Origin of the sequence: Winogradskyella bathintestinalis (genome assembly GCF_030407435.1) — a bacterium.
In the GTDB taxonomy this organism is placed as follows: Bacteria; Bacteroidota; Bacteroidia; order Flavobacteriales; family Flavobacteriaceae; genus Winogradskyella; species Winogradskyella bathintestinalis.
In genome coordinates this window covers 173,015-230,685 of the sequence record NZ_JASDDK010000001.1, presented here as the reverse complement: position 1 = coordinate 230,685, position 57,671 = coordinate 173,015, and the positions used below count along the sequence as shown (strand labels likewise).

Here is a 57,671-nt window from a genome sequence, read left to right as displayed (position 1 = left end):
TTACAGAATAATCACCAAAAAAGTCAAATAAGGTTAAAACGACCTTTAAGTTATTAGCCTCTGCTGCATCTAAGGTTTGCTTTAGTTTCTCAATTTTTTTAGCATCAACATGTTCTTTTCCAAAGTCTTCATATTGCACAAAAAGGCGCACCGAATTTAAACCAGCATCTTTAATGATTTTAAAATCCGTAGCAATAATCTCGGCAGAGAATTCATCACCAAACATATTCCAAGGATTAGCTTGCGGATAGTAATTAATACCTTTAATGTTTAGACTATTAACCTCTATTTGTTGAGGTTCATTGTTATAAATATCTGCTTTGTCTTTAACTAAATGTCTAATGCGCCAAAAGCCATCTTCTAGTAAAAATACCATTTGGTAAGTGGAGGTTTCAGTCGTTTCTAAAATGAGCTCTTTAGCTTTAAAAACACGTTTGTATTCTACAACATTGCGATCTGTAATTACAGCTAATTGACCATCTTGACTAAAATATTCCAGCGTAGGATTATGGTGTAATGTTGTGGCTTCAATGCTAATGCCTTGTGCTTTGTTTAAATCTATAAAGTCAAATAAATTTTTTCTTGCACTGTCTGTGTAGTAATCTTTAATTCCTGCCGTTTTATTACTCTTGTAAGCAATTTGTTTGACGTACCAAGCGTCTAAATAATCGTGCTGAATAGCATTTAAGGTTTGGTCATCCATTGGTCGGCCTTCATTTTGCAAAGGTTCCCAATCCATCTTTGGGGCGTATTGATCTACTTTTTTAATTTCGGTATGTAGCATTGTGCTTCGGTCGGCTCCAGTATTTAAGTAACTAAATAGTGCGCTAACACCAGAAATAATTAAGGCTACAATCATAATATATGAGGCAATTAATATGGTACGTAATATGTTTTTGTTAAGACTTACCATAGCTTTATTGAATTAAATTCTTTTGATAAGCCAGCCGTTTCAATGCTAAAATTATAATGACCATTTTCATAAATAGCGGGTTTTAGTTTAAAACTGGTATACCCATTAAATGAGGTTTTAGTTAACGTATTTACAAGCGAATTATTACGGTAAATTTTTAATTTAATATGCATACCATCAGGAATCATTTGTCCCATAAAACTTTGTAAGGGTCCAATTTCTATGAGTCGATTGTGCTCAGAGAATTCAACATTAAAGTCTTTTATAACTTGTTTGTAACTTAGCGAAATTCTATTACTTTCAGACATACCATCAACGTAGGCTTTTATGTTCCAGTTATCCGCAAAATCGGGATGAATAATTTTTGAATTTGCAACACCATCAATTGTAGTTCCTGTTGTTTTAAGAATGTGGCCTTTTCCGTTTTTAATAAAAAAGGTTACAAAGGTACCATCACTAACTACATTGTTATACTCGTCTTTTATAATGGTGGTCCAAAACGTTGTCACCTGATTACCGTCTGCATAATCGTGTGGTCGTGTTGCTGAAATTTCAAAATCTGTAGGTATGGCTGGCATCACATTTATAGTATATTCTTTAGAATTGATACCAAGACTTTCTGATGACACCAACATTCTTCCACTTTCTGGTTTTGAATAGATATTACGATATGCGATTAAATTTTTTGTAAAAATGTCAAAACCTTCTTCTGAATCTAAAAACTGAAATTTAGCAATAACCAAAGTATGTGTTGGCACAGGATTATCTAATGAATCCGTTGGAATAACCACTAAAGTCGTAAAATCCTTACCACCAGATTCTATACTTGGTGGACCAATATAAGTTTCCATAATGGCCACTTCTGGTTTAGGTAAAATGTGTAGTTTTCCTGAAAGTGATTTGTTGTCATCTAGTAAAGTCCAGTTTATAGCACCAATTTTTTTTGTGATAGTTTCAGGAATACTAAATTCTAACGTGTTGTTTTTTAAGCTTGAAGAAATAACTGTAGAGCCATAGCTATTAGAGCAATATAGATCTATTTGCACTTCACTTGATGTTGAAAATGTAAGCACAACAGGTTGGCCAACTTCAAATTCGGTTTGTGTTGATATTAATTTTATTTCAGTTGAAGCAACTTCAGTTTCTTGTATAACAGTAAAGGATGATAATAATATCAATCCTAAAAGTAATAAGTATGTGTGCTTTATTTGCATTAATTAGGACTTCCTATGTACGTGTTAATTTCAATTTTAATTCCACTAAAATCGAGATGGTCAATGGGCTGTAATTCTGCATTGGTATGGTTTTTAATTCTATTTGGTACTATTTTATCTGAAATATCTTCGTTTGGTAAACCGTTTACAAAAATATTTTTCATGTCGTCATTTATAATCTTTACATCGCCATTAATTATAATCGGATATTCAAAATGTTGCTTACGTTGTTGTCGCACACCAGCTTTTACAAACATATGGTCTACCCAAACCATGTTTTGATCTTTATCGTAATAACTTATTAATAATTGAGGAATCGTTATTTCTTGAATACCACTATTAAATAAATTACCGTTAAGCATGCAGTTTTTAATATTCACATCACTCAATACAACGTTTTTGTATAAATCAGATCCTGAAACATTTCCTGCAACTTGTAAATTGAATTTTGTAGGTTGTTCTTCAAATTCAACAGGAGTAAATTCATCTGGATTAAACGTATCTGGAATAGAATCTTGTGTTTTAGACCAGGCAATGCCTTCAAAATTAATTCTAAAACTACTCGATTCCTTTGGCATTAATTTATGTTTTACATGATATTTTGCATTGTACGTAGCTAGTTGCTTATTGTCATCATTGTAAAGTGTGCCTTTTAAAATAACATCTGCAGGTACATTATCTATATTTTGAACTTCGCCAATAATAGCATAACTCCCTTCAAACTGCACTAGTTTTGCTTGAAGCACTTCTAAAACGGGCTGTTTTAAAATGTCTTCATGATGTGTGGCTTCAGTGGTAATTCTTCGTCGACCTTGGTTAAAATATTTAGTGACGTTATCAGAATACAACTGGTCTGGTGGTAAATCGTTGTTTAAATCATCGGGTTGTAAATACCATTTACCTTTAATTTTAGACAACGATTTGTAATCTACTTTTTCAATTTTTTCTAATGGTGTGATCCATTGGCTAGTTACTTTTGCCGAAACCGTACTATCGTTAAGTGCTGTGATTTCGGTTTCAATCGCATCCATTTTTGCATAACTACTCAATAAACCATCTGTTACTGAAATCTCTAGCATATATTGAGCAATAGGAATATTACTGTTTGGGTCTATTAAACTATGGGCTTTTTCAAATTCTTTAAAATCTAAGGCATCATAATAGGCGACAATAGCGTTTTCTGGACTAATTTGAGATTCGTTTTTTAGATAGAATAAGTAGATACCATAAAACACAACAATGGCTAAAATTAAAGACCAAAGGTGGGTAATTCGCAATACATTTCTATTAAACTTTTTATATGTTATTGGGAATTTTAGAAAATCTGGTAATGGCTTTATGCGTGTTTTTAAAGCAATAACAAAAAGCATTTGTATGTTTAAAACAAAGGCAATTAAAACGGTTAAAAAAGGCACAATTCCCCAATGGATTTTCAACCATTTAGCAACATCTTCCTTTGGTAAAATAGCTGAAACTGGCGGAATATTAAGGCGTTCCCAAACCATAATGCCATTTTCTAATTGTCGTAAACGTTGCCATCCGCAGAAATAGAGAATGGGGTCGTAAAATTTATCGTTAGAGAAAATGTATTTCAAATTATATTTTTCGGGTGTGGTTAAAAACTGTTGTAACGAACCAATACCAGCGACACCTTTAAATTTTGAATTTTCTAAACGCTCAATAGGTCTTGTAGTGAGCTCAGGTAATCGTCTTGCCGAATGGTAGTTGCCATCTACAGTCATAGCATCGGTTTGCGCACTAAGCCAAGCCATTTGGTCACCAAAGCCAAGGGTTAAAAATCGCCATTTTTCATGGTCATCCTGATTTAAGAAGTTTACAATAGGCAACATCTTTATTTTCTGTGGTTGTGATGGTCTAAAGTAATTTAAGCTCATGGTAAAGACCACCATAAACACAGTCAAGCCTGCAAGTAAACCGCCAATAATACGATGGTAAACAGCACCAAATTTAGACTGAATAAGTTCCTTTAAATCACCCTCCACAAAACGATAGGCAAATTCACCCATTAGCGGAATAGATAATATAGAAGCCCAAAGTGTAAAACGGTCTAAGGTTAAAATATTAAAAGCGGTTTCGCCTAACATTTTTAGTGGTATTGGTGTGGTGCCACCAGTTCCTAAAATAGTACAAATAGTAACTGATAAACCAAAAAAGAGGTAACGTTTGCTGTAATATCTGTAAAATATATAAGGCAATAATATGAGTAAAATTCCCCAAGGAATTAAAAAGAATACTAAACCAGAAGACGTGATTTCTAAGAAATTATCACGTGAACCATGCGGTATTGGCACTTGGGTAATTGGGTTGGCTTTAGAGTTTAACCAATACGGAAAAATACACCCAATGATTAACACTAAGGACAACATGCCGAAGCTTACTATACGTTTAAAGAGCTTAAAAAAGCTGTTCAAAAATACTTTGAATGTTACTTCTTTCATACTGTTTACCTGTTCTCTAGACACGTCCATTAAAACCATGCCTATTAAAGGAAATATGAAAAAGACCATTCCAAAAATTGGTGTGACGTGGTGTGAGGTGACTGTAACAGCAATAAGAGATAAGCTGGTAGCTAAGTACCATTTACGTCCTGTTTTTAACCACAAATAGATTTCGGGTAGTGCATGCATTAATACCGAAACACCAACTATACTAGGTAATTGTCCAAAAATATGTAAGGTCTCTATAAATGAAGACGAAAAAACAGCTAATAGACAAGCGTAGCCAGCAACGGTTTTATTTCCTGTCATTAATAATGAGAAGCGATACGTACCTGTAATAAATAAAACAATGGCTATAAGCGCAACGCTAAACATGCCAAATTTTAAACCACCAATCATTGAGAGTAATCCTATAGACTGATGTACTAAAGGAGGGTAACTTTGTACGGTAAACCCTGTATACCATTCATAATTCCAAGGTTCAAACCAACTATTGGCATAATGGTCTGCAAAAAATAAATGAATTAACGCATCATAGGTAGTTTCTAATGTAAAAAATATAGCGCTACCATGAAACGCTAATCCTAAGAAAAGCGCAGAAATTAAGTATTTATTAGAGGTTTCCTTCATTTATTAGTCTAAGCAATAACAAGATGGTAAAGATATATAATTTAATAGAGGTTCAAATTTTAATTATCTACAGCAATCTACCATTCGTCTACACTAAATATTAGGTTCAGCTAAATTTAAAATTTAAAAACCGCTTCTCTTGTACTTTTGAACTGTGTAAAAAATATAAACCAACTTATTATGAAAGTTTTAGCGATAGACGACCAACAATTAGTATTACTTCCTTTACAGAAACGTTTAGTTGAATTAGGATATGAGGTAAAAATTGAAACTGATGCGACAAAGGGCATGCAGGTATATGAGTCGTTCAATCCAGACTTAGTTATCGTTGATATAAATATGCCTGGAGTATCAGGATTAGAAGTGGTAAAACATATTAGAATTTTAAGAAATTCTCAGACACCTATAATGGTCTTATCAGGAAACACACAAGACGCCACAATTACTGAAGGTTTTGAATTAGGCATTAATGATTATATGAAAAAGCCGTTAAGCTTAAATGAAATAAGTGCGCGTGTAAAGCGCTTAATTGGTGCTCCAGAAACCAAGAATGCTATAGCTACAAGTGAAGTGATGATACAAGAGCGTTGTGTTGGTGTGGTTATTCCTTGCTACAATGAAGAAGAGCGCTTATTGAGTGATGAATTCATAAGTTATTTAGATAAAAACTCTGGCTATCATTTATGTTTTGTAAACGATGGGAGTAAGGATAGCACCTTAGAAGTGCTTCAAAATTTACAGAAGGGAAGGGAAGATTTTATTACCGTTTATGATTGTGAAAAAAATGGAGGAAAGGCTGAAGCCGTTCGTTTAGGGATGTTACATATGGCTAAAAAAGAGGACCTAGATTATATTGGATTTTTAGATGCGGATTTGTCTACAGACTTAGCGGATTTTGATGATTTGGTAAAAACTATGGAGACTTCAGATTTTAAAATTGTTAGTGGTTCAAGAATCTCAAGAATGGGAGCAGATATTACGAAAGAATCAGCACGAAAAATTATCAGTTTAACTATTAACTACATTATTAGAAAGATTTTAAAAATGGATTTTAAAGACACGCAATGTGGAGCTAAAATTTTTCATAAAGACGTTATAGATATTGCTTTTGGTAAACAGTTTGTAACGCAATGGATTTTTGATGTTGAAATTTTTAAAAGAATGAGCATTCACTTCGGACTAAAGAATGCAAAAGCAATGCTTTGCGAGCAACCATTAAAACGATGGATCCATGCAGATGGTTCTAAACTATCAATGAAAGATTCAGTAAAAATAGTTGGTCAATTGGCTCAAATAGCTTGGGTTTATAGATCTAGAAAAAATAATGTTAAAACTAAAAGTGATTTAGAAATAGCTTAATATTCTAAAAAAAGATTTAACAATGCGGATAGGCATCATTATTATATTCTATAACAACGCGACGCAGAAAGATAAAAATTTTTTCATAGCGCAAATTAAAGACTTTGAATCCATAGAATTATGTTTGGTAGATAACAATAGTAAGGACGATACGTTAAACGTGTTACAAGAAATTAAAGAAGAGAGTGGATCTCGAGTATCAGTTATAGAAATCAAAAAGAAAACAACTGAAAATGCTGCGAAAAGAGCAGGAGCAAGATATATGTTTAATCAATTTAATTTAAGGCATACAGGATTTATAAATGTTAATGAAATTCATCAAAAAGGTGAAGTTTTAAATAGTTTAGTTCGAAGTGTTTATGATAATAAAGAAGCTATTATTGATGAAAATCTAAAGACTATAGCAAAACAAGATGTAAAGCAAACGTTATTTAAAAGTGTTTTTTCAGTGGTTGATTATCTTAAAATTATTAATTCTAATCTCAATTGTTTAAATCCAAGTCTTTAAGAGATAGCCTAATTTTTTTTAACATTTTACCTACATGTAGTACTGCCAATTAAAGCGATACCATTTTAACACATTAAAGACATCTTTTACAAGAATCAATCTTACAGTCGCGCAACAGTTCTAAAAGATGATATCAAATAGTCTACCATTAGTTTAAAACCCTTTCTTAAAAATACATTAAAAGTCTTATTTAATTTTACATTTGCATAATATTATATCCTTATTATGTCATTAGAAAGAGAATTAAAACAACGAAGTGGTTCTAAATGTGAACTTAGTGGAAGCGAAGACAACCTGTCTGTTTACATTGTCCCAGATATTAAAGAAAATGGCTTAAAAACTGCATTATATGCTTCTAAAACTTGTATAGAGCAGATGAATGATGCGGACCTTATAGATGCTAATCATTGGAGATGTCTTAACGATAGTATGTGGAGCGAGCATGATGCCGTTAAAATTATGGCATGGAGAATGCTGAATAGAATTAAAGCAGATTGGACGCAAGATTTGCTAGCTATGATGTACTTAGAAGATGACGTGTTAGAACTTGCTAAAGCTTCTGGTGACGGCGAAGACGAAGCCGATAAATTAATTCATCGCGATGTTAACGGTGTTATTTTAGATCACGGTGATTCGGTTGTCTTAATAAAGGATTTAAAGGTGAAAGGTTCTAGCATGGTTGCCAAACAAGGAACTGCTGTAAGAAACATTAGATTAGATCACGAAAATGAAACGTACATCGAAGGGAAAGTTGATGGTCAGCAAATTGTGATTATCACCGAATACGTGAAGAAAATTTAATCCGAATCTTTTTTGTTGAAAAAATCGAAGCTCAACGGAATTAAAAATACCATAAACAAATAGTGGCCACTTACTAAACCATAAATTGTAATTCCGGCTAGTAGCACCATTAGTATTATTTTGTACTTATATTTCATGTAGCAAAAATAAAAATTTTGAACGGTGTTACAAATAAGAACAAGGTGCAAAAATAGTAACCTATCTCACTTATAATTCTACTGAGACAATGATTTGTGCGTTTCCATGCCCTAACGACCTTGTACATCAATATTAAAAATTTATGCGAGTTGTAGAGTGAATTTTAAAAAATCCTATACGATTTTATATTTACAATAATAAGATACAATTTCAAAATGCCGTGTTCTTTCAATTAGTTATAAAACACGGCTTTAAGTGTCTGATTATTAATTGTTTTTGTGTTTGTTTTTCCTACATTTTATCAGTTTTTCAATGTGTTGTTTGTCGAAAAAATAGACCCAAAACTTCAAATAGACCAAACAAATTTACGCTTCATCGAATTTATAAGATGGCTCTAATGATAAATCCGATATTGAGGTCATCCCTCTGAATAATAGTATTATAAATTACTGATTAATAGCCCTCAATTAGTATGAACGCTTAAACATTATTATATTATGGATTTACAAATTTCAAGTTACAACAACCGTTTTCAACTTAAAGGAACATTAAACAAAATGAACCTTAAAACGTTCAACGCACATTTCGCTAATATTTTTGATAAACTAGACAGTGTTCTGTTAGATATCGAGCAAGTTAACAGTATTGACAGAGCTGGCGTAATGGCATTAGCTCAGCTTCATAATGAATCTATTTCCAAATCTAAACGGTTATCCATTATAGGATTGGGTTGCAAAGAATTATATCAGCATTTTAAATCTGAAGAAGCTAAAGCACCAAAACAAACGATTTTTACAACTAATGCTATTGCAGCGGCATAATCTACCATCTCTATCCAAAAATTTAGATAAAGTGTTTCCCAAGTATTTATGGTGATAGATAAATATTTGGGATACACTTTATTTTTTAATGAAATGTGAAGTTGTAGGGTTGTACAATGGTGCATTTAATTTGAGCTTACTCCACAAAAAAGTATAATTATTGGTTTAATTCATATTAAGGTTTTTTGATACGGTTTGTTACGATCAACAAGACATATCAGCAACAATTTTCCATTGTCCGTTTATTTTTTTGAATATAATCATAAAGACTCCATTGGCATTTCCAATTGAACGATTCAAATGGTATTCTCCCATAACCCAATAACTGTTTCCTTCTATTTTAGAAATATCATTGATAATGAACTTTAATGTTCCACTTTCTGCTTTTGAAGGATATCCTTTTTTATAATTATCCAATGTTTTATGCCAACCTTTTGTCAGTCCATTACTGCCATAAAATTTAAGAGAATCGCTTTTCCAATAACCATCCATAAAGCCTTCTAAATTGTGATTACTCCAAGCGATTTCTTGGTCACTCAGTACTTTCTGAATGGCAGATTTAACAGTTTCTAAATCATCTTCATTTGTGTTTTGATGCGTTCCGCAGCTGATGAGTAGAAATATAAAAGCAAAATAGGTAGTTTTCATTACAAGTTGGTTTTGGTTTGCTAAATGTAATAACTTATATATTAACTCGTAATTATAATACCTTTCAGAATTTTAAAATCAAAAAAATCCTAACAAAAATTAAAGTACACCCTTCTGTTTCTTCAAAAAGGCATCAGCTTGAAATTGTAAGAGTTCTCGAGCTTTCTTGCGCTTATAATTCATTACTTCTTCTTCATCTGCAATTTCATTATATACCTTATTATTAATAGCGTTATCGGTTTTTAACACTAATTTCCTTTCGGCAACATTCTGTAGTGTCCACGTTTTAATAATGGTCTCTTGGTCTTGTAACCTAAAATCGAATTCGCCTTTTGGTGACAATAGTTTTGCAATTATGGGAGAGGTTTCAATGGCTAAAAATAATAGAAAAACAAAGAATGATGGTAACCATGGTAATTCTCCTAAAGCTGTAATGCGCGCCATTAAGCCATCAAAATTATCAATGATGGGTTGCGATTTGGCAACATTAGATGTATATTGTTTTTGTATTGCTAAGATTTGAGATTCTATCGCTGAGATTTTAGTGTGGTTGACGATTTTTAATTGTTGTAATTCTGCAAAACTAGCATCATGTTTATCTCGTTTTTCTTTATAAACGGGTCCTTTGCCTAGAAGTTTGGTGCCAGATGTACCCTCAGCTTCAGAAATATAGGTGTCATATAAGGCATTGACTTCAGATTCTTTTAAATCCAATTCAGATTTTAAATCTAATATTTGATTTTCGAGTTCAGAGATTTTTGGATTAAACTGTTCGGCAATTTGATGTTGATTCGCTAAGGTTAATTCATTTTTTTGCTCTAGTAAAACCTGATTAATTTCTTTTTCAAAAATCTTAAGTTCTAATGGTTTTGAAATAACGACAGCAATAATAACCGCCAAGAAAATCCGTGGTGTAGCTTGAAGAATTTCGTCTAGAACCTTTTCTCGCTTTTTTATGGTGGACACAATATAGCGATCCAGATTAAAGATGAGTAAACCCCAAATTAATCCAAATAAGATAGAGGAGTATAAATTATCGAAAACAGTGTAAAGCGCATAACTCGCTGCGATGGTTGCCATTACCGCTGTGAAGAAAACGGTAGCTCCAATACCGGCGTATTTGTTTTGTTCACCGATGGAACAGTCGTTTAAAATATCCGTGTCTGCTCCAGAGCAAAGGATGAAGAATTGTTTTAACATAAAGCGTTCGATTTTTTGATTGACCTAAAATTTAGGAGGATTGATTGACTATTAGAACGCTAATAGGTTGAGTTTGTTACACTTTTTAACGAAAAATATAAAAACCTCAAAAATTAAATACTGAAATAAGCTCAGCATAAATAGCTATGAGGTTGGATTAATGATATTTTAATCGAAATTTATTCGGTTATTTCGATGGTGATAGGTATAATTTTAGAATCCTGACCATCTTTGATGTCAAATATTACAAGATGATCACCATTTTTTGATTTCATTAATATGCTCTACGGATTTAAAATCAATGGTATTAGTCTTTATCAATTGTATGTTTTCCTAGGATTTTAAACTTAAATTCTGTTACTTTTCCATTAGTGGTAAGATTTAATTTTCTGAATTCATTTCGTGTTATAGATAGTTTACTTTCTTTTAATGTTTGACCATTAATCATCGGAAAAATACTTTCTTTTGTTTTAATCTTTTGGATTTGATAACTTCACTACATATTTACCATTAGCATCTAATTGCGTAACCATATCAGTATTTTTACCTTTATTGTTTTTGGCTATTGCTTTGGCTTCCTTGGCTGTGATTTTTTTACCGTCGAGATAGAATGAAGCTCCTTGTTTCTCCATGTCTATAATATATTCTAAAAACGAAGGATTTGTAGAAGGTGGCGGTGGCGGTGGTGGTAAAACCTTCCCTTTTTTATCGGTAATATAACCGTCTTTATTATAGTATGTTTTTTTGCCATTATGAATGGTATAATAGTGAGATTGCCCATTATCTAAAATTTGATATCCAGACATAACCCCTTTGGGTGTTTCTTTAATAATTTCATTTAAGGTTTTTTTCTTACCATTTTTATATTGTGCAGCTTTAGTAGGTGGTGGTGGCGGTGGTGGTAAAACCTTCCCTTTATTGTCAGTAATATAACCATCCTTATTATAGTACGTTTTTTTGCCATTATGAACGGTATAATAGTGAGATTTCCCATTTTCTAATAATTCATAACCAGACATAACCCCTTTGGGTGTTTCTTTAATAATTTCGCTTAAGGTTTTTTTCTTGCCATTTTTATATGGTGCGACTTTAGTAGGTGGCGGTGGTGGTGGGGGAAGTTTAGGAAAAGCCTCAGCAGTCTTTTTCTGTTCAGCGCTCATTATCCTGTATATATGTGTGTATTTTTTTAAATCAGTTTTTTTAATAATTTTATTATCCGTGGAATTTAGTTGTTTAGCCCAATCGTTATATGCTGCGACTTGGTTTGCACTCGCTTTCTCTTGCATATTTGTTGGTGGAATTGGATAATGATCTGAATCAGTTAAATTCGGTCCATCTTTATCTTTTTTATATGCAGTAGGCGGTGGTGGTGGAATATCTTGAGATGCATCTGCATGAATGACTTTAAAATCATATTCCTTAATTGATGATCCTACGACTTTTAAAACTTTTTCTGAAGCTTCACTGGGATCATATCTTACATAAATAGCTCTATTATGGTCAAAGGTTTTTTTGAGTGTTTGTAGTTTAGTTTCAATATCTTCTAGTGAGCCTAACTTATCATCTATTAGTAATTGTCCATTTCTATTAATTAGAATGACCATTATCGGTTTTACTACATTTATTTCGTCGTCTAAGGATTTTAGTATTTGACCTGCGTTTTCATTATTTTCTTGGTTAGAAAACGATGGTGGTGGTGGAGGTGGTGGCAATGTGGCTTTTTCCTCATTAGTTAACGCTTCATGTTTCTTGTAATAAGTTTTGCCATTTAATGTAATTTGCACGTAAGGCGAAATAGGTGGCGAAGTGCGTTTTACTTTGTCTTGATTTGCCACAGACATTCTAGAGTAGAGGCTACTTAACTCTGAAAATAAGGCATCCAATTCTTTTTGTTGACTACGAGATTTATGGATGTAATGTGGCTTCGTATTTCTGAGGTTTTCGTATGCATTATATTTTTTCACATAGATTTCAACAATTTTTTGATCGAGGTCTTCGATTTGCAGCGTTTTATCTTCATTAAAATCGTTGTTAATAGAAGCCATGTCGTATGATTGTTCTTTAGCAACCTCTACACGTTCTGCAAAACTATAAAAAAGAATAGCAATTATTGGAAGTAGCAACAGCGTACTGATCCCAATTCTAGTTTTTGATGTTTGTGTTTTCATAACTGTAAATCGTTTTTTAATAGATGAATAATTAATGGCACTCGATAATTGATAGTTTTGAGTGCTTGATGAAAATTGTAATAAAATATTTTGATATGATTTAATATTAACTCCTTGCTTTAAAACTGCTTGGTCTGCTAAGAATTCGTGATTGAGTTTTATATGATGTTTAAAAATGTAGATTAAAGGATGAAACCATAAAACAATCTGTAATAGTTCTAATGCTATAATATCTAAGCTGTGTAATTGTTTGGCGTGTGTTTCTTCATGAAGTATTACTTCCTTAGGAATGACGTCGGATTCAAATTTCAACTTATTAAAGAAGATGTATTTAAAAAAAGAATGCGGAATTTTACATTCTTCTAGTAATACGTATATAAAGGGTTTTTCTGTAATGGTTTCATTTGCAGAAATGTGTTTGTACATTTTACTTAAGTTAATGATAAATCGGATGGTGAATAATAACAAGCCTAAGCTATATATAACCCAAAACACAGTAGCGAAATCTAAAAATGGATCTTGTTCTTTTGGTAATTCTACAAGTGAGGTATCAGTAGGAATTATTACTGAAGATACTTCTATACCTGCAATTTCTGGTTCAATATAATTTGTTATGGATAAGACAGGGATTATTAATGCTGTAACTACAGCTCCTAATAAATAGAAACGCTTAAAACGATGCATATTTTGTCGTTCTAAAAGGAGGATATATACTGCCCAAAAGACTAACAAACAAACTGAAAATTTAAATATATAGGTTTCCATAATTATTTGTTTTTAATTTCCGTATCAATGATTTTTTTTAACGCCTCTAATTCTTCTTTGGTTAAATCTGTTTTCCGTGTAAAAAAGGAAGCAAACTGAGAGGCACTATCATTAAAAAAGGTTTTAATGAGTCCGTTAACATGTTTGGAGAAGTAGTCCTCTTTCTTAACCAATGGAAAATATTCTCTCGATTTTCCGAAAGTTTTATAATCTACAAAGCCTTTACCTATCATTCGTTTCAGTAAAGTGGCAACGGTTGTTGTAGCGGGTTTTGGTTCAGGATAGATGTCGAGCAAATCTTTCATAAAGGCTTTATCGAGCTTCCAGAGATATTGCATTAATTGTTCTTCGGTTTTTGAAAGTTGCATACTCTACGTTTTTAGAATTAACTCTACAAATGTAGAATAATATTTTTAATTCTACAAGTGTAGAGTTAAAATATAAGTCAAAAAAAATCCGTTCACTTGGAACGGATTCTATAATATCTTGAATTAATACTAATATTAAACAGGTTAAGAATGCACTGAACCTTATCGATTTATCTTGATATTTCGGTAAAATATTTATAAAACCAAGGAATAGTTTCAATGCCTTTAAGATAATTCCAAATGCCAAAATGCTCATTTGGTGAGTGAATGGCATCACTATCTAAGCCAAAGCCCATTAATATGGTTTTACTGTTTAATTCTTGTTCAAAAAGAGATACAATAGGGATACTGCCTCCACTGCGTTGCGGTATAGGCGTTTTTCCAAAAGTTTGCTCATAGGCTTTTGAAGCTGCTTTATAGCCATCACTATCGATTGGTGTAACATATCCCTGTCCTCCATGATGTGGATTTACTTTTACTTTTACACCTTTTGGAGCAATGTTTTCAAAATGCGTTTTAAATAGTTGCGTGATGTCTTCCCAATCTTGGTTAGGCACCAAACGCATCGAAATTTTTGCATAAGCTTTACTTGCTATGACAGTCTTCGCGCCTTCGCCGGTATAACCTCCCCAAATACCGTTAACATCTAGAGTGGGTCTAATAGAATTACGCTCGTTGGTAGAATACCCTTCTTCGCCATAAACGGCATCTATATCTAGTGACTTTTTGTAAGCATCTAATGAAAATGGTGCTTTTGCCATTTCAGCACGTTCAGCATCCGAAAGATTTTCAACCTTATCATAAAAACCAGGAATGGTAATATGGTTATTTTCGTCGTGAAGTGAGGCAATCATTTTAGATAGAACATTTATTGGATTTGCAACAGCTCCACCATATAATCCAGAATGTAAATCACGATTAGGACCAGTCACTTCAACTTCTACATAACTCAATCCTCTTAAACCTGTTGTGATAGAAGGTACATCTTTGGCGATCATGCCAGTATCTGAAATTAAGATGACATCATTTTTTAGTTTTTCACGATTGGCTTTTACAAATTTAGATAAGTTAACGCTACCTACTTCTTCTTCTCCTTCAATCATGAATTTAACGTTGCAAGGTAGTTCATTTTGCGAAGTCATATATTCCATAGCTTTAACATGCATGTACATTTGTCCTTTATCGTCACACGCGCCTCTAGCAAAAATGACACCTTCGGGATGTAAATCAGTTTTCTGAATTATAGGATCAAAAGGAGGAGAGTTCCATAAATCTAACGGATCTGGTGGTTGTACATCATAATGTCCATAAACCAATACGGTCGGTAAATTTTTATCAATTATTTTTTCGCCATACACAATAGGATATCCTTCAGTTTCGCAGATTTCAACATGGTCGCATCCCGATTTTTCTAAACTTAACTTAATAATGTTAGCGGTTTCTAGTACATCTGCTTTATATGCAGAATCGGCACTTATCGACGGGACTTTTAATAGTGCAATGAGCTCATCTATAAAGCGTTGTTGGTTTTCTTTTATGTAAGATTTTATATTTTGCATAATTCGAATTTGATTAGAATCAAAAATAAGAATTATTAGAGAGAAAATTTCTTAAATAATTGTTATTTGAATATTGAAACTATTGTTTATATTTGCATCCCAATATTTATTGGATGAATGCAGGCGTGGTGGAATTGGTAGACACGCTAGACTTAGGATCTAGTGCCGCGAGGTGTGAGAGTTCGAGTCTCTCCGCCTGTACAAAAGCCGAAGAGAAATCTTCGGCTTTTTCTTTTCCTATATTTGGCGAGATTTAATTAGACCTAAGCCATCACAATAGTTTTAATGGTTTAATTTAATAATTGGTGTCACGTGCATTTCAATTCTTTTTTACTAAAGTGTTCAGTGTTAGTGCCAAAATAATAATCAAAACTCCAAATAGACCTAAAGAGGTATAAATGTCCCCAAACCACACCAAACCAATAATTATCGTAAAAATGACTTCCATAAATTTTAAAGGAGCTACTTTATTTGTTTCTGATACTTGCAATGCTTTCGTCATATGATGCCGATATTAAAGAAGTTACGCCAGTTGTAGATCGTGTGGGCAGCGGAGATGCTTTTATGGGTGGACTGATTTACGGATTAATTAACAATGCTAACGATAAGCAAAAGGCTTTAAATATTGCCGTCGCTGCGTGTTGTTTAAAGCATACCATTTCGGGAGATATCAATTTGATAACTCTAGACGAAATAGAAAAATTTTTAAGCGGTGATGCTTCAGGAAAAGTCTCCAGGTAAAATATAGAGAATGGCAAATTATATAAGAATTGAAGTTGTAAATGTTATGAAACAAACGGGTTTAGTGCCTTTGTTTTATAACTCAGATATAGAAATAAGTAAAAAAGTTATCAAAGCTACGTATGATGGTGGCGCACGTTTACTCGAGTTTACCGCAAGAGGTGATTTTGCCCATGAGGTTTTTAGTGAATTAAATAAATACGTACTTAAAGAAATGCCAGAGATGATAATGGGTGTAGGGTCCATTACGGATGTAGCTGCAGCAAGTTTATACATGGCATTGGGTGCAAATTTTATAGTCACACCAGTTCTCAGGGAGGATATTGCCATAGCCTGTAACAGACGTAAAGTATTATGGTCTCCAGGGTGCGGCACTTTAACAGAGATTACAAGAGCGGAGGAATTGGGTTGTGAGATTGTAAAGTTATTTCCTGGAGATATTTACGGTCCACAATTTGTAAAAGGGGTAAAAGGACCACAACCTTGGACCAGTATTATGCCAACGGGAGGGGTTTCACCTACAAAAGATAATTTAAAAAGCTGGTTTGATGCTGGAGTCAGCTGTGTGGGTATAGGATCCAAACTTATAGCAAAAGAATCAGACGGTAATTATGATTATAATAAAATCACTTCCAAGACGAAAGAAGCTCTCGATATTATACGAGAATTAAATAAGTAATTTTTTCATTACCGTTTTCCGAAAAGTAAAAAAGAAGCCTCTCATCATTGAGAGGCTTCTTTTTAAGCTTTTTTTTGAAAATTAAATTTTAACTAATTTGGATGTTAATGTACGGTTATTATCATTTTGAACCTTAACCATATACAATCCAGATTTTAAAGATGAAATATTAAAAGTATCTGTTCTTGTAAACGAGCCGTTAAAAGATTTAACCAACTTTCCTGTTAAGTCGTAGATTTCAACATGTGAGACATTCACATTTACATTAAAAGACGTATGAGATGGATTAGGATAAATACTAAAACCAGCCAATGTTTCATCGTCAATTCCTAGAACTGTTGTCGGTTGATTACCTAAAATACGAAACTGACCAGCAGGAATTGAAATTGTACTTGCAGAATTATTAACGGTGGTGGTACCTGTAGCGTCCATAAGATCGTACCATATTGAAGCCACATTTTCTGGAAAATTAGTGTTTATAGTTTGAATCGTTACATCAAAATTAGCAAGTATAATAACATGTTTTAACTCTGAATTTGGAATTGAAGAATTAAATACATCAATCCTCGGTGTATAATTTCCAGAGTTAATAGTATACTCACCTTCAAAAACAGGTTCATTAATTTTAAGTGCATGTAACTTAGCCCAATCGGCATAGATTTGCCCTCTGATGGCGTCGGTTAACCAATTATTAGTCCATTGTGGTTGTGGTTTTGTTGAAAGTTTACAACCGTCGTTATTGTAACTGCCATCCGAGCAAGTGAATATAGAATTATTCATGCCCAAATCACCAAAGTGCCAAATCATTTTTGGTCCAGGGACCATGACCGACACGGCAGCTAATGCAGACATTCTTGATAAAGCTGTATTCAAATCTTTTACATTGTGATTAGAATTGCTAGAGTTTCCATACTCTAAATTTTTAAACATTAATCGCTCTTCGTCGTGGCTTTCTGGGTATCCTAGAACTCTTGGCCCATTAAATTGTGGTCGGGAATTGTGCCCTATACCATCAATATTTTTATTACCATCTTGTCCCATAGTCAGTTCATTATAAGGATCAGTCATTTTTCCCCACATTATAATTCCCTTGCCTTCGTCTAGGCGATAATTTGCCCATTCTTTTTCTTCATTCTCGCTTCCTAAATGTTCGAAAATCACATAGTGATCTGTATCTAAAGACCACGAATAATCGGCATAATCCTTTAAAATATCGACACGATCTTGCTGATATTGGTTGGTACAGCCTTCATTAGCAGTCGGGCAACTTTGTGTAAATCCTTTAGTTAAATCCCAACGGAAACCATCGATATTAAATTCTTCTATCCAATGTTTTACAACGCGTTTTACATAATCTTTGGTTCTCGGACTAGAATGGTCAAAATCACTTCCCACACTGTAACTGTGCTGAGCAGTTGTATTAAAATAGGGGTTCTCTGAGTTAGGTTCTCCCCAGCCGTCACCATCGGGATCATTCATCCACATTCTAACCATGGGATTTCTTCCATAAGCATGATTAAGTGCAATATCTAATATTACTGCAATACCATTTTGATGACAAATATCTATGAGTTCCTTAAACTTCTCTTCTGTGCCATAAAACTTATCTAATGCCATGTGGAAAGAAGTATTATAGCCCCAACTTTCGTTGCCTTCAAATTCCATAACTGGCATTAATTCAATAGCATTGATATTTAAGTTTTTGAAATAATCAATTTTATCAATGATATCTTGGTAGTTTCTATCGGCATCAAAATCTCTTACTAAAACTTCATAAATTATTAGATCTTCTTTTTTGGGTTTCGTAAAATCAGTGACTTGCCAATTATATGGTGTTTGTCCTGTCTGTAAAACCGTAACTTCACGCTCTTGTCCATTAGGATAACTAGGTAAATTAGGGTATGATGCATTTGGAATATGCGGATCATCAAAAGGAGATAAAACCAATGTAGAGTAAGGGTCTGCAGTTTTGACTAATACCGGAGAATTTGTAGTCGGTGTTTTGTCTGCTACCCAGTATTGATATGTTTCTATCTGCCCAGGAATTAGGTCTGATAATTCTATCCAGAATTTATTGTTCCTTGTAGGATCTTTTTTCATGGCATAGCTGGCATCTGGTTGATAATTATTGAAACTACCTGCTAAGTAGACAAAATCTTTTCCGGTAGCATATAACACTAATACGGCACTATTGTCATCTAAATAGGTAATACCATCTTGATAACTGGTTGGCATTATTCCAATGTTAGAACCTGGATCAACCAGTACGCTAAATGTTTTGATGATAGTAGTGCCATCTAATTCTGCGATTAATTCATAGGTTTTATTTTCTGTAATATTTGTATCCACAAAATTATAAGCACTAGTAGAGCTGTTGGTGTTAATAACAGTACCATTGGAGCTTAGTGTATAACTTGCATTTCCTCCAGTATTTGTAGCTGAGATATTTAAGTTTTCACCAGAACCTAAAATGGTTATCTCATTGCTAGGAGATGTTAAACTGGCCTGAAACGGACCAACATCAAAAATAAAGTCGTTGCAACCACTCGCTTTCATTTCTTGCGTACCGTCTGCATTTCTGAAAACTAATCCTATTTGAACAACATTTGCGACCTGTGCTGTGGTTAAATTATAATAGGTTTCAGGGGTTATAGTAATATTAAATATACCATTACCCTGATTGGTCATTTCGCCAATACCATCGTCTTCTCCCCAATTTCCAACAACACTTATTCCAAAGGCATTATCTCCATCTCCTACACCTGAGTGCATATAAACTTTTGTCGGATTATTTAAACCATTACAGTCCGTTGCGCTACTATTAATATCAACAGTAATAGTAATAGATTCTTCAACTTCGAAAGGGTTTGGGGTTATGGTGACTTGACTAAATGAAACCAGTGAAAAAATAATTAGTAAAACTGATAAGGAAATTTTTTTCATAAGTTTTATATTTAAAAAAAGGGCTGATTGAAGTCAGCCCTTTAAGGTTGTAAGGGATTTCCCTGTTTTATTGAATTTTGTTCAGCATATATGTGCCTTCACTAACATTTAATGTTACACGATAGGAACCTGCTTCTACAGCAATATTCTCTCCATTATCTCCTATGTCTCCTAGGCCAGAATCCCAATTATTATTTGCTCTAAATTTAACTTCACCATCTAAAAGCACGGCAATATCACCATAGTAAAACCCAGGATTAATTTCAGTCAATGCAAAATCAGGACCAGCATCACCCCATTCATTATAACCAGAGCCGACTATTCCCCAAATATCATCTTCAACAATGGAATAAGTATTGTTTACAAAATCTAGAGTTACTGTATAATATCCCGCAGTAACAATAATATTATCTCCTCCAGGTTCTAATGTGCCATCTGCACCAGTATCACCGTAATCTCCTAATGGATCATCCCAATTGTTATTTGCTCTAAATTTAATTTCACCATCCAATAATTGTACTCCGACTTTAAAAGTATCTGTAGTATAATCGTAATAGAATTTGGCATCTGGACCGTCGTTACCCCAATCGTTGTAACCAGATCCGACAATTCCCCATGAAAATTCTTCCATAGTGTATATATTGTCATTTAGATCCAAAGTAATTTTATAAGTTCCTGCGGTTACTGCAATATTAGCTCCACCAGGCTCCAATGTTCCATCGGCTCCTTCATCACCAAAATTACCTAAAGGATCATCCCAATTGTTGTTGGCTCTAAATTTAATCTCACCATCTATAAGAGTTACATAGGTAACGAATACATTGGCTTCATCTGTAGTGTAAAATTGTCCGTCTGGTCCACCATCGCCCCAAGCATTAAAGCCAGATCCAACAACTCCCCAAACAGCAGGCGTAATGTCGCTACCACCACTGGTAGTCTGTTCTTGTAATTCTACATTGAGTGCCTTAACATTAGAGTATGATGGTAAGCCATCATCACCTATAACGGCCATTAATCTAAAATATAGCATTCCTGTGTTTGGCTCAGAAGTATCTGGGTCATTATCTAACCCTGCTGCTTCTGCTAAAGCAATCATTTTTCCGACGGTAACAGGAATTTCATTCGCTACCGGATTTGCCACATTGCTACCTAAATCGTACAAACTTTCACCAGCAACATAATCTGAAAAATCTTCGGTTGTTGCTCCTTGAAGATAGTATGTAATATTTGTTGGTACTCCAAAATCGGCATCGTTCCAAGTAAAACGTTCTGCAAGATTATTAGATACTGAAGCGTTTAATACGTAGTTTTCTAAAAAAGATGTGTTGAAGGATATACCTTCAGCTTCGTTTGCTACAAATTCTAAATCGTCATCTTTTTCACAAGCAGTAAAACTTACAATTGTGATAAAAGCTAGTAATAAAAATTTTAATTTTTTCATCATATTTTATTTTTAGTGAATTAGTATCCTGGGTTTTGGGTTAAATTTGGATTAGCTTGTAAAGCGGTTGCTGGAATTGGGAACACTTTATAATCATCGGATATTGAAGTGCCGTTGACCGTTCCGCCTTTCCATGGCCATATATAACTTCCACCCGTAAATTTGTTGAATCGTATTAAATCTGATCGTCTATGTCCTTCAAGATTGAGTTCTCTTGCACGTTCGTTAATAATAAAATCTTCAGTTAATTGAGAAGATGTTATTGAACTGGCATTCGATCTATTTCTCACAAGATTTACATAGTTTAAGGCTTCAGAATTAGAGGTATTTGCGGCGCCTCTAATGGCAAGTTCAGCATACATTAAATACGCATCAGCTAGTCTAAATAAAGGAAAATCTGTTCCAGAAAATGACGTGGAAGTTGAGGTGCCGTTAAAATTAGTGTTTCTAAATTTTGTAGACGGATAGCCATCAGTCCATTCTCTATAATCTAGCATGTTAAAACTATGTAAGTCTATAGGTTCCATAGTATCTGGATCTGTACCTAAATCTTTACCAATCCAAAATAATTGAGACCTAATATCGTCACAATTTGTTAATTGGTCCGAATTTTCTACACCTCCACAATAAAGTCCGTACCAAGCTGATGTCGCTCTGTGTCCAGTCCAACCTTCGGTAGATCCAAAATCATTTGGACTCATAGTTTCAGTACTTAAACTACCATTAACGATATAAGTTGTATTTCCAAAACTTTGGCTTATAACGGCGTCCGCTATTAATGGAAAAATAATTTCTGGTGATGTGTTATTATCCGCAGAAAAATTCATTCTAAAATCTGAAGCTAACATGTAACCACCTTCATTTAATACCTTATTTACATAAATTGCTGCATCGTCGTATCGGGCAGTTCCTGTATAAACCTCGGCATTCATATAAAGTTTTGACAATAGCATTTGTGCTGCCGTATTGGTAGCTCTACCATAATAATCACTTATTTCGCCTCTAGCAGGTAGAGCAGGTTCAATCGCTAATAGTTCAGATTCAACAAAGTTGAATAATTCCGTTCTTGAAGCTTCTGGTAGTGGTGTGGATATGCCCACTTCATTCTCTGTTACCAAAACTCCTTTACCAAATACATCGATAATATAATAATAAGCTAAAGCTCTTAAAAATCTAACTTCGGCATTAACAGCTTCCTCATTAGTTACATCAACACTTGTTAAAACATTCAGTAAGTTATTACATTGTGGAATGGTATAATAAGCTCTATTGTATAAGTATCTAAAAAATTTATTGTTGGATGTCCAATCTGAAGTGGTTGTCAATTGATCTAAACCATCATCTCCCCAACGATTTTTCATACCATCGGCTGTAAAATCTTGTAGATTAACTATACCACGAAGAAAAGGTGATTCTCCAGCATCATCACTAATATCAGAACTTCCTGGGCCATCGGGTCCAGATAAGGCGAACGATGCATATAACCTTGATAAAATTCCGACTACAGCGTCAGGGTCTCTTTCTAATAGCTCTTCTAAACTGAGCTCTACGAGTGGCTTTGTATTTAAGTCATCAGTGCAACCAAAAGTGACTAATGAGATTAACACAATTAAAATATAATTAAAATAATTTTTCATAATTTTTTTTTAAAAATCTAAGTTAACGCCTATGGTATATATTGTTGGTCTAGGATAAAAATTATTATCTAAGCCATTAAAATTCTCTGGATCCTGACCAGAATAGTCAGTTACTAAAAACGGGTTCGTTACTGAACCGTATATTTTTAATCGTGTATTTTTCAGGATTTCATTAACCGTATACCCTAATGCGATATTTTCACAACGTAAAAAAGAAGCATTTTCTAAAAAGTAATCTGAAAACGCTTGATTGTCTTGGATATCATCGAAAACAGGATTGGCAGCGTCGCTGTTAAAATTTAAAACATTGTTTAATGCCTCATTTAATGTTTCAATAGGTCTATCAGTATAACCCGCAACTAAACGTGCAGAATTGTAGATTTTACCATCAAACTGACCTCTAAAAGAGGCACTAAGATCCCAATTTTTATAATCTAAATTAAGTCCAAAGCCAAAAGTCCAATTTGGTCTAATAGCTTGGTAATAGCGATCTTCATTGGTTATTTGGTTGTCTCCATTTAAATCTACAAAAGCATTTGGTATTGGGTTACCACTTTCGTCATATACTTGTTTAAATACTAATGCAGAATAGGCTTCTTCACCTAACGCATGTTGAAATAAAAACGATCCTGTTCCGTTTGGAATTGTAGGGGATTGATTAATATTATCAGCACCTTTTAAATTTGTAACTTCAGTTTTAGCATAGGATACATTACCATTTAGCGAAATATTGAAATCATCACTTCGTAAAGCATCAATATTTAAATTAAGCTCAAAACCTTCACTTTCGGTTTCACCAACGTTTTGAATAATTCTATCACTAAGACCTTGTCCTGGTGGTACGCTAGTGATTACAAGTAGATCGGATGTGTTTCTCTTAAAAATATCAAAAGATCCTGAAAGTAAACCACTGTTAAAAAAAGCAAAGTCTACACCCAAATTATAAGTGGTTGATTTTTCCCAAGTTAAATCTGGATTGAATTCTTTTGCAGAGTATAAATTTGCGCCAGATAAATATTGACTATTTGGTGAACCAAGTTCAAATAGCGGAACTGACGGAAAAAAACCAGCTAAACCAGTAATGTCTTGCTGACCTGTTTCCCCCCAACTTAAACGTAGTTTAAAATCATTTACAAAGTCTATGTTCTGTAAAAATGTTTCTTCTTTCAGTTTCCAAGCTAATGCAGCAGCAGGAAAATAGCCCCAACGATTATCTTCTGTAAATAATGAAGATCCATCTGCTCTTAAAGATAGTGTAATTAAATACTTGTCATTTAAGTTGATATTGGTTCTTCCAAAGAAGGATTGTAAATTCAATACATTGTAATATCGGTTGTTAGGATTGTTACGATCAAAGTTCAAAATTCTAGTACCTACTTCTCCTTGTTCTAAAGTGGAAGCGTACACATATTCTTCTTTATTACCATCATTTTTGAAATTTTGATACGCATAACCTGCTTGAGCATCAATTTTTTTAATGAAACCAGATAAATCTTTGTTATACATTAAATACGCATCCATTGTGGTATTTGTAATGTGTTGGTTTTCGCGAAAATTAACACCTGGATTAAATATAAAATCTCCTGCAGTTTCTGTTTGTCTATAAGTAGCAATAGCATTCTCGCTATATTCTTCCACAATTTTAGTTCTAGACGATTCTGTACCGAGATTTAAAACGGCTGTAATCTCTGGAAAGAAATGTAATTTATAATCAAACTTAATATTAGCTAAAAGACGTTTTACCTCTTCTGGTCTTGAACGTTGGTAAAGTAATGCTAATGGATTATATGCTCCGACCAATGCATTCGGCGAATTAGAAGTTGAACTTCCTGTTTGGGCATAATAACCTCCAAATATAGAGTTATCGTCGTAGATAGGTTTTGTTGGGTCTATGGTAAGTGAACCGCCTAAAGCACCATCACCATCTATAGAGTTTTTATCTATATAAATACCTTTGGCATTTAAATCTATTTTTAAATGCTCATTTAAAAAAGTAGGTGTTAACTTTAAAGATGCAGATAAACGTTCGTAATCATCAGTATTTACTAAACCTTCGGTATCATTATAACCAATAGAGGCTCTAAATGGTATTTTCTGAAATAAATTTGCTCTAGCGCTAAAATTGTAATCCGATGAAATAGCTGTTCTAAGTACGGCATCTTGCCAGTTTGAACTATAGATTTCTCTAAGGTTACCGTCACTATCTGTAATAACTTGAGAGGGTACTTCATTTGTAAAAACCGAACCAACAGGTACGCCTAACTTATTTGTTTCATTTGGATGGAACTCTTGTATAAAATCAACAAACTCATTACTGTTCATGACATCTATTAAATTTGAATCTGAAAGATTACTAATAGAGGTATTGGCTGTAAAAGTGTACTGAGGTGTACTAGATGTGCCTTTCTTTGTTGTAATTATAATAACTCCATTAGAGGCTCTAGATCCGTAGATAGCCGTGGCCGAAGCATCTTTTAAAATTGAAAAACTATCTATATCGTTTGGGTTAATAAGGTTTAATGGGTTTGAAACACCGGCTGTACCTCCGTTATCTAGAGGAATACCATCAATAACAATTAATGGTGAATTATTAGCTGATAAAGAAGCCCCACCACGAATTCTAATATTTGGAGCCGCATCTGGACTTCCTCCAGACGTCGTGATTCTTACACCTGCTGCTTTTCCTTGTAATAATTGATCTGCAGAAACAATGGCACCTTGATTAAAATCCTTTGATGTTACTAAATCTACTGAACCTGTAGCGTCCTCCTTTCTAACAGAACCGTAGCCAATAAGAACAACTTCATCTAACAAAGCGGCGTCTTCTACAATCGCAACATTAATGGTAGTTTGGCCGGTAAACGTAATTTCTTGTGTCGTATAACCTACATAGGAAAACGTTAATATCTCACCTTCAGCTACTTCTATCGAATAATTACCATCGAAATCTGTGGAGGTCCCTCTAGAGGTTCCTTTAATTATAACATTCACACCCGGTAAGGGCATGGCATTTGCTTTATCTGTAACAGTACCTGTTGCAGTAGATTGTGCCATCACGGTTGCTGGTAACAAAATGAGACAGAATAGTAAAGCATTTAAAACTGTTTTCATACAATGATTTTAAGTTAATTACTTAGTTTTTAGATTTATATTTTCACTTCTCGGGATAAATCTATGTAAATTTAATATGAACTAGTCGTTAAATTGTATGACGAAAGTCACGAAAACGTTTTCGTGTTAAAAACTTTTAGGTAATTAAGAGAATAATAAATGAAATAAAAAATAACCGAGCATTTTTCAATCAGAATACAGAAGAATTACGAAGTCGAAAATTTTAAAATTAATAATTAAGCTATATTCGTTTGAAATAATAGTAAAATTATGGCATCATTATGGTCATAATTCTGTCATTAAAAATGATGATTTCAGTGAATATTATCAAATTATAAAAAATAATAGAGCATATACATGAAACGAAAAATAACCTTAAAACAAATAGCTAGAGAACTCGATGTATCTATTTCTACCGTATCTAAAGCATTGAAAAATAGTAAGGAAATTAGTGCAGATACCATTCAGAAAGTCCAGGCATTTGCAAAATTATATAATTACCGACCTAATAATATCGCTCTTAGTCTTAAAAACCGAAAAACAAATACTATTGGAATTATTATTCCTGAAATTGTTCATCATTTCTTTTCTAAAGTTATTAGAGGAGTTGAGCTTGTAGCTAATAAAAGAGGGTATAACGTTATTATTGGTTTATCTAATGAGTCATTTTCCAAAGAAGTTATCAATATGGAAATGCTCGCTAATGGTAGTATAGATGGTTTTATTCTATCAATGTCTAAAGAAACGTTATTACAGCAAGATTATCATCATTATAATGAAACGATGAGTCAAGGCATGCCTATTGTAATGTTCGATAGGGTCGTTTCTGAAATCAAGTGTGATAAGGTCATCGTTGATGATTTTAATGGAGCAAAAAATGCAGTAGAAAAATTAATTTCTAACCAATGTAAATCCATCGCTTTAATTACCACTAAAGATTATGTAAGCGTAGGGAAGCTTAGAACTCAGGGTTATATAGAGGCTTTGCAAGAACATAACATTACCCCACAAGCAGAATTAATTCTAAAAATGGACGATTCTCTAGATTATGAAATCCATTTAGAAACCTTAGAGGCCGAAATTGAACAACTTTTTTTGGCGCACAAAAAAATTGATGGTGTTTTTGCCGTAAATGAATTATACGCGTTATCTGCTATGAAAGTTGCTCGAAAACTAGGCTTAAATGTACCCAATGATATCCAAGTAATTGGTTTTACAGATGGGGTGCTTTCTAAGCATTCAACCCCTAGTTTAACTACAGTAAGTCAACATGCGCAGTTAATGGGTGAGCGAGCGGCAGATCTTTTAATAAATAAAATTGAAAAGGAATTTAATGTGGAAGAAGAGCAATTTCAGACGGTTGTAATTAATACTGATTTGGTGGAACGAGAATCTACCAAATAAAAATTTATTATTGTCGTTATAAAATCTTTTATATCTTTACCAAATATTCAAAACTTATATTTTCACTTCTCACATAAGTTTTGATAAGCATAGCTTATCAGAATAGTATTAATTTAAACATACTATTTCATGAAAAAGCGTATTCTCGGATTTTGGGAAATTTGGAACATGAGTTTCGGATTTTTAGGAATTCAGTTTGGTTTTGCTTTGCAAGGTGGCTTTATGTCACGAATTTTTCAAACTCTTGGTGCCGATAAACACGACATTCCGCTTTTGTGGATTGCTGCGCCGTTAACAGGTTTACTCGTACAGCCTATTATTGGTTATATGAGTGACCGAACTTGGCATTCGCGTTTTGGACGACGACGACCTTATTTCTTGGTTGGTGCAGTTATGAGTTCTATAGCCTTATTTTTTGTGCCCTACTCCCCGGTGTTATGGATTGCTGCCGGATTCCTGTGGATTCTCGATGCCTCTATAAATGTATCTATGGAACCATTTCGAGCTTTGGTGGCAGATAAATTAGATGAATCTCAAAGAACATATGGTTTTGTAATGCAAACCTTAATTATAGGCATTGGAACTTGGGTGGCGAGTAATCTACCTTGGCTAGTATCTCAAATGGGAGTTAGCGATTCAGCGGATTTAGGGGTGGTTCCAGATTCAGTCAAAATCGCTTTTGCTATAGGGGCATTTGTATTCTTAATTAGTATTCTCTACACAGTTTTTACAACTACCGAATATCCACCAGAGGATATGGACGAATTTGAAAGAGAGAAAGCACAAAAAAGTAGTTTCATTTCAGATATTGTCAATAATATTGGAAATATGCCTTCTACGATGAAGAAATTAGGCGTTATTCAATTTTTTAGCTGGTTTGCCTTTTTTACGATGTGGAGTATGGCGAACCCTGCACTGACTGAACATGTTTATCAAATGCCAGCACCAATAGAAATGGACTATAATATGTCTAATGTCCTAGATAAAGAGGCTTTCGATGTTAAAAATACGGCCTTTCAAAAAGCATCAAATTTAGTAGGTTCTGCTATGGGAGTGTACGGTTTATCGTCCATGGCATTTGCATTATTATTCGTTCTCTATACTAGAAAACGAAATATCAATAGAAAGTATGTTCACATGTTATCCTTATTTATCGGAGGAGCGGGATTTTTATTAATGATGGTGGTTTCACCAGAACAACTAAAATATTGTTTCATGTTAATTGGTATTGCATGGGGAAGTATTTTATCCATGCCATACGCGATGCTTTCTAGCTCAGTGGACCCCAAAAAAATGGGCATGTTTATGGGTATTTTCAATATGTTCATTGTGATTCCTCAAATTATCGCTGCGCTTGGCGGAATTAATTTTATTTCGGGCCTTTTAGGGGACGAAGCCATTAATGCTATGACTATTGCAGGGTTAAGTTTAATAATCGCTGGCTTATGTAATTTCTTAATTACAGAAAAAGCAGCAATTTCATATCAACCTACAGAATAAAATTTTAAAATGAAAAAAAAGGGATTCATATTCGATTTAGATGGTGTTATCGTAGACACGGCAAAATATCACTTTTTAGCATGGCAACGACTAGCTAAAGGTTTAGATATCGATTTTACAGAAGAAGAAAACGAACAATTAAAAGGAGTTAGCCGAGTGCGCTCGTTAGAAAAAATATTAGCTTGGGGAAATAAAACCATATCTCAAGACTTGTTTAACGAACTCATGGGTAAAAAGAACGAAGAGTACTTAAGCTTTATTGCTGAAATGGATACCAATGAAATCTTACCAGATGTACCAAGAGTTTTAAACATTTTAAAAGAAAATAACCAGCCGATTTCATTAGGCTCTGCAAGTAAAAATGCAAGAACAATTTTAGAACGTGTTAATCTAATATCGAGTTTTGATGCTATTGTAGATGGCAATGATGTGTCAAAAGCAAAACCAGATCCAGAAGTATTTTTAATCGCTGCAAAAGAGATTAATATAAAACCAGAAGACTGTATTGTTTTTGAAGATTCAGTAGCAGGAGTTACAGCTGCAAATACAGCAAATATGATTTCTATCGGAATAGGAAGTAAAGATGTCCTAGGGCACGCCAACTACGTATTTAATGATTTTACAGAAATCTCAGACGATTTTATAAAGTCTTTAATAGAAAATTAATAAAAAGTTAAATGATTGGATTGTCCCCTTGAGGGGGCTTTAGGGGTGTTTTTTCTACATATTAGCACTATACAAAATCCAATAAATAAATCATTACAATGAACCTAGATTACATCATTCCAAACAACTGGTCAATTTTAGAAGAAGGATTCGACCCAAATCAGGTTAAAGCATCAGAAAGTTTATTCAGCATCGGAAATGGTGCGATGGGACAACGTGCTAATTTTGAAGAACACTATTCAGGACCAACCTTTCAAGGTAGTTACATCGCTGGAGTTTACTATCCAGATAAAACTAGAGTTGGTTGGTGGAAAAATGGCTATCCTGAATATTTTGCTAAAGTCTTAAACGCACCAAGTTGGATTGGTATTGATATCAATGTAAATAATGAACAACTCGATTTATTCGCTTGTAAAAAGGTGGAGAATTTCAGAAGAGAGTTGAACATGAAAGAAGGTTGGTTATCAAGAAGTTTTAAAATTACACTTCAAAATGATATAGAATTACAAGTTGATACTAAACGTTTTTTAAGTTTAGGGTTAGATGAAATTGGTGCTATTGAATATTCGGTAATACCTTTAAATTCTGATGCAGACCTTATAATCACACCATATATAGATGCAGGTATTACTAACGAAGATTCCAATTGGGATGATATGTTTTGGAATATTTCAAGTGTAACGGTTGAAAATAATCAAGCTTTCATTGAAGCACAAACTATGAAAACAGATTTTCATACCTGTACGTTTATGCAATCAGAATGTTTTGTGAATAATCAAAACACAGGATTAGAACCCCAAACTATAAAGACTGAAACTAAAATTAGTTTCGTCTATAAATTATCTGTCAAACAAAACGAAACATTTACAATTCACAAGTTTGGAGGTTACACTGTAGATCGTAATCATGATAAAAATGAATTAGTCTCAGCAGCAAAAACAACATTGAATACAGCGACAACAGCTGGATTTACTCAACTTTTAGAAGATCAGAAGCAGACTTGGGCTCAGATTTGGGATATGGCAGATATTACCATAGAAGGAGATGTAAAAGCACAACAAGGGATTCGTTTTAATATTTTCCACCTGAACCAAACCTATTTAGGTACTGATGAAACTTTAAATATTGGGCCTAAAGGATTTACGGGAGAAAAGTATGGTGGAAGTACCTATTGGGATACGGAAGCTTATTGTATTCCGTTTTATATGGCGACCAAAGATCAAAGTGTGGCAAGGAAGTTATTAGCCTACAGACATAATCATTTGCAAAAAGCCATTGAAAATGCTGAAAAATTAGGCTTTACCAATGGTGCAGCTTTATATCCAATGGTAACCATGAATGGTGAAGAATGCCATAACGAATGGGAAATTACCTTTGAAGAAATCCATAGAAATGGAGCGATTGCTTTTGCAATATTCAACTATTACAGATACACAGGCGACTTTAGTTATATTCCAGAAATGGGACTAGAGGTTTTAATCGGAATTGCTCGTTTTTGGCATCAAAGAGCTAATTTTTCAACCCAACAAAATAAGTATGTCATTTTAGGTGTTACAGGACCAAATGAATACGAAAACAACATCAACAATAATTGGTACACTAATTACATCGCTAAATGGTGTATTGATTATACCTTAGAAACTATTGAAAAAGTAAAAGAAGGTCATAGCAATGATTATTCACGAATTTCAGGGAAAACAAATATCACACAAGAGGAGTTAGCACTTTGGAAAGAAGTCGCTGATAACATGTATTTTCCATATTCTGAAGAGCATAATGTATTTCTTCAACAAGATGGCTTTTTAGATAAAGAACTAATTACGGTTGCTGATTTAGACAAGTCACAACGACCAATCAATCAAAAATGGTCTTGGGACAGAATCTTACGTTCACCTTATATTAAGCAAGCAGATTTATTGCAAGGCATGTATTTCTTCGAAGATCAATTTACAAACGAAGAATTAGAGCGCCATTTCGATTTTTACGAACCATTCACAGTTCATGAAAGTTCATTGTCACCTTGTGTACATAGTATTCAAGCGGCTAAGTTAGACCGAATGGATCAAGCCTACACGTTCTATTTAAGAACATCACGTTTAGATTTAGATGATTACAATCATGAGGTTCATGAAGGTTTACACATTACATCTATGGCTGGTACTTGGATGAGTATTGTTGAAGGTTTTGGTGGTATGCGAATTAAAAATGACACCTTATCTTTTGAACCTAAAATACCTAGTCAATGGGAAGGGTATTCGTTTAAAGTGAACTTTAGACATCAGATTATCAAAGTAAGTGTTAACCAGAATGAAACGCAATTTGAGTTAGAAGGAGATGCTGATTTAGAAATTCTTGTTAACGGAAAAGCAGTTACTATTAGTTCTAATAATAAGGTTACTGTTTAAGTTTAGAAGACCAAGCAGGTTTTTAAAACCTAGCAAGTCTAAAATATGAATTAAATATCCTGCAAGGTATGTACTGAATTTGATTCAGTATCTAACTTGTAGGTATTTGTTTAAGATGACTACAACGAATTGTTTCATTTTTAAAATAAATTGCAATGAAAACACTAAAACTAATTCTATTAACGCTACTAGTTGTAACGGTGTTTTCGTGCCAAGAATCCACATCTGAACAAAAAGAAGTTTCAGAGCCTGTAACTGAAATCAGAAATGATATAGAAAAGGTAGAGCCTCCAAACTGGTGGATTGACTTCAAAAACAAAAACGTACAATTATTGGTGAAGCATCCGAGTATCGGAAATGCAACAGCAAAGATTAACTATTCAGGTGTTAGCTTGGTTAAAACGTATCAAGCAGACAGTCCTAATTATCTTTTTTTAGATTTAGAAATTTCAGAAGCGGCTAAAGCAGGACAATTTAATATTACATTTAAACTTAAAGACGGTTCAGAATTAACTCAAACTTATGAGCTAAAATCACGAGAAAAATCAGCTGAGGATTTCAAGGGTTTTAATAGTTCAGATGCAATTTATCTCATCACACCAGATCGTTTTGCTAACGCTATTCCTAATAATGATAGTGTAGAAGGATTACTTCAACAAGGTGTTAATAGAACGGACGATTATGCGCGTCATGGTGGAGATATTCAGGGTATCACAGACCACTTAGATTATATTGAAGATTTAGGGTTTACAGCCGTTTGGCCATGTCCTGTTGTAATTAATGATATGCCAAGTGGTTCGTATCATGGTTACGCCATGACCGATTTTTATAAAGTAGATCCACGTTTTGGAACCTTAGAAGAGTATCGAAAATTAGCCGATGATTTAAGGTCGCGAGATATGAAACTAATCATGGATCAAGTGGCGAATCATTGCGGATTAGAGCATTGGTGGATGAAAGATTTACCATTTAAGGATTGGGTAAATTATCAAGAAAATTACGAGAAAAACAGAGATAATTGGGATCATAAATCAACAAAAACATCAAGTCACAGACGTACCACCAACCAAGATCTTTACGCTTCAAAAAGCGATTATCAAGAGATGGCAGATGGTTGGTTTGTTTCTGGTATGCCAGATTTAAATCAGCGTAACCCGTTTATGGCGAACTATATTATTCAGAATAGTATTTGGTGGGTAGAAACCTTAGGTTTAGGAGGTATTCGACAAGATACGTATCCTTATCCTGATAAAACATTTATGAGTGATTGGGCAGGTTCAATTATGACTGAATATCCTAATTTTTCAATCGTTGGAGAAGAATGGAGTTATAATCCGTTGCTCATTGGCTATTGGCAAGACGGTAAAAAAAATAAAGATGGTTACAAGTCTAACTTAAAATCGACTATGGATTTTGCCATGCAAAAGCATATTGTAGATGCACTAAATGAAGAAGAATCTTGGGACCAAGGCCTCGTAAAAATGTACGAAGGTTTAGCTAATGATTTTGCTTATGCATCTCCAAAAGATATTATGGCATTTTTAGATAACCATGATAAGAGTCGTGTGTTTACAGAATTCAAAGGTAACATTGCTAATACCAAAATGGCTTTAAGTTATTTACTGATGATGCCAAGAATTCCACAAATTTATTACGGAACAGAAATCTTAATGGACGATTTTGATAATCCTGGAGATCATGGATTAATAAGAACTGATTTTCCTGGTGGTTGGGAAGGTGATTCGGTTAATGCTTTTACAGGCGAAGGGTTGTCAGCAGAACAAAAAGATATGCAATCCTTTTTAACTAAGGTGTTGAATTACAGAAAATCAAGTGAGGCGATTCACGATGGTAAAACCAAACATTTCGCACCGGAAAATGGAATATATGTTTTAGCGAGAATTTCAGAAAATGAAACTGTAGTTCACATCATCAATAAAAACGAAAGTCCACAAGAATTGGATTTATCTCGATTTGAAGAATTAGAACTCAACGGAAAATCTTTGAAGAATATCATTTCAAGAGAAAACATAACATGGAGTAATAGTTTAAAGTTGAGCTCTAAAGGGAGCTTAATACTGACCACGAAATTTTAAAAGACCTTGCAGGTTTTTTTAACCTAGCAGGTCTAAATGCCCCAATTAAAACAATCCTGCAAGTTCCGATAGCTATCGGAATCAAAAACCTTGTAGGTATAAAAACTAAATATGAAAAAAAATATTTTCTTAATCATAAGTCTATTATTCACGGTTTCAATAACGGCTCAAAATGTAGAGCGACAGTTTATTGAAGCTGAAAATATTCATGATGGGGCACAGGTTTCAATCAAAGTGAATGATGGTTATTACTTAGTTAAACCATTTTCTTCTCATATTGTCGAAACTACATTTGTGCCTAATGGCGAGTTTTTAAAGCCAGAATCACACACCGTTATTTCTAAACCTCATATAGAAAATTTTGAAATTTCAGAACACGGGAAAGATATTGTATTAACGACTAAAGCTGGGCTATCTATCACAATCACCAAAAGCCCATTCCAAATAGCCTACTACTACAAAGACCAACTCATCACATCCGAAAAACGAGGCTATTACAAAAGTGAACACCAACCTATGGAAATGGTAAAAGGCAACATTGTAGCTGATTCCACCGTAAAAATAGAATTCAATCTCACTAAAGATGAAATACTTTATGGAGGAGGAGCCAGAGCTTTGGGTATGAATCGAAGAGGAAACCGTTTGCCATTGTACAACAGAGCTCATTACGGTTACGAAACGCATAGTGAATTAATGAATTACACGATGCCAATAGTATTATCATCAAAACAGTACATGATTCACTTTGATAATGCACCAATCGGCTACTTGGACTTAGACAGTAAAGAAGATAATACCTTAACATACGAAACCATTTCAGGAAGAAAAACCTATCAAGTCATTGTAGGGGAATCTTGGATGGATATGATGGATAATTACACCGATTTAACAGGAAAACAACCGATGTTACCGCGTTGGGCTTTGGGTAATTTTTCAAGTCGTTTTGGGTATCATTCTCAGGAAGAAGTCGAAATGACCATCGATAAATTTAAAGACGAAGACATCCCAGTTGATGCGATTATTCTCGATTTATATTGGTTCGGAAAAGACCTAAAAGGCACCATGGGAAATTTGGAAGTCTTTAGAGATTCCTTTCCAGATTTTGAAGGCATGGTAGAACGTCTCAATACTAAAGGTGTAAAAACCATCACTATTACCGAACCTTTTGTTTTAACAACGTCTAAAAAATGGGATGAAGCTGTAGAAAAAGACGTATTAGCTAAGGACTCTATTGGAAATCCAGCCAAATACGATTTCTATTTTGGCAACACCGGACTCATTGATATTTACAAACCAGAAGGTGAAAAATGGTTTTGGGACATCTACAAAGGATTAGCAAATAAAGGTGTTGCAGGATTTTGGGGCGATTTAGGAGAGCCGGAAGTTCATCCAAATTGGGTACAGCATCACACAGGTTCGGCCAATGAAGTCCATAATACTTACGGTCACGATTGGGCAAGATTAGTCTATGAAGGTTATGAGCGCGATTTTCCAAATACAAGACCCTTCATTTTAATGCGAGCAGGTTATTCTGGTTCGCAACGTTACGGCATGATTCCGTGGTCTGGAGATGTTAACAGAACTTGGGGAGGCTTACAAAGTCAACCTGAAATTGCCCTACAAATGGGCATGCAAGGTTTGGCATATATGCATTCTGATTTAGGAGGATTCGCAGGAGATAATCTCGATGATGAGTTGTATGTACGTTGGTTACAATACGGTGTTTTTAACCCTATATTTAGACCTCACGCGCAAGAAGATGTACCAAGTGAACCAGTTTTTAGAAGCGAAAAAGCGAAAGCGTTAGCTAAAGAAGCCATTGAGTTACGCTACAAATTATTGCCCTATAATTACAATTTGGTTTATGAAAATAACCAATTCGGTAAGCCCTTAATGCGACCATTGTTTTTTGAGGAATCTGATAATCCTGAATTGTTTACGTATTCAAAAACCTATTTATGGGGAAATGATATTTTGGTGTCACCAGTTTTGGAAGCAAGTAAAACAGAACAAGAGGTTTATTTTCCAAAGGATAATGTGTGGTTCGATTTTTATACCAATGAGAAAATTGAAGGTGGACAAACTAAAACGGTTCAGCTAAAAGAAAATTCAATTCCGACGTATGTGAGAGCAGGTGCTTTTATTTCGATGTCTAAATCGATGCAAACGACATCAGATTATGATAGTGACAATTTTGATTTACATTATTATTTTGATAAAAGTTCAACTGAGAATATGAGTGAATTTTATAATGATAATGGAAACAGCATAAACACTATTCAGAATGGAAATTATGAATTAATGGAGTTTGAAGCTGAATATAAAGGCTCTAATTTAAAATTTGAGTTAGACCCAAAAGTCGGTTCAAGATTTACTTTACCAGACAAATCAATCGAATTAATAATCCATAACATTCAGAATACACCTAAATATATTAAAGTAGACGGTAAAAAAGTTGAAGTAAAATGGAACTCAGAAACCAAAACTTTAAAAATTCCTATAACATGGAAAGCTTCAACTGAAAAAGAAATAAAAATCAAACTAAAAAAATAATTCAATGCACATAAAAAATCTTATCTTAATTGCTTTAGTTTTTACAGTGTTTGTGAGTTGTAAAAACGAAGTTAAAGAACTACCTAAATCAAAAGAAATTAAATCAGAAATGAAGAAAAAGGAAGTTGTTTATCAGGTGTTTACACGTTTGTTCGGAAACACAAATACCACCAACAAATCTTGGGGAACACTTGAAGAAAATGGTGTTGGTAAGTTCAATGACTTTACAAATAAAGCGCTGAATGAAATCAAGGATTTAGGTGTGACGCATATTTGGTACACAGGAGTGCCACATCACGATGTCATTACAGATTATACCGAATTTGGGATTTCAAACGATGATCCAGACATCGTAAAAGGTCGTGCTGGTTCACCATACGCGGTTAAGGATTATTATAACGTAAATCCAGATTTAGCCGTAAATGTCGAGAATCGATTAGAAGAATTTGAAGCTTTAATTGAACGTTCACATAAAGCCGGATTAAAAGTGATTATCGATATAGTGCCCAATCACGTGGCTCGAAATTATCAAAGTTTAACGAATCCTGAAGGCACATCAGATTTTGGAGCAGAAGATGATAAAACAAAAACCTACGACGTTAATAATAATTTCTATTACAATCCAGGAGAGGCTTTTGTAGTTCCGGAATGGAAACATGGTTATCAGCCTTTAGGAGGAGAACAGCACCCAATGGCGGATAGTAAGTTTGAAGAAATTCCAGCAAAATGGACAGGAAATGGTTCAAGAGCATCGCAACCCGATATGAATGATTGGTACGAAACCGTTAAGGTAAACTATGGGGTTTCGCCAGAGGGCAGAAAAGATTTTGATGAATTGCCAAACGGTTTTGAGAACGAAGATTATAAGAAACATTTTGAGTTTTGGAAAGACAAAACGGTTCCAAGTTCTTGGATAAAATTTAAAGATATTGCCTTGTATTGGACAGCAAAAGGAGTCGATGGTTTTCGCTATGATATGGCAGAAATGGTGCCAGTAGAATTTTGGAGTTATATGAATTCGCATGTGAAAATGGAAAATCCTGATGCCTTTTTATTAGCTGAGGTTTACAATCCAAGTTTATATAGAGATTATATCAAAAGAGGAAAAATGGACTATCTGTATGACAAAGTACAGTTATATGACACCTTAAAACACGTCATGCAAGGTCACGGAAGTACAGACAACATTCCACCAATTTTAGCTGATTTAAGTGATATTGAGCATCACATGCTTCACTTTTTAGAGAACCATGATGAACAGCGTATTGCAAGTCCAGATTTTGCAGGAAGCGCAGAAAAAGGAAAACCTGCTATGGTGGTTTCGGCAACATCATCAACAGCACCAACCATGATTTATTTCGGACAAGAATTCGGAGAACCAGGAGCAGAAGATTTAGGATTTGGAGATCCAACGCGGACGTCTATTTTCGATTATGGTTCAGTGCCAAGTCAAGTGCGTTGGGTAAACGATAAAAAGTTTGACGGTGGTCAATCCACGGAAGCAGAAAAAGACCTTCGTGATTTTTATAAACGTTTATTGAATTTCACGATTAATAGTTCTGCTTTAATGGGTGATTATCAAGATTTACAAAGGTATAATCAAGAGCATACAGAATGGTATAATGATAAGGTATTGTCTTTTGCACGTTGGAGCGACGATGAAAAACTGATAATTATTGCAAATTTCAATGCCGATAATACCTATGGATTTGAGTTGCAACTGTCAGAAGATTTGGTAGAAAAATTAAAACTAGAAGATGGCGAATACACCGTAAAAGACCAGCTGTACAATAAGTACACTTCGACGTTAAAAGTTGAAAATGGTAATGCTGAAGTGAGAATTGATATCCAACCCTTAGAGTCGTTTATTTTAAAAATTAAAGAAAAATAGTTAATCGCAACAGACCTGTCAGGTTTCTAAAACCGGACAGATATTAAAAATAATTAATAACTGTCACTTCGAGTGAATTTGTGAAGCATGAACAAATTTGTATCGAGAAGAAAATTAAATAAATTTCTAGCAGGTTTTTTAAACCTATATAACCTGCAAGATTTCAAAAACCTTGTAGATTTTATAACTAAATTCAATCATGAAAAAACTAATTTTATTAACCCTAATCCTAATCATTTTGAGCTGCAAAAATAAGGACACGGAAAACAAAATTGCTGCTGTAGAAACAGCGCAGCCTATAGAAACACCTTTTATATGGGAAGGTGCAAATCTCTACTTTTTACTAACAGATAGATTCAACAGTGGCAAATCTGAAAATGACGTTAATTATAATCGAACAAAAGAACCTGGAAAATTAAGAGGGTTTCAAGGTGGTGATATAAAAGGCATCACCCAAAAAGTAAAAGAAGGGTATTTTACAGATTTAGGAATTAATGCTATTTGGATGACCCCAATTGTAGAGCAAATTCATGGAGGAACCGATGAAGGTACAGGTTTAAGCTATGGTTTTCATGGCTATTGGACCAAAGACTGGACTAACATTGACCCAAATTTTGGAACCAAAGAAGATTTACACGAGCTGGTAAAAGAAGCCCACGCCAAAGGTATTAGAATTGTGTTGGATGCGGTTATTAACCATACAGGACCAGTAACAGAAAAAGATCCTGTTTGGCCAGAAGAATGGGTAAGAACAGATAAACAATGTTCTTATGATAATTATGAAAACACCGTAAGTTGCACCTTAGTGGCTAATCTTCCAGACATTAGAACAGAAAGTAATGACGATGTTGACTTACCTCCACAATTGGTAGAAAAATGGAAAGCAGAAGGACGTTACGAAACAGAAGTTAAAGAGCTCGACGAATTTTTCAAACGTACAGGTCATCCTAGAGCACCTCGTTTTTACATTATGAAATGGCTTACGGATTACATCACAGAATTTGGTGTTGATGGTTATCGCGTGGATACTGTAAAACATACAGAAGAAAATGTTTGGGTAGAGTTTAAAGTTGAGTGTGATTATGCTTTTGCAGAATTCAAAAAGAATAATCCTGAACTAGTTTTAGATGATAACAATTTCTATCTGCTTGGTGAAGTTTACAATTATGGAGTAAGTACAGGTCAGGAGTTTGATTTCGGAGACAGAAAGGTTAATTATTTTGATCCGCCAAGTTTCCAAAGTTTGATCAATTTTGAGTTCAAATACAATTCAAAAGACAAAAGTTATGAAGACTTATTTACGCATTACGATGCTATTCTACATGATGAATTGAAAGGATTCGGAACCGTGAATTATCTAAGTTCGCATGATGATGGTCAACCTTTTGACGCTCAAAGAAAAAAACCATTTGAAACTGCTAATAAATTATTGTTATCACCAGGAACATCTCAAGTGTATTATGGTGATGAATCGTCACGTTCGTTAGCCATTCCAAACGTAAATGGCGATGCCAAGCTACGCTCATTCATGAATTGGGACTCCATTGCTAAAAGAGATCACATAAAGCAGGTTTTAACGCATTGGCAAAAACTAGGTAGCTTTAGAGCTAAGCATCCGGCCATTGGTGCGGGTGTGCACCAAATGATTACTGAGCAACCGTACTATTTCTATAGAAGTTATCAAAAAGAAAATTTCAAAGATTTGGTGGTTGTTGGTTTAGAATTGGAAAAAGGAGAGAAAGTCATTGATGTCTCTAAGGTTTTTGAAAATGGCGATGTTTTATACGATGCCTATTCAGGAATCACTTCAAAGGTTGAAAACAATTCGGTAATTATAACTTCAGAATTTGAAGTAGTATTATTAGAGAAGAAATAAATACATCAAGAACTGACCTAACAGGTCTTAAAATATAATTTATGAAAATCTATCTATCAGTATTAGTAATGGCAATAGCATTTTTCTCATGCAATTCAGAGAAAAAGCAAACCACAAAAATCGAATCACCTAATGAAAAAGTGCATGTAGATTTTAATATTAATAGTGAAGGTCGTCCATATTATTTAGTGAAATTCAATAATAAAACCGTGGTTGATACTTCGTATTTAGGTTTCGAATTTAAAGATATACGAGCTTTTCATGAAAATTTCATCATTAAAAACACGAGCACTTCAACCTTTAATGAAACTTGGCAAATGCCTTGGGGAGAACAATTAGATGTGGTTAATAATTATAACGAGTTAAAGATTGAACTTCAGGAAAAAACGAGTCCAGAACGTTTGTTAAATATTGTTTTTAAAGCTTATGATGACGGCATTGGGTTTAGATACGAATTCCCAGAACAAGACCAATTAAAAGGAGATATTTTTATTACAGAAGAACACACCGAATTCAACCTCACAGAAGATTGCAAAACCTTCTGGATTCCTGGTGATTGGGATATTTACGAACATTTGTACAACACTACAAAGTTATCTGAAATTGATGCTTTGAAATTAGCTAACCATAAAAATTTAGCCCAAACTTATATTCCAGAAAATGCGGTAAATACACCAGTGACTATGGTTGGAAGCGATGGTACACATTTAAGTTTTCATGAAGCAGCTTTAGTCGATTATTCAGGAATGACGTTGAAAGTTGATACTGAAAATTTGAACCTAAAAAGTAATTTAGTAGGTTCAGAAAACACGGATTACAAAGTGAAACGAACCATGCCGTTTCATACACCTTGGAGAACGATTCAAATTACAGATAACGCACCAGATTTAATAGAATCTAACTTAATTGTAAATTTAAACGAACCGAATAAACTTGGAGATGTATCTTGGTTTAAACCAATGAAATATACAGGGATTTGGTGGGAAATGCACTTAGGGAAATCCTCTTGGGATTACGGAATGACACAAGATATGAGTACGTGGACTGATGGTGGACAATCAAACGGTACTCATGGAGCAACCACAGAAAACGTAAAGAATTTTATTGATTTTTCAGCTAAAAACAACATCGGTGGTGTTTTGGTGGAAGGTTGGAATATCGGTTGGGAACATTGGATTGGTTTTGAAGACCGTGAAGGTGTGTTTGATTTTGTAACCACCTATCCAGATTATGATATTGATGAAGTAGTCCGTTACGGAAAAGAAAAAGGTGTTGATATTATTATGCATCATGAAACGTCTGCAGCAACAGAAACGTATACTAAACAACAAGATACAGCCTTTGCATTAATGCAGAAATACGGTATGCATACGGTGAAAACAGGCTACGTAGGAAAGATTCTTCCAAAAGGAGAATACCATCATGGGCAGTATATGGTGAACCATTATAATAATACGGTAGAAAAAGCAGCTAAGTACGAAGTGGCAATTAATGCTCACGAGCCAATAAAAGCTACAGGATTAAGACGAACATATCCAAATACAATTTCTCGTGAAGGCTTAAGAGGACAAGAATTTAATGCGTGGGCTACCGATGGTGGTAATCCTCCAGAGCATTTACCAATCGTAGCATTTACGAGGATGTTATCTGGACCAATAGATTTTACGCCAGGTATTTTCAATATTAAATTTGATGAATATAAAACGGATAATCAAGTGAATACAACGATTGCTCAGCAGTTGGCATTATATGTGGTCATTTATAGTCCTGTGCAAATGGCCGCTGATTTGGTGGAACATTACGAAGCCAATCCGGAGCCATTACAATTTATTAAAGATGTTGGTGTAGATTGGGAAACCACTAAAGTTTTAAATGGTGAAGTTGGAGATTATGTGACTATAGCAAGAAAAGAACGTGAAACAGGAGATTGGTTTGTTGGAGGCATCACCGATGAAAATTCTAGAATTTTAGATGTGAATTTCGAATTTTTAGAAGACCGAGAAATTTATGAAGCTAAGATTTATAAAGACGGTGAAAATGCGCATTGGAACGATAATCCTTTGGATATTACTATTGAAACAGTAGAGATTGATAAAGGTTCGAATTTAAAAATAGAGTTAGCTGAAGGTGGAGGGTTTGCAATTAGTTTGAAAAAGAAATAATTAGGGTTGACAAAAGTCTAACTACTAATGGTATAACAAGGTGATGTGTAAGATAATGTTGCTAGGAGCGACTATCTTATTATTCGTATCTTCGCATCATCATATAAAACCTTTTTCTTTGGATATAAACGACTACATAGAATCACCTTTTGAAATTAAAATAAGTTTCAATAAACTCTTAAATCAATATGACGATTTAATTGCTGCTGATAATGATTTTATTTCAGCTAATGCGCGTCGTGTTTTAAAAATTGCTGAAGACAATCCGATTTTGAGAGATGGCTTTAGTGATTTCGAACTTCTTAAAACTTACGAAAGCGAAATTGAAGGTATTCTTCAAGATACTTTCAGTCCGTTGTTGACTAATAATGAAATAAAAACGGCGTCAATCCCATTTCATAATTTTACGTTTAACTCGTCTGAACGGTTTAAATCTGTTTTAAAAACTGCAGGTGACAATTATGATTTACAAATAAAAAATATGCCTACGGATGATAAGTATATTTTTGCTTGTGCCATAATTTTAAACATCTGCTACGGTTATAGCCTTAATTTTAAGCGGCCTTTTTTTTACGAAATACCAGATGCCAATGGTATAATTCGTTATTACAAAATGTTATATAATGCTGATTTTACTGAGGTGATTCCAAAGGAACACGCCCCTAAAATTACAGAAGAAGATTACAACGAATTAATAGATAATTTTGAAAATATAGAATTATGGAAAGCCAAATTTCCTCCAAATAGTTATTTATTTAAAGGATTTGTAATTTCTAATATATTTGACATTACGGACGATCAATCGATTTCAAATATTAAGTCGAGCTTAATCGGAGAGGAAAAACGAAAAGATGAAAGTTTTATGAAAAACTTCCATAGTATATTTCAATCACTTCTCGGGTTAAAAGATATTCAAGTTGGGTTTTCAATATATAATAAAAGCGAGGATACTTTTCAACGGGTTTATGGTGCAGGGATGAAAAGCTATTTGTTGAATGATTTAGAAACTTCGCAATGCTCTGATGTTTTATGCGAATGGTCTTATGATAGATTACTTAAAGAAAAAAAGTATTTCTCTATATCCGATATCAGAAGGGAATTCGAACACCCAGAGAGGAATGCTCCTCACATTCAAGTTTTACATCAACAAGGATTAGGAAGTGCGATTATTGCACCAATTGCTAATGAGGAAGGATTAATGGGGATACTCGAAATAGTATCTGAAAAACCAAAAGTTTTAAACAGTATAAATGCGAATAAATTAGTAGATGTAATGCCTTTTATTGTTTCGGCGGTAGAACGTTCTAAAAATGAAGAAGAAAATTTAATAGAAGCAATCATTCAAAAAGAATGTACAGCAATTCATGCAAGTGTACATTGGAAATTTGTTGAAGAAGCAAGGAATTATATTAACGAAAAGCGTAATAGTAATGAAACCCCAACGTTTAATAAGATAGCGTTTGACGAAGTTTATCCGTTATACGGACAGATGGATGTTAAAGGGTCTTCTGATGCGAGAAATGCAGCAACACAAAAAGATTTATTGTTGCAATTGGGTTATGCGGAAAAAATATTAAGTTCTGCGATTAAAGAAAAAGAGCTTCCAATTTTTGAACAAATAAAATACGAGATTTCCGAATTCAGATTAGATTTAAAGGAGAATTTTAAAGTCGATAGTGAACATGCTATAACGGTTTTTCTAAAAGATGAAGTTAAACCGGTATTTCAATTGATTTATGAAACTCAAAATGCGTTAAAAGAATCTATTGAAGATTACTTTAATAAAGTAGATACCGAATTGGATGTTATTTATTTTTACAGAAAACATTATGACGATACTGTAAAACTAATTAATAATAATATGTCGTCGTTATTAGATGAAAAACAAGTAGCAGCCCAAAAGATGTATCCTCATTTCTTTGAGCGTTTTAAAACCGATGGTGTGGAACATAATATGTATATAGGGGAATCTATTACGAAACAAGAAAGTTTCAATTTAGTTTACCTATATAATTTAAGATTATGGCAACTTCAGGTGATGTGTGAGATGGAGAATGAATATTATTCTAAACAGGCTGAGTATCCAATAGCTCTTGATGTGGCTTCTATGGTCTTAGTGTTTAATCAGCCGTTGTCCATCCGTTTTAGAATGGATGAAAAACGTTTTGATGTTGATGGCACCTACAACGCACGGTATGAGGTTGTAAAAAAACGCGTCGATAAAGCATTTGTAAAGGACACTAAAGAACGCATAACTAAAAAGGGAAAACTAACCATCGTTTACTCACAAAAGCAAGACGAAGAAGAATATTTAAAATACATTCAATTCTTACAATCTAAAAATGTTTTAGATAAAGATTTAGAGTTTTTAGAACTTGAGGATTTACAAGCTATAACAGGGTTGAAAGCGCTACGGATTAGTATTCTTTATAAGGATAAAAAAGATGATAAAACGTTTTATACTTATAATGATTTAATGGAAACCATTAAAGCCTAAATAACTTTGTCCATCGAGTTCTTTTTGAGTCTTTTGGTTATAGGTAGTTAATACATCATCTATATCAGATCCAGGATTAGTTTTTATGGCTATTGCAAATGATATTAATGATACTATTATACCAATCATAAAAACGGTATAAGTAATTCGAAGAAGTCTATATTTACGTTCTAGCACCACACCTAAAAAATATAAATCTTTAGTAAGTGCTTTATAAATATAATCTCTGTCATTGACCATTTCGCCAATAGCCCATTCAAAATCTTCCAATTCCATCTTATGAAAGTTACCGAAAAAACTCAAATTTACCTTTTGATTCTTCACATCTTCTTTGGTAAACTGACCACTTGTAACGTTAGGACGTGTAGCAATTATTGAGAGAATCATAGAAACAACACAGAACAAAGTGAAAATAACGGTCGGCCAAGTTAGGTAAGGATTATTATCTAATTTTGATATTAGATTAGCCAAAACTACCGAAATAATTATGGCGTTTACAGATAACAAAATGTTGGCTTTTGTGTCTGCAATATCACTAAGTTTTATGTGGTTTCTTAGCGCGACTCTATAAAACGTTTGTACACCACGAGACGCACTTTCATCTTTATATTGTGCTTTGTATTTAGCTTTAAGCTTTTCAATATTTAGTTTCTTTTTACGTTTTTTCTTTTTCTTTAATAATTTAGCGAGATTCTTTTCCTTCTGCGATTGCCAATTTTTTAACGCATATTCTGTATAAAATTCGTGATCATTGGTAAGCATTTCAATATTCTCCTTTCGCCATTCTGAAGGAGTAAAAGCAACCCGACCTTGTACTTCAAGTTCTTTTCTTAAAAACTCACTCGCTTCTCTAAAGTAATCTTTCCCAAAATGTGAGGAGTCGGCATCGCGTATTATTTTGTCTAGTTTTCCTGAAGGCTTAGTATCAAACTTGGTAGCCATAATACAATCGGTTACAGCTTTAATGAGCTCTTCGTCTGCATTTTTTTCTTTGAGAAATGTAGTTGCAATTTTTACACTTTCTTCTTCATGATTTTCACAGCCTTTTATATAGCCAACATCATGTAATAAAGCAGACAACTTAAGAATTTCTGCTTCTTTCTCGGTAACATCAGAATTTTCTATTATTTCTTTTATGCTTCTCAATACACGTTCTGTATGTGTGTAATTATGATAAATAAAAGTGTTGGGAAGTTCATTTTTAATGAGGTTGAAAACAAATTCTTGAGTGTCTTCTATTAAAGATTTTGACATGGGTTTACTAATTATTTATAAACGTGAAATTACAAAAAAGATGTAAGACTTAACATTTATTTTGGCATATGAGTTACAATGAAATCGTATTTTTATACTAAACCTTATTCATTTGTTTTAATATAGTCGTTGACATAATTTTAGAACATTTATATTAAACCTAATTAAATGCAGTTAAATATTAGTGATACATTTAATAAAGAGTTGCCATCAGATTCTATTGCGCAAAATACCAGACGTCAAGTCTCTAAAGCAACGCATTCTTATGTTAATCCTAAGGTACCGTCTCATCCGAAATTAATTCATGCCTCAAAAGAAATGGCAACGACTATTGGTTTGGAGAAAGGTACAATAACGTCTCAAGAGTTCTTAGATCTATTTTCTGGTTCTAAAATTTATCCAAAAACCAAACCTTACGCGATGGCTTATGCAGGACATCAGTTTGGTAATTGGGCAGGTCAATTAGGAGATGGTAGAGCGATTAATTTATTTGAAGTAAAGCACGAGACGGAGCGTTGGGCGATTCAACTTAAAGGATCTGGTGAAACCCCATACTCAAGACAAGGAGACGGTTTAGCAGTTCTACGCTCATCAATTAGAGAGTATCTCTGCAGTGAAGCCATGTACCATTTAGGTGTGCCAACCACTCGAGCATTGAGCATAATGCTAACGGGGGACCAGGTGCTTAGAGACGTACTTTATAATGGTAATCCTGATTATGAAAAAGGTGCCGTTGTTGCCAGAGTTGCTCCAACCTTTATACGGTTTGGTAATTTTGAATTGTTTGCATCAAAAAAAGATACTGAGAACCTAAAAAATCTTACAGATTATACCATCAAACATTTTTACCCAGAATTGGGAGAACCTTCCAAAGCAACGTATATAAAGTTTTTTAAAGAGGTGACTCATCGCACCCTAAAAATGATTATCCATTGGCAACGCGTTGGTTTTGTGCACGGAGTTATGAACACAGATAATATGTCTATCCTTGGTTTAACTATAGATTATGGCCCTTACGGTTGGTTAGAAGGATTCGATTTTGGTTGGACCCCAAATACCACCGATCGTGAAAATAAACGTTATCGTTATGGTAACCAGCCCAATATTGGTTTATGGAATTTACTGCAATTAGCTAATGCACTGTTCCCATTAGTGGAAGAACCCGAACCTTTTGAAGCTATTTTGAATCAATATCAAAAGGATTTCGAAGAAAAATCTTTAGATATGATGCGTTCTAAATTGGGACTAAACCTTAAATTAGAAAACGACCCTCAGCTCATGACAGATTTGGAGGATTGTCTATTGCTATTAGAAACTGATATGACGATATTCTTTAGATTATTAGGAAAATATAAATTAGGAAATCCTGAAAGCGGTCTAGAAACCATCCAAAAAGCATTTTACCATCCTGAAGAAATAAACGATACTATTTTAAACCAATGGAAAGTTTGGTTTAAAGCATACGACCAAAGATTACAAGAAGAACGATTAACAGATTCCGATCGAGAGCAAAGCATGAATACTGTAAATCCCAAATATGTTCTTAGGAATTATATGGCGCAATTAGTCATTGATGAAACTAATAAAGGGAATTTTGATTTAATAGATGAATTATTCCAAGTTCTTAAGAAGCCATACCAAGAACAACCAGACCACGAAAAGTGGTTCGCAAAACGACCAGAATGGGCAAGACATAAAGTGGGTTGCTCTATGCTAAGTTGTAGTTCTTAATTTTCATATAGGTATACTGCAAATTTAGCTGTAAGCTCAATAATTAACTAATTAAAATATATAAACCATGGATTTTTCAAAACTCAAAGTATTATACATTAATTGCACTTTAAAAAAGTCACCAGATAAAAGTCATACCGAAACATTAATGAAAGTGTCACAAAATATTCTTACAAAAGAGAATGTTTCTTTTGATACCATCCGGCTTATAGATTTTGAAGTGGCTGTAGGTGTCTATCCAGATATGACGGAGCATGGATGGAAGAAAGATGAATGGCCTACTATTTATAAAAAAGTTATGGAAGCCGATGTATTAATTGTTGGAACTCCAATATGGCTCGGCGAAAAATCTTCTGAGGCTCAAAAGTTAATTGAGCGACTGTATGCCATGAGTAGCAAAACCAATGAAAAAGGGCAGTATATTTATTATGGAAAAGTTGGTGGTTGTATGGTTACAGGAAATGAAGACGGTATAAAACATTGTGCAAAAGGTATATTATATGCCTTACAACATATCGGTTATTCTATTCCACCACAAGCGGATTGTGGATGGATTGGAGAAGTAGGACCAGGGCCAAGTTATGGTGATACCGAATGGGATGGTAAATCTATTGATCCACCAGTAGGATTCGATTCTGAATTCACTAATAGAAACACCACTTTTATGACCTACAATCTTTTGCATTTAGCCAAATTATTAAAAGAAAATAAAGGCTATAGTAATTACGGAAACTCTAGAGATGCTTGGGATAGTGGTACACACTGGTCTTTCGAGAATCCAGAATACCGATAGACCTCAGGGCTATATTGCAATAAAAGTTTAATTAGGTAATTTAATGCCTTACATATTACAAGAAAACAAAGCATGAAAAGTAAAAAACTCAAAATTATAAATCGAAAAGGGTTAACGCTTAACGCACATTTAGAAATTCCTGCCAACCAAAAACCTAACTATTATGCCATTTTTGCACATTGTTTTACTTGCAGTAGTAGTCTTAAAGCAGTAAGAAATGTAAGTAGAGCCCTTACACAACAAGGTTTTGCAGTGGTTAGGTTCGATTTTACAGGTTTAGGCAGAAGTGAAGGCGAATTTGCAGATAGTCATTTTTCTGCGAATGTAGAAGATTTATTAGATGTCCATGCGTTTATGGCTGAGCATTACGATGCTCCCAGTTTATTGGTAGGCCATTCATTGGGTGGCGCAGCTGTACTAGTAGCGGCTTCAAAGATCGATGCTGTAAAAGCCGTAGCCACTGTGGGTGCACCAGCTACTGTGGCACATGTAAAACAGTTATTTTCTCATCAATTGGAAGAGACGGAAGAGAAAGGGGATGTTGAGGTAAATATAGGAGGACGACCTTTTATAATAAATCACGATTTTGTTAAGGAATTCGATAAAACAGATTTGCCAGAAATAGTGAAGGATTTAAGGAAACCTTTGTTGATAATGCATTCTCCTTTCGATAAAACTGTTGGGGTAGAAAATGCAGAGCAGTTATATAAAAAGGCACATCACCCTAAAAGTTTTATCACCTTAGATAATGCCGATCATTTATTATCTAATGAAATAGACAGTCAATATGTTGGCGAGATGATAGGTAGTTGGGCGAAACGATATTTTCCAAAAACAGAAAATGTAATGTTAGATACTGAGGGAGAACAATTAGTAGGTCATTTAAATATGGCTGAGGATAATTTTACAACCTCAATTCAAACTAAAAACCACACCTTTATAGCTGATGAACCTGCGAGTATAGGGGGCGATGATTTTGGGCCATCTCCTTATGAGTACTTAAATGCGGGGTTAGCGGCATGTACCGTAATGACCTTAAAAATGTATGCAGAACGAAAGCAATGGGATTTAAAAGAAGTATTTGTGTATATTTCTCATTCAAGAAAACATAGTGACGATTTACAACTTGTATTAGATAAGCCAAAATACATGGATCACATAAATAAGAAACTTAAATTTGTGGGTAACTTAGACGCTAAACAAATAGAACGATTAAAAGAAATTGCCTCACGCTGTCCAGTACACAAAACGATTGCAAGCGAAGTGATTTTCGAAACTCAAATAATTGATTAATTTGGAAACAGTATTAAAAAATACGTCGATAGTTAAAGAACGATTTTTAGAAATTAGGAATCAAACAGAATTAATTTGTAAGTCGTTACAACCAGAAGATGTATCTATTCAGCCTGCAGAATTTGTATCTCCACCTAAATGGCATTTAGCGCATTCTACTTGGTTTTTTGAGCAATTTATTCTAACAAAATACAAGTCGGATTACGAGGTGTTTAATGATGATTTTGCTTATTACTTCAATAGTTATTACAACAATGTTGGTGAACGCGTGCTAAGAGCAGAACGCGGCACAATGACACGACCAACCTTGAGTGAAGTCCTTAAATATAGAACCTATGTGAACCAGCAACTTTCAGAATTTATTACAGAAGGTCTTTCTGAAGAAATTTTAAATGTTCTCGAAATTGGTTTGCAACACGAGCAACAGCACCAAGAATTATTAATTTATGATATTAAATATATTTTTGGTCAGCAACCTTCGTTTCCTATTTTAGATTTTACAGTTCAATTGCAAAAGGAAACCCAATCACAACAATTTATTCCGATCAAAGACGGAATTTATGAAATTGGTCATAATAACAATGCCTTTTGTTTCGATAACGAATTAGGAAGACATAAAGTTTATCTTCATAATTTTGAAATTTCTAATCGATTGGTAACCAATTCAGAATATATAGAATTTATTGAAGCCGGTGGTTATGAGGATTTTAATCTTTGGCATGCAGATGGCTGGACCTTTATTCAAGAAAATGCTTTAAACTCTCCTTTGTATTGGCATAACATATCAGATAAATGGCATCAATATACACTTAACGGATTTGTTGAGATAGACGGTGATTTACCAGTAAATCATGTGTCGTTTTACGAAGCTTTTGCATATGCCCAATGGAAAGGTATGCGTTTGCCAACCGAGTTTGAATGGGAGGTGGCGTCAAAACAATTTAAGCATGGGCAATTGTGGGAATGGACTAATAGCGCTTACTTGCCGTATCCAAATTACACTAAAGTAGAAGGGGCTTTAGGTGAGTATAATGGTAAATTTATGGTTAATCAAATGGTGTTACGAGGCGGATCTATCGCTACCTCTAAAAATCATTGTAGACCAACTTACAGAAACTTTTTTCAAACAGATATGCGTTGGTTATTTTCTGGAATTAGATTAGCAAAATAATCGTATTCGAAAGTTATAATAATACGATGAAGATTACATCTAGTAGTAGCGCTGAAATAAAAAATATTGAAATTATATTACAATGAAAAACACCTTTGCACAAGATGTGCTAAAAGGCTTAACTGCCGAAAATAAATATTTGGAGTCCAAGTATTTTTATGATAATAACGGAAGCCGCATATTTCAAGAAATTATGAATATGCCCGACTATTACCCAACAAACGCTGAGTTTGAGATTCTGTCGATGCAATCCAAACAAATCATTGAAGCTCTAGAGTTTTCTCGTCCTTTTAACATTATAGAGTTGGGTGCTGGTGATGGTTTCAAAACCTTTAAGCTATTGGAGTACTTGGTGAGTAATAATGTTGATTTTCATTATATCCCTATCGACATTTCACAAGAAGCTATCGATATACTTACAAAACGCCTAAAAGAAAAATTACCTTCTTTAAAAATACACCCTCAAGTTGGGGATTATTTCGAAATATTAAAAAACAATCGTGAAAGTGATTATCCTAGTTTATTATTATTTTTAGGTGGAAATATCGGAAATTATTTAGAAGATAAGGCCAGAGAATTATTGCAGCTATTTAATAGAAGTATGAAAGTAGGTGATAAATTATTAATTGGTATTGACCTAAAGAAAAATCCGCTTGTAATTCATAAAGCGTATTCTGATGACCATGGAATCACCAAACGTTTCAATCTAAATTTGTTAATTCGTATTAATAGAGAACTAGAGGCCGATTTTAAAATTGATGATTTCGATTTTTATAGTTATTACAATCCATCTACAGGTAATGTAAAAAGTTATTTGGTTAGCTTACGAAGACAAACGGTTACTTTGAAGAAACTTAATACAAGTATTAACTTTGAACATAACGAATTGATATGGACTGAACTTTCAAAAAAATATGCTGTTGATGAAATCTTTACCTTCGCAAAGGAAACAGGCTTCGTTGTAAATTCTAATTTTATGGACTGTAAACATTATTTTACAGATAGTTTGTGGGAAAAACAAGCGTAACAAATAAAACCTTTACTTCACAGTTTTAATAGATATATGAATAATACATACCGAATACTGACCCTTGTAATACTCGCAATGCTTTATCAAGGATGTGCAACATCAAAAGCGTTATATAGAGATGAAGTCGATAAAAACAATGTATTACCTCAAAAAAAGGTCGATAAAATATTTTATTTAATTGGTGACGCGGGTAAATCCCCTTATGGTGGTATGTCTAAGGCTTTAACCGCTTTTAAAAATCATACAGCAGATAGAAATACTTCAAACGATTTCGCCCTTTTTCTGGGAGATAATATTTATCCGTCAGGTTTACCCGACGAAGGTGAAAAAGGAAGAGAAAGTGCGGTAAATGCATTAGACGGACAGGTAAAAGCACTCGAGGGATTTAATGGTGAAATTTTGTTTATTCCAGGGAATCACGATTGGTATTCCGATGGACTTGTAGGTCTAAAACGTGAAGAGCGCTATTTAGAAGAAGCGCTTGGTAAAGATGCGTATCGACCAGATAATGGCTGCCCATTAGAGAGTATCGATGTTAGCGAAACCATTCAACTTATAGTAATAGATACTCAATGGTATTTAGAAAATTGGAATAACCATCCAACTATAAATGACGAATGTGAAATAAAAACAAGAGAACGTTTTTTTGAAGAATTAGAAGGAGAACTTAAAAAAGCCCAGAATAAAACCATTGTATTTGCTATGCACCACCCTATGTATACAAATGGTATTCATGGAGGGCAGTATGCCGCTTTAAAACATTTATTTCCAACGCAAAAAAAATTACCGTTACCTGTTTTGGCTTCTTTGGCTACACAAATTAGAACACAAGGAGGTGTTTCTATTCAAGACCGTTATAACGAACGTTATAATAATCTAATGAATCGTTTAGAAACCATGACTCTAGATACAGAGAATGTGGTTTTTGTTTCAGGGCATGAGCACACCCTTCAATATTTAGAAAAAGGAAAAATTAAGCAAATAGTTTCAGGTTCTGGTGCCAAGGAGTCGTATGCAGATTTAAGTAATACAGGTTTATTTACCTATGGTAAACAAGGTTTTGCAGAGCTCACTATTTTTGAAGACGGTAGTAGTTGGGTAACCATGTATGGTGCAGAAAATGGCATTGCAACGAAGTTGTTTGTTAAAGAAGTTTTTCCTCCCACCGAGCAATATGATGTGTCTCATTTGCCAGAATCTTTCCCACAAGACATTGAAGTTTCAATATACACCAAAGAACAAACAGATAAATCAGATTTTTTTAAATCGATTTGGGGTGACCATTATAGAAAAATTTACGGTAAACAAATAACGGCTAAAGTGGCGACTTTAGATACGCTATATGGGGGTTTAGAAATTGTGAGAACGGGTGGTGGACACCAAACACGCTCGTTGAGATTAAAAACTAAAGATGGAAGAGAGCTAAATATGCGTGCACTTAAAAAAAGTGCTACGCAGTATTTACAAACAGTTCTATTTAAGGATACCTATATACAAGATGAATTTGAAAGAACAGCAGTAGAGAGTCTTATTTTAGATTTCTATACCGCAGCACATCCCTATGCATTTATGGTAGTTCCAGATTTGTCCGATGCTGCTGAAATATATCATACCAATCCAAGAATATTTTATATTCCAAAGCATAAATATTTAGGACGATATAATAAAGATTATGGAGATGAGCTCTATATGATTGAAGAACGACCAGAAGATAACTATACGGATGAGCGCAATTTTGGTTATGCCGATGATATAGAAAGCACACACGATATTATTGAAAAAATACGTGAAGATGAAAAATATAAAATAGATGATAATGCTTATGTAAGAGCGCGTTTGTTTGATATGTTGATAGGCGATTGGGATCGTCATCAAGATCAATGGCGTTGGGCACAATTTGATCAAGATAATGGAGATAAACTCTTTAAACCAATTCCAAGAGACAGAGATCAGGTGTTTTCTAACTTCGATGGTGGTTTATTAGATGTCATGAAAGTTATTGCTGGTTCTTCAAAACAACTTCAGGTATACGACGAAACCTTAGATGATATTAAATGGATGAATTCAGCTGGTATAAAATTAGATCGGGTTTTAATACAGCAATCTACAAAAGAACAATGGTTAAAACATGCTAAATTTCTTCAAAATAATATCACTGACGAGGTAATTGAAGAAGCATTTTCTAAAGTGCCAGAAACGGCTCAAGATGAGACATTAAACGATATAAAAGAGAAACTAAAAGGCAGACGAGCGAATTTGGTAGATATTGCTACACGCTATTACCAGCATTTAAATGGGTTGGTGATTCTTACAGGTACGGATAAAGATGATTATATCGAGGTAACAAGAACCGATAATAATAAAACCCATGTTAAAATATCAAGAATTAAAGGAGGTGAAAAAGCAGATATTATTGTCGATAAAACCTTTGACAAGAGCATAACTAAGGAAATTTGGATTTATGGATTAGATGACAAAGATATTTTTGAAGTAAAAGGAAAAGCGAAGAATTTAATATTCACAAGATTAATCGGTGGCCAAGAAAATGACACTTACATTATAAAAAATGGAAGGCAAGTTAAAATTTATGATCATCAAAGTAAACCGAATACCATTCAAGAAAAAAAGGGTGGTACGTTGCGATTAACAGACGTATATAAATTAAATCTTTTTGATTTTCAAAAAAGCATCACAAGTGCTGGTGTTATTACTCCAGCAGTAGGTTTTAATCCAGATGATGGGGTATCATTAGGTATATCCTTCAGCAAGACGAAAAAAGGATTTCAAAGAAACCCATTTTCTCAGCAGCATCGCTTTAAAGGGGGGTACTTTTTTGCAACCAATGGATTTTCTATTAACTACGATGCCGAATTTGCCAATATTAAAGACGATTGGAATTTACATGTCGGAGGACGTTTTACATCAGAAAATTTTAGCAACAACTTTTTTGGTTACGGTAATGAAACCGATAATTTGGATGATGAACGAGACCTAGATTATAATCGCGTAAAAACGAGTATATATATGGCTAAAGTTGGAATTTTGAAAAAAGGAAACTTTGGTAGTGATTATGGATTTAGAACTATTTTTGAAGCCATACAGATTGGTGAAACCAACGATAGGTTTATAGCAAATTTTGCGAATGATAGCGATGGTTTTTATAAACGTCGTATGTTCGGAGCATTAGAAGCAGAATATACTTATGAGAGTTACGATAAAAAATTGGCTCCAACAAGAGGTATGACGTTTCTATTAAACCTTGGTGTAAAAACAGAGTTTGAAGATACTAAGAATACTTATGGTTATATAAATTCTAATTTAGGATTCTATAACGCCATTTCTAAAAATAGAAAATTGGTATTAAAGACCGATTTAAGAACCCAATTTAGAATTGGTGATGATTTAATATTTTATCAAGCGTCCCATATTGGAGAGAGAAATGGGTTGAGAGGGTTCAGAAATGAACGATTTACGGGAAGAAACGCGTTAGTAGGAAGTTCAGATTTAAGGTATAGTTTTAATACTTTTAAAACCGGTATACTACCATTACAAGTGGGTGTCTTTGGAGGTTTTGATATCGGTAGAGTATGGTTTAAAGGAGATTATTCAGATAAATGGCATAATGATTATGGTGGTGGTTTTTGGGTTACGGCAGCCGAAAGTCTTTCAGGTACATTTAACCTGTTTAACAGTGTAGAAGGCTTAAGATTCTCATTTGGTTTTGGACTCAATTTTTAATATTTCTCTATGAAAAGCTATTTGTATAAAATATTTAAATCACTTGAGAATTTAGAAAGCAAAATTGCATTCTATCCGGCGATTATAAGTCTTGTAGGGTTGTTATTTGCTTTTTTTATGATTTTTTTAGAGAGCATAGGTATTTCTAAATACTTAATTGAACATGCTCCGATTTTGGTAGTCAACAATACAGAAACCGCTAGAAGTCTGCTGACCACTTTTATTGCTGGTCTTATTTCTATTATGGTTTTTAGTTTTTCTTTGGTTATGATTTTACTAAATCAAGCGTCAAGTAATTTTTCGCCAAGAGTATTACCAGGTTTAATTTCTAATAGAAGACATCAAATAATTCTGGGTATTTACAATGCTACTTTATTATACTGCATTTTTACATTGGTTTCTATTACACCTCATGGAGATAAATATCAAATGCCAGGCTTTTCTGTTTTATTAGCCATTATCTTTATGACCTTAAGTTTAGGTGCCTTCATCTATTTTATCCATTCTATTTCACAAGAAATTCAAGTGAATACTATTATGGACAAGATTTTTAAAAAATCAAAATACCGTTTAGAAAAGTTAGTTGAAGCTGAAAAATATATTGATACCGAATTTGAAGACTCTTCCAACTGGAAATGTATAACGGCTAATACCACGGGATACATGCAAGATGTTAATTTGAGGCCATTAGCCAACTTAGCACAAGAACATAATTTAAAAATTGAAATTGTGCCCATAAAAGGAGCTTATATTTTAAAAGGTATCGCGGTTATAAAATACAAGGGTGAAGCAAATAAAGGTATGGATGAGGATGAAGATTTAGAATCTAAACTTTTAGACACCATCGTATTTTCCAATAACGAGCTAATTGAAGACAATTATGTGCTCGCCTTTAAGCAAATTACCGAAATAGCTTTAAAAGCCATGTCTCCAGGTATTAATGATCCCGGCACTTGCATTAATGCCATTGATTATATTACTGAGCTTTTTGCCTTACGAATGACTAAGAAAGATCACAGTTTTTATTTTAATGAAAATGACGAAGCAATTATACATATCAACACCGTAAGTTTTGAAGAGTTATTGTATAACGTAATGGCAGCATTAAGAACTTATTGTAGACATGATATTATTGTAGTTCAAAAACTCTTTATTATGTTTCAATATTTACTACAGCAAAATAATGTGCTGAACGAAAATTATAAAGAGACGATTATTAAAGAGGTCGTTAATCTAAAAAAGGATGCTTTAGATACGCATAATAATGAAAGAGATATTGAACTCATTAATTCTTATATCACCAAACTCGAAAATGTAAACCCTTCAGAATATACATTTGAAGTTTAAAGTCTCACGATACAGCTTTATGGATAAAACATTAAAACTTTTAAAACTCCGAGATGGTAACTACTAAGGATGTTATAATTATTGGTGGAGGTGCAGCAGGTTTTTTTGCAGCTATTAATATCGCTGAGCAGAACCCAAGGTTGTCAGTAGCAATTTTAGAA

The 57,671-nt window shown here is 33.9% G+C and carries 37 protein-coding genes, 1 tRNA gene and 1 pseudogene (2 of these 39 running past the window's edge); 25 read left to right on the top strand and 14 right to left on the bottom strand.

Annotated elements, in window-relative coordinates; all coding sequences use genetic code 11:
• The 3 genes in view from QMA06_RS00810 to QMA06_RS00800 are tightly spaced (each overlapping or abutting the next) and all read right to left on the bottom strand, a layout consistent with a single transcriptional unit that may run on beyond the window.
• On the bottom strand, window positions 1-913 hold the 5' portion of the coding sequence (locus QMA06_RS00810) for a glycoside hydrolase family 2 TIM barrel-domain containing protein (protein WP_290204984.1). Its footprint begins 605 nt before the window's first position; 913 of the gene's 1,518 nt are visible here — the first part of the coding sequence; it begins with the start codon at window positions 911-913; its stop codon lies off the left edge, out of view.
• Window positions 907-2,127 (bottom strand): hypothetical protein, encoded by a 1,221-nt coding sequence (locus tag QMA06_RS00805; RefSeq protein WP_290204983.1) that lies wholly within the window; start codon window positions 2,125-2,127, stop codon window positions 907-909. Before QMA06_RS00805 ends, QMA06_RS00810 begins: the two co-directional genes overlap by 7 nt.
• Window positions 2,127-5,216, bottom strand: a complete 3,090-nt coding sequence (locus tag QMA06_RS00800) for a hypothetical protein (RefSeq protein ID WP_290204982.1) — start codon at window positions 5,214-5,216, stop codon at window positions 2,127-2,129. Before QMA06_RS00800 ends, QMA06_RS00805 begins: the two co-directional genes overlap by 1 nt.
• A 180-nt stretch (window positions 5,217-5,396) precedes the next feature.
• Here QMA06_RS00800 and QMA06_RS00795 point away from each other — a divergent pair, with 180 nt between their 5' ends.
• From QMA06_RS00795 to QMA06_RS00780, 4 genes are all read left to right on the top strand, one after another.
• Window positions 5,397-6,575, top strand: a complete 1,179-nt coding sequence (locus tag QMA06_RS00795; RefSeq protein WP_290204981.1) for a response regulator — start codon at window positions 5,397-5,399, stop codon at window positions 6,573-6,575.
• 22 nt (window positions 6,576-6,597) lie between these two features.
• Window positions 6,598-7,083 (top strand): glycosyltransferase family A protein, encoded by a 486-nt coding sequence (locus QMA06_RS00790; RefSeq protein WP_290204980.1) that lies wholly within the window; start codon window positions 6,598-6,600, stop codon window positions 7,081-7,083.
• A 225-nt stretch (window positions 7,084-7,308) separates the two neighbouring features.
• Window positions 7,309-7,884, top strand: a complete 576-nt coding sequence (locus QMA06_RS00785; protein ID WP_290204979.1) for a PhnA domain-containing protein — start codon at window positions 7,309-7,311, stop codon at window positions 7,882-7,884.
• A gap of 635 nt (window positions 7,885-8,519) precedes the next feature.
• Window positions 8,520-8,843: an STAS domain-containing protein gene (locus QMA06_RS00780; protein ID WP_290204978.1), complete on the top strand. Its 324-nt coding sequence runs from the start codon at window positions 8,520-8,522 to the stop codon at window positions 8,841-8,843.
• Between the two features lie 204 nt (window positions 8,844-9,047).
• On the opposite strand, the gene QMA06_RS00775 is transcribed toward QMA06_RS00780, so the two are convergent.
• From QMA06_RS00775 to QMA06_RS00755, 5 genes are all read right to left on the bottom strand, one after another.
• Window positions 9,048-9,491, bottom strand: a complete 444-nt coding sequence (locus QMA06_RS00775; RefSeq protein ID WP_290204977.1) for a YybH family protein — start codon at window positions 9,489-9,491, stop codon at window positions 9,048-9,050.
• Window positions 9,492-9,590: 99 nt separating this feature from the next.
• Window positions 9,591-10,691 (bottom strand): DUF4407 domain-containing protein, encoded by a 1,101-nt coding sequence (locus QMA06_RS00770; RefSeq protein ID WP_290204976.1) that lies wholly within the window; start codon window positions 10,689-10,691, stop codon window positions 9,591-9,593.
• A 470-nt stretch (window positions 10,692-11,161) separates the two neighbouring features.
• Window positions 11,162-13,624 (bottom strand): M56 family metallopeptidase, encoded by a 2,463-nt coding sequence (locus QMA06_RS00765; protein WP_290204975.1) that lies wholly within the window; start codon window positions 13,622-13,624, stop codon window positions 11,162-11,164.
• 2 nt (window positions 13,625-13,626) lie between these two features.
• Window positions 13,627-13,992 (bottom strand): BlaI/MecI/CopY family transcriptional regulator, encoded by a 366-nt coding sequence (locus tag QMA06_RS00760; RefSeq protein ID WP_290204974.1) that lies wholly within the window; start codon window positions 13,990-13,992, stop codon window positions 13,627-13,629.
• Between the two features lie 170 nt (window positions 13,993-14,162).
• Window positions 14,163-15,551, bottom strand: a complete 1,389-nt coding sequence (locus QMA06_RS00755) for a dipeptidase (protein WP_290204973.1) — start codon at window positions 15,549-15,551, stop codon at window positions 14,163-14,165.
• A gap of 119 nt (window positions 15,552-15,670) precedes the next feature.
• Here QMA06_RS00755 and QMA06_RS00750 point away from each other — a divergent pair.
• Window positions 15,671-15,752: transfer RNA gene (locus tag QMA06_RS00750), tRNA-Leu, on the top strand.
• Between the two features lie 118 nt (window positions 15,753-15,870).
• Here QMA06_RS00750 and QMA06_RS00745 read toward each other — a convergent pair.
• Window positions 15,871-16,053: a hypothetical protein gene (locus QMA06_RS00745; protein WP_290204972.1), complete on the bottom strand. Its 183-nt coding sequence runs from the start codon at window positions 16,051-16,053 to the stop codon at window positions 15,871-15,873.
• Between QMA06_RS00745 and QMA06_RS00740 the strand changes: the two are divergent.
• Window positions 16,053-16,292: pseudogene (locus QMA06_RS00740) on the top strand (PfkB family carbohydrate kinase); the annotation flags it as partial. The gene QMA06_RS00745 and the pseudogene QMA06_RS00740 sit on opposite strands and share 1 nt — an antisense overlap.
• 10 nt (window positions 16,293-16,302) lie before the next feature.
• Complete coding sequence (locus tag QMA06_RS00735) at window positions 16,303-16,971, top strand: bifunctional 4-hydroxy-2-oxoglutarate aldolase/2-dehydro-3-deoxy-phosphogluconate aldolase (RefSeq protein WP_290204971.1); 669 nt, start codon at window positions 16,303-16,305, stop codon at window positions 16,969-16,971.
• An 81-nt stretch (window positions 16,972-17,052) separates the two neighbouring features.
• Here QMA06_RS00735 and QMA06_RS00730 read toward each other — a convergent pair whose 3' ends face one another.
• From QMA06_RS00730 to QMA06_RS00715, 4 genes are all read right to left on the bottom strand, one after another.
• The gene (locus tag QMA06_RS00730) at window positions 17,053-19,914 is read right to left on the bottom strand and encodes an alpha-amylase family glycosyl hydrolase (RefSeq protein ID WP_290204970.1); all 2,862 of its coding nucleotides are present in this window, start codon (window positions 19,912-19,914) and stop codon (window positions 17,053-17,055) included.
• A 67-nt stretch (window positions 19,915-19,981) separates the two neighbouring features.
• Window positions 19,982-21,355: a SusE domain-containing protein gene (locus QMA06_RS00725; protein ID WP_290204969.1), complete on the bottom strand. Its 1,374-nt coding sequence runs from the start codon at window positions 21,353-21,355 to the stop codon at window positions 19,982-19,984.
• A 20-nt stretch (window positions 21,356-21,375) separates the two neighbouring features.
• Complete coding sequence (locus QMA06_RS00720; protein ID WP_290204968.1) at window positions 21,376-22,992, bottom strand: RagB/SusD family nutrient uptake outer membrane protein; 1,617 nt, start codon at window positions 22,990-22,992, stop codon at window positions 21,376-21,378.
• A gap of 9 nt (window positions 22,993-23,001) precedes the next feature.
• Entirely contained in the window at window positions 23,002-26,103 is a 3,102-nt protein-coding gene (locus QMA06_RS00715; RefSeq protein ID WP_290204967.1) for a SusC/RagA family TonB-linked outer membrane protein, read from the bottom strand.
• A 357-nt stretch (window positions 26,104-26,460) separates the two neighbouring features.
• On the opposite strand from QMA06_RS00715, the gene QMA06_RS00710 reads away from it, so the two are divergent.
• The 10 genes from QMA06_RS00710 to QMA06_RS00665 all read left to right on the top strand — a co-directional run bounded on the left by QMA06_RS00710 (window position 26,461) and on the right by QMA06_RS00665 (window position 45,153).
• Complete coding sequence (locus QMA06_RS00710; RefSeq protein WP_290204966.1) at window positions 26,461-27,507, top strand: LacI family DNA-binding transcriptional regulator; 1,047 nt, start codon at window positions 26,461-26,463, stop codon at window positions 27,505-27,507.
• Window positions 27,508-27,636: 129 nt separating this feature from the next.
• A complete protein-coding gene (locus tag QMA06_RS00705; protein ID WP_290204965.1) occupies window positions 27,637-29,007 on the top strand; it encodes an MFS transporter in 1,371 nt (456 codons plus the stop codon).
• Between the two features lie 9 nt (window positions 29,008-29,016).
• Window positions 29,017-29,673 carry a beta-phosphoglucomutase gene (gene pgmB, locus QMA06_RS00700; RefSeq protein ID WP_290204964.1) on the top strand — a complete coding sequence of 219 codons (657 nt, stop codon included), beginning with the start codon at window positions 29,017-29,019 and terminating at the stop codon, window positions 29,671-29,673.
• Between the two features lie 98 nt (window positions 29,674-29,771).
• The gene (locus QMA06_RS00695; RefSeq protein WP_290204963.1) at window positions 29,772-32,078 is read left to right on the top strand and encodes a glycoside hydrolase family 65 protein; all 2,307 of its coding nucleotides are present in this window, start codon (window positions 29,772-29,774) and stop codon (window positions 32,076-32,078) included.
• Between the two features lie 155 nt (window positions 32,079-32,233).
• Window positions 32,234-34,174: a glycoside hydrolase family 13 protein gene (locus tag QMA06_RS00690; RefSeq protein WP_290204962.1), complete on the top strand. Its 1,941-nt coding sequence runs from the start codon at window positions 32,234-32,236 to the stop codon at window positions 34,172-34,174.
• 111 nt (window positions 34,175-34,285) lie between these two features.
• Window positions 34,286-36,727, top strand: coding sequence for a TIM-barrel domain-containing protein (locus QMA06_RS00685; protein WP_290204961.1), 2,442 nt, complete (start codon window positions 34,286-34,288; stop codon window positions 36,725-36,727).
• A gap of 4 nt (window positions 36,728-36,731) precedes the next feature.
• The gene (locus tag QMA06_RS00680) at window positions 36,732-38,618 is read left to right on the top strand and encodes an alpha-amylase family glycosyl hydrolase (RefSeq protein WP_290204960.1); all 1,887 of its coding nucleotides are present in this window, start codon (window positions 36,732-36,734) and stop codon (window positions 38,616-38,618) included.
• A gap of 199 nt (window positions 38,619-38,817) precedes the next feature.
• Window positions 38,818-40,494 (top strand): alpha-amylase family glycosyl hydrolase, encoded by a 1,677-nt coding sequence (locus QMA06_RS00675; RefSeq protein WP_290204959.1) that lies wholly within the window; start codon window positions 38,818-38,820, stop codon window positions 40,492-40,494.
• Window positions 40,495-40,535: 41 nt separating this feature from the next.
• Complete coding sequence (locus QMA06_RS00670) at window positions 40,536-42,656, top strand: glycoside hydrolase family 97 protein (protein ID WP_290204958.1); 2,121 nt, start codon at window positions 40,536-40,538, stop codon at window positions 42,654-42,656.
• Between the two features lie 118 nt (window positions 42,657-42,774).
• Window positions 42,775-45,153 (top strand): GAF domain-containing protein, encoded by a 2,379-nt coding sequence (locus QMA06_RS00665; protein ID WP_290204957.1) that lies wholly within the window; start codon window positions 42,775-42,777, stop codon window positions 45,151-45,153.
• Here QMA06_RS00665 and QMA06_RS00660 read toward each other — a convergent pair.
• Entirely contained in the window at window positions 45,130-46,407 is a 1,278-nt protein-coding gene (locus QMA06_RS00660; protein WP_290204956.1) for a Pycsar system effector family protein, read from the bottom strand. The two genes, QMA06_RS00665 and QMA06_RS00660, sit on opposite strands and share 24 nt — an antisense overlap.
• A 168-nt stretch (window positions 46,408-46,575) precedes the next feature.
• Between QMA06_RS00660 and QMA06_RS00655 the strand changes: the two genes are divergently transcribed.
• The 8 genes from QMA06_RS00655 to QMA06_RS00620 all read left to right on the top strand — a co-directional run.
• Complete coding sequence (locus QMA06_RS00655; RefSeq protein WP_290204955.1) at window positions 46,576-48,138, top strand: protein adenylyltransferase SelO; 1,563 nt, start codon at window positions 46,576-46,578, stop codon at window positions 48,136-48,138.
• A 67-nt stretch (window positions 48,139-48,205) separates the two neighbouring features.
• Window positions 48,206-48,931, top strand: a complete 726-nt coding sequence (locus QMA06_RS00650) for a flavodoxin family protein (RefSeq protein WP_290204954.1) — start codon at window positions 48,206-48,208, stop codon at window positions 48,929-48,931.
• 72 nt (window positions 48,932-49,003) lie between these two features.
• Window positions 49,004-50,224 (top strand): bifunctional alpha/beta hydrolase/OsmC family protein, encoded by a 1,221-nt coding sequence (locus QMA06_RS00645; protein ID WP_290204953.1) that lies wholly within the window; start codon window positions 49,004-49,006, stop codon window positions 50,222-50,224.
• Between the two features lies 1 nt (window position 50,225).
• The gene (gene egtB, locus QMA06_RS00640) at window positions 50,226-51,395 is read left to right on the top strand and encodes an ergothioneine biosynthesis protein EgtB (protein WP_290204952.1); all 1,170 of its coding nucleotides are present in this window, start codon (window positions 50,226-50,228) and stop codon (window positions 51,393-51,395) included.
• An 82-nt stretch (window positions 51,396-51,477) separates the two neighbouring features.
• A complete protein-coding gene (locus tag QMA06_RS00635) occupies window positions 51,478-52,422 on the top strand; it encodes an L-histidine N(alpha)-methyltransferase (RefSeq protein WP_290204951.1) in 945 nt (314 codons plus the stop codon).
• Between the two features lie 36 nt (window positions 52,423-52,458).
• Window positions 52,459-56,163, top strand: coding sequence for a metallophosphoesterase (locus QMA06_RS00630; protein WP_290204950.1), 3,705 nt, complete (start codon window positions 52,459-52,461; stop codon window positions 56,161-56,163).
• A gap of 9 nt (window positions 56,164-56,172) precedes the next feature.
• The gene (locus tag QMA06_RS00625; protein WP_290204949.1) at window positions 56,173-57,510 is read left to right on the top strand and encodes a DUF2254 domain-containing protein; all 1,338 of its coding nucleotides are present in this window, start codon (window positions 56,173-56,175) and stop codon (window positions 57,508-57,510) included.
• 53 nt (window positions 57,511-57,563) lie between these two features.
• Window positions 57,564-57,671: the start of a BaiN/RdsA family NAD(P)/FAD-dependent oxidoreductase gene (locus tag QMA06_RS00620; protein WP_290204948.1), read on the top strand. It continues 1,110 nt past the right edge of the window; 108 of the gene's 1,218 nt are visible here — the first part of the coding sequence; its start codon is at window positions 57,564-57,566; its stop codon lies off the right edge, out of view.

Bases quoted from the DNA above. Each gene is read 5' to 3' on its own strand.
- QMA06_RS00805 (WP_290204983.1), bottom strand. From the start codon at position 2,127: ATGCAAATAAAGCACACATACTTATTACTTTTAGGATTGATATTATTA.
- QMA06_RS00800 (WP_290204982.1), bottom strand. From the start codon at position 5,216: ATGAAGGAAACCTCTAATAAATACTTAATTTCTGCGCTTTTCTTAGGA.
- QMA06_RS00795 (WP_290204981.1), top strand. From the start codon at position 5,397: ATGAAAGTTTTAGCGATAGACGACCAACAATTAGTATTACTTCCTTTA.
- QMA06_RS00790 (WP_290204980.1), top strand. From the start codon at position 6,598: ATGCGGATAGGCATCATTATTATATTCTATAACAACGCGACGCAGAAA.
- QMA06_RS00785 (WP_290204979.1), top strand. From the start codon at position 7,309: ATGTCATTAGAAAGAGAATTAAAACAACGAAGTGGTTCTAAATGTGAA.
- QMA06_RS00780 (WP_290204978.1), top strand. From the start codon at position 8,520: ATGGATTTACAAATTTCAAGTTACAACAACCGTTTTCAACTTAAAGGA.
- QMA06_RS00775 (WP_290204977.1), bottom strand. From the start codon at position 9,491: ATGAAAACTACCTATTTTGCTTTTATATTTCTACTCATCAGCTGCGGA.
- QMA06_RS00770 (WP_290204976.1), bottom strand. From the start codon at position 10,691: ATGTTAAAACAATTCTTCATCCTTTGCTCTGGAGCAGACACGGATATT.
- QMA06_RS00765 (WP_290204975.1), bottom strand. From the start codon at position 13,624: ATGGAAACCTATATATTTAAATTTTCAGTTTGTTTGTTAGTCTTTTGG.
- QMA06_RS00760 (WP_290204974.1), bottom strand. From the start codon at position 13,992: ATGCAACTTTCAAAAACCGAAGAACAATTAATGCAATATCTCTGGAAG.
- QMA06_RS00755 (WP_290204973.1), bottom strand. From the start codon at position 15,551: ATGCAAAATATAAAATCTTACATAAAAGAAAACCAACAACGCTTTATA.
- QMA06_RS00745 (WP_290204972.1), bottom strand. From the start codon at position 16,053: ATGACGAAAGCATTGCAAGTATCAGAAACAAATAAAGTAGCTCCTTTA.
- QMA06_RS00735 (WP_290204971.1), top strand. From the start codon at position 16,303: ATGGCAAATTATATAAGAATTGAAGTTGTAAATGTTATGAAACAAACG.
- QMA06_RS00730 (WP_290204970.1), bottom strand. From the start codon at position 19,914: ATGAAAAAAATTTCCTTATCAGTTTTACTAATTATTTTTTCACTGGTT.
- QMA06_RS00725 (WP_290204969.1), bottom strand. From the start codon at position 21,355: ATGAAAAAATTAAAATTTTTATTACTAGCTTTTATCACAATTGTAAGT.
- QMA06_RS00720 (WP_290204968.1), bottom strand. From the start codon at position 22,992: ATGAAAAATTATTTTAATTATATTTTAATTGTGTTAATCTCATTAGTC.
- QMA06_RS00715 (WP_290204967.1), bottom strand. From the start codon at position 26,103: ATGAAAACAGTTTTAAATGCTTTACTATTCTGTCTCATTTTGTTACCA.
- QMA06_RS00710 (WP_290204966.1), top strand. From the start codon at position 26,461: ATGAAACGAAAAATAACCTTAAAACAAATAGCTAGAGAACTCGATGTA.
- QMA06_RS00705 (WP_290204965.1), top strand. From the start codon at position 27,637: ATGAAAAAGCGTATTCTCGGATTTTGGGAAATTTGGAACATGAGTTTC.
- pgmB (WP_290204964.1), top strand. From the start codon at position 29,017: ATGAAAAAAAAGGGATTCATATTCGATTTAGATGGTGTTATCGTAGAC.
- QMA06_RS00695 (WP_290204963.1), top strand. From the start codon at position 29,772: ATGAACCTAGATTACATCATTCCAAACAACTGGTCAATTTTAGAAGAA.
- QMA06_RS00690 (WP_290204962.1), top strand. From the start codon at position 32,234: ATGAAAACACTAAAACTAATTCTATTAACGCTACTAGTTGTAACGGTG.
- QMA06_RS00685 (WP_290204961.1), top strand. From the start codon at position 34,286: ATGAAAAAAAATATTTTCTTAATCATAAGTCTATTATTCACGGTTTCA.
- QMA06_RS00680 (WP_290204960.1), top strand. From the start codon at position 36,732: ATGCACATAAAAAATCTTATCTTAATTGCTTTAGTTTTTACAGTGTTT.
- QMA06_RS00675 (WP_290204959.1), top strand. From the start codon at position 38,818: ATGAAAAAACTAATTTTATTAACCCTAATCCTAATCATTTTGAGCTGC.
- QMA06_RS00670 (WP_290204958.1), top strand. From the start codon at position 40,536: ATGAAAATCTATCTATCAGTATTAGTAATGGCAATAGCATTTTTCTCA.
- QMA06_RS00660 (WP_290204956.1), bottom strand. From the start codon at position 46,407: ATGTCAAAATCTTTAATAGAAGACACTCAAGAATTTGTTTTCAACCTC.
- QMA06_RS00655 (WP_290204955.1), top strand. From the start codon at position 46,576: ATGCAGTTAAATATTAGTGATACATTTAATAAAGAGTTGCCATCAGAT.
- QMA06_RS00650 (WP_290204954.1), top strand. From the start codon at position 48,206: ATGGATTTTTCAAAACTCAAAGTATTATACATTAATTGCACTTTAAAA.
- QMA06_RS00645 (WP_290204953.1), top strand. From the start codon at position 49,004: ATGAAAAGTAAAAAACTCAAAATTATAAATCGAAAAGGGTTAACGCTT.
- QMA06_RS00635 (WP_290204951.1), top strand. From the start codon at position 51,478: ATGAAAAACACCTTTGCACAAGATGTGCTAAAAGGCTTAACTGCCGAA.
- QMA06_RS00630 (WP_290204950.1), top strand. From the start codon at position 52,459: ATGAATAATACATACCGAATACTGACCCTTGTAATACTCGCAATGCTT.
- QMA06_RS00625 (WP_290204949.1), top strand. From the start codon at position 56,173: ATGAAAAGCTATTTGTATAAAATATTTAAATCACTTGAGAATTTAGAA.